Source organism: Streptomyces hydrogenans, assembly GCF_014656075.1.
GTDB lineage: Bacteria > Actinomycetota > Actinomycetes > Streptomycetales > Streptomycetaceae > Streptomyces > Streptomyces hydrogenans.
In genome coordinates this window covers 55,417-97,666 of sequence record NZ_BNBS01000013.1, presented here as the reverse complement: position 1 = coordinate 97,666, position 42,250 = coordinate 55,417, and the positions used below count along the sequence as shown (strand labels likewise).

42 protein-coding genes (1 of these 42 cut by a window edge) are annotated in these 42,250 nt (G+C 72.7%); 18 read left to right on the top strand and 24 right to left on the bottom strand.

Annotated features, from left to right (window positions below; genetic code table 11):
- Positions 1-18: 18 nt before the first annotated feature.
- Both IE321_RS08715 and IE321_RS08710 read right to left on the bottom strand, forming a co-directional pair.
- On the bottom strand, positions 19-741 hold the full coding sequence (locus IE321_RS08715) for a S1 family peptidase (protein ID WP_190222383.1): 723 nt from the start codon (positions 739-741) through the stop codon (positions 19-21).
- 189 nt (positions 742-930) lie between these two features.
- Positions 931-1,722 (bottom strand): metal-dependent hydrolase, encoded by a 792-nt coding sequence (locus IE321_RS08710; RefSeq protein ID WP_043223462.1) that lies wholly within the window; start codon positions 1,720-1,722, stop codon positions 931-933.
- Between the two features lie 132 nt (positions 1,723-1,854).
- Here IE321_RS08710 and IE321_RS08705 point away from each other — a divergent pair, with 132 nt between their 5' ends.
- Together IE321_RS08705 and IE321_RS08700 are read left to right on the top strand one after the other, a co-directional pair.
- A complete protein-coding gene (locus IE321_RS08705) occupies positions 1,855-4,368 on the top strand; it encodes a DEAD/DEAH box helicase (RefSeq protein WP_190222382.1) in 2,514 nt (837 codons plus the stop codon).
- 22 nt (positions 4,369-4,390) lie between these two features.
- Positions 4,391-5,257, top strand: coding sequence for an acyl-CoA thioesterase (locus tag IE321_RS08700; protein WP_190222381.1), 867 nt, complete (start codon positions 4,391-4,393; stop codon positions 5,255-5,257).
- Between the two features lie 4 nt (positions 5,258-5,261).
- On the opposite strand, the gene IE321_RS08695 is transcribed toward IE321_RS08700, so the two are convergent.
- Positions 5,262-6,332: an RNA ligase (ATP) gene (locus tag IE321_RS08695; protein WP_190222380.1), complete on the bottom strand. Its 1,071-nt coding sequence runs from the start codon at positions 6,330-6,332 to the stop codon at positions 5,262-5,264.
- A gap of 156 nt (positions 6,333-6,488) precedes the next feature.
- Here IE321_RS08695 and IE321_RS08690 point away from each other — a divergent pair, with 156 nt between their 5' ends.
- Entirely contained in the window at positions 6,489-7,214 is a 726-nt protein-coding gene (locus IE321_RS08690) for a hypothetical protein (protein WP_190222379.1), read from the top strand.
- On the opposite strand, the gene IE321_RS08685 is transcribed toward IE321_RS08690, so the two are convergent.
- Positions 7,203-7,430, bottom strand: a complete 228-nt coding sequence (locus IE321_RS08685) for a DUF6011 domain-containing protein (RefSeq protein WP_190222378.1) — start codon at positions 7,428-7,430, stop codon at positions 7,203-7,205. The genes IE321_RS08690 and IE321_RS08685 overlap by 12 nt on opposite strands.
- Before the next feature lie 40 nt (positions 7,431-7,470).
- Here IE321_RS08685 and IE321_RS08680 point away from each other — a divergent pair, with 40 nt between their 5' ends.
- Both IE321_RS08680 and IE321_RS08675 read left to right on the top strand, forming a co-directional pair.
- Positions 7,471-7,953 (top strand): glutathione peroxidase, encoded by a 483-nt coding sequence (locus IE321_RS08680; protein WP_190222377.1) that lies wholly within the window; start codon positions 7,471-7,473, stop codon positions 7,951-7,953.
- Positions 7,954-8,150: 197 nt separating this feature from the next.
- Positions 8,151-8,942, top strand: coding sequence for a putative protein N(5)-glutamine methyltransferase (locus tag IE321_RS08675; RefSeq protein WP_190222376.1), 792 nt, complete (start codon positions 8,151-8,153; stop codon positions 8,940-8,942).
- 5 nt (positions 8,943-8,947) lie between these two features.
- Here the strand turns inward: IE321_RS08675 and IE321_RS08670 are convergent, their stop codons facing one another.
- From IE321_RS08670 to IE321_RS08610, 13 genes are read right to left on the bottom strand one after another with little or no spacing between them, the layout of a single operon-like run.
- The gene (locus tag IE321_RS08670; protein ID WP_190222375.1) at positions 8,948-9,742 is read right to left on the bottom strand and encodes a hypothetical protein; all 795 of its coding nucleotides are present in this window, start codon (positions 9,740-9,742) and stop codon (positions 8,948-8,950) included.
- Positions 9,743-9,791: 49 nt separating this feature from the next.
- Positions 9,792-10,334, bottom strand: coding sequence for an Rv1363c family protein (locus tag IE321_RS08665; RefSeq protein WP_190222374.1), 543 nt, complete (start codon positions 10,332-10,334; stop codon positions 9,792-9,794).
- A gap of 26 nt (positions 10,335-10,360) precedes the next feature.
- Positions 10,361-11,128, bottom strand: a complete 768-nt coding sequence (locus tag IE321_RS41905; protein ID WP_226651823.1) for a hypothetical protein — start codon at positions 11,126-11,128, stop codon at positions 10,361-10,363.
- On the bottom strand, positions 11,125-11,640 hold the full coding sequence (locus IE321_RS08655) for a hypothetical protein (protein ID WP_043223442.1): 516 nt from the start codon (positions 11,638-11,640) through the stop codon (positions 11,125-11,127). The genes IE321_RS41905 and IE321_RS08655 overlap by 4 nt, the downstream gene beginning before the upstream one ends.
- Complete coding sequence (locus IE321_RS08650; protein ID WP_190222373.1) at positions 11,637-12,914, bottom strand: MlaD family protein; 1,278 nt, start codon at positions 12,912-12,914, stop codon at positions 11,637-11,639. The genes IE321_RS08655 and IE321_RS08650 overlap by 4 nt, the downstream gene beginning before the upstream one ends.
- The gene (locus IE321_RS08645; RefSeq protein WP_190222372.1) at positions 12,911-14,191 is read right to left on the bottom strand and encodes an MCE family protein; all 1,281 of its coding nucleotides are present in this window, start codon (positions 14,189-14,191) and stop codon (positions 12,911-12,913) included. Before IE321_RS08645 ends, IE321_RS08650 begins: the two co-directional genes overlap by 4 nt.
- Positions 14,188-15,243 (bottom strand): MCE family protein, encoded by a 1,056-nt coding sequence (locus IE321_RS08640; RefSeq protein WP_190222371.1) that lies wholly within the window; start codon positions 15,241-15,243, stop codon positions 14,188-14,190. Before IE321_RS08640 ends, IE321_RS08645 begins: the two co-directional genes overlap by 4 nt.
- Positions 15,240-16,289 (bottom strand): MCE family protein, encoded by a 1,050-nt coding sequence (locus IE321_RS08635; protein WP_043223544.1) that lies wholly within the window; start codon positions 16,287-16,289, stop codon positions 15,240-15,242. Before IE321_RS08635 ends, IE321_RS08640 begins: the two co-directional genes overlap by 4 nt.
- A complete protein-coding gene (locus IE321_RS08630; RefSeq protein ID WP_190222370.1) occupies positions 16,286-17,425 on the bottom strand; it encodes an MCE family protein in 1,140 nt (379 codons plus the stop codon). Before IE321_RS08630 ends, IE321_RS08635 begins: the two co-directional genes overlap by 4 nt.
- Positions 17,422-18,690, bottom strand: coding sequence for an MCE family protein (locus IE321_RS08625; RefSeq protein ID WP_190222369.1), 1,269 nt, complete (start codon positions 18,688-18,690; stop codon positions 17,422-17,424). Before IE321_RS08625 ends, IE321_RS08630 begins: the two co-directional genes overlap by 4 nt.
- 1 nt (position 18,691) lies before the next feature.
- On the bottom strand, positions 18,692-19,498 hold the full coding sequence (locus IE321_RS08620) for an MlaE family ABC transporter permease (protein WP_043223436.1): 807 nt from the start codon (positions 19,496-19,498) through the stop codon (positions 18,692-18,694).
- A 4-nt stretch (positions 19,499-19,502) separates the two neighbouring features.
- The gene (locus IE321_RS08615; RefSeq protein ID WP_043223435.1) at positions 19,503-20,267 is read right to left on the bottom strand and encodes an MlaE family ABC transporter permease; all 765 of its coding nucleotides are present in this window, start codon (positions 20,265-20,267) and stop codon (positions 19,503-19,505) included.
- Positions 20,264-21,277, bottom strand: a complete 1,014-nt coding sequence (locus IE321_RS08610) for an ABC transporter ATP-binding protein (protein ID WP_190222368.1) — start codon at positions 21,275-21,277, stop codon at positions 20,264-20,266. The genes IE321_RS08615 and IE321_RS08610 overlap by 4 nt, the downstream gene beginning before the upstream one ends.
- Before the next feature lie 617 nt (positions 21,278-21,894).
- Between IE321_RS08610 and IE321_RS08605 the strand changes: the two genes are divergently transcribed.
- The 4 genes from IE321_RS08605 (at position 21,895) to IE321_RS08590 (ending at position 26,675) form a co-directional block, all read left to right on the top strand.
- On the top strand, positions 21,895-22,530 hold the full coding sequence (locus tag IE321_RS08605; protein WP_043223433.1) for a PraA/PraB family alkane oxidation protein activator: 636 nt from the start codon (positions 21,895-21,897) through the stop codon (positions 22,528-22,530).
- A 162-nt stretch (positions 22,531-22,692) separates the two neighbouring features.
- Positions 22,693-24,258 carry a DUF6801 domain-containing protein gene (locus IE321_RS08600; protein ID WP_308076664.1) on the top strand — a complete coding sequence of 522 codons (1,566 nt, stop codon included), beginning with the start codon at positions 22,693-22,695 and terminating at the stop codon, positions 24,256-24,258.
- A 43-nt stretch (positions 24,259-24,301) separates the two neighbouring features.
- On the top strand, positions 24,302-25,246 hold the full coding sequence (locus IE321_RS08595) for a hypothetical protein (protein ID WP_043223431.1): 945 nt from the start codon (positions 24,302-24,304) through the stop codon (positions 25,244-25,246).
- Between the two features lie 217 nt (positions 25,247-25,463).
- On the top strand, positions 25,464-26,675 hold the full coding sequence (locus IE321_RS08590; RefSeq protein WP_043223429.1) for a PucR family transcriptional regulator: 1,212 nt from the start codon (positions 25,464-25,466) through the stop codon (positions 26,673-26,675).
- Between the two features lie 9 nt (positions 26,676-26,684).
- On the opposite strand, the gene IE321_RS08585 is transcribed toward IE321_RS08590, so the two are convergent.
- Positions 26,685-28,058, bottom strand: coding sequence for a cytochrome P450 (locus tag IE321_RS08585; protein ID WP_190222366.1), 1,374 nt, complete (start codon positions 28,056-28,058; stop codon positions 26,685-26,687).
- A gap of 143 nt (positions 28,059-28,201) precedes the next feature.
- Between IE321_RS08585 and IE321_RS08580 the strand changes: the two genes are divergently transcribed.
- A complete protein-coding gene (locus IE321_RS08580; protein ID WP_190222365.1) occupies positions 28,202-28,723 on the top strand; it encodes a VOC family protein in 522 nt (173 codons plus the stop codon).
- A gap of 67 nt (positions 28,724-28,790) precedes the next feature.
- Here the strand turns inward: IE321_RS08580 and IE321_RS08575 are convergent, their stop codons facing one another.
- Complete coding sequence (locus IE321_RS08575; protein WP_190222364.1) at positions 28,791-30,110, bottom strand: phytase; 1,320 nt, start codon at positions 30,108-30,110, stop codon at positions 28,791-28,793.
- 118 nt (positions 30,111-30,228) lie between these two features.
- Between IE321_RS08575 and IE321_RS08570 the strand changes: the two genes are divergently transcribed.
- Positions 30,229-30,825, top strand: coding sequence for a hypothetical protein (locus IE321_RS08570; RefSeq protein WP_190222363.1), 597 nt, complete (start codon positions 30,229-30,231; stop codon positions 30,823-30,825).
- A gap of 36 nt (positions 30,826-30,861) precedes the next feature.
- On the opposite strand, the gene IE321_RS08565 is transcribed toward IE321_RS08570, so the two are convergent.
- A complete protein-coding gene (locus IE321_RS08565; RefSeq protein ID WP_043223421.1) occupies positions 30,862-32,079 on the bottom strand; it encodes an acyl-CoA dehydrogenase family protein in 1,218 nt (405 codons plus the stop codon).
- Positions 32,080-32,252: 173 nt separating this feature from the next.
- Between IE321_RS08565 and IE321_RS08560 the strand changes: the two genes are divergently transcribed.
- On the top strand, positions 32,253-32,900 hold the full coding sequence (locus IE321_RS08560; RefSeq protein ID WP_043223419.1) for a TetR/AcrR family transcriptional regulator: 648 nt from the start codon (positions 32,253-32,255) through the stop codon (positions 32,898-32,900).
- A 141-nt stretch (positions 32,901-33,041) separates the two neighbouring features.
- Here the strand turns inward: IE321_RS08560 and def are convergent, their stop codons facing one another.
- The gene (def, locus tag IE321_RS08555; protein ID WP_190222362.1) at positions 33,042-33,602 is read right to left on the bottom strand and encodes a peptide deformylase; all 561 of its coding nucleotides are present in this window, start codon (positions 33,600-33,602) and stop codon (positions 33,042-33,044) included.
- Between the two features lie 124 nt (positions 33,603-33,726).
- On the opposite strand from def, the gene IE321_RS08550 reads away from it, so the two are divergent.
- The 5 genes from IE321_RS08550 to IE321_RS08530 all read left to right on the top strand — a co-directional run bounded on the left by IE321_RS08550 (position 33,727) and on the right by IE321_RS08530 (position 38,428).
- Positions 33,727-34,974 (top strand): Mur ligase family protein, encoded by a 1,248-nt coding sequence (locus IE321_RS08550; protein ID WP_043223414.1) that lies wholly within the window; start codon positions 33,727-33,729, stop codon positions 34,972-34,974.
- Positions 34,975-35,005: 31 nt separating this feature from the next.
- Positions 35,006-35,734: a type 1 glutamine amidotransferase gene (locus IE321_RS08545; RefSeq protein WP_043223413.1), complete on the top strand. Its 729-nt coding sequence runs from the start codon at positions 35,006-35,008 to the stop codon at positions 35,732-35,734.
- 188 nt (positions 35,735-35,922) lie between these two features.
- Positions 35,923-36,951: a 6-phosphofructokinase gene (locus IE321_RS08540; RefSeq protein WP_043223411.1), complete on the top strand. Its 1,029-nt coding sequence runs from the start codon at positions 35,923-35,925 to the stop codon at positions 36,949-36,951.
- A gap of 128 nt (positions 36,952-37,079) precedes the next feature.
- On the top strand, positions 37,080-38,030 hold the full coding sequence (locus IE321_RS08535) for a cytochrome c oxidase assembly protein (RefSeq protein ID WP_043223410.1): 951 nt from the start codon (positions 37,080-37,082) through the stop codon (positions 38,028-38,030).
- A gap of 182 nt (positions 38,031-38,212) precedes the next feature.
- The gene (locus IE321_RS08530) at positions 38,213-38,428 is read left to right on the top strand and encodes a hypothetical protein (RefSeq protein ID WP_043223409.1); all 216 of its coding nucleotides are present in this window, start codon (positions 38,213-38,215) and stop codon (positions 38,426-38,428) included.
- 12 nt (positions 38,429-38,440) lie between these two features.
- On the opposite strand, the gene IE321_RS08525 is transcribed toward IE321_RS08530, so the two are convergent.
- Positions 38,441-38,782: a PRC-barrel domain containing protein gene (locus tag IE321_RS08525; RefSeq protein WP_190222361.1), complete on the bottom strand. Its 342-nt coding sequence runs from the start codon at positions 38,780-38,782 to the stop codon at positions 38,441-38,443.
- 85 nt (positions 38,783-38,867) lie between these two features.
- On the bottom strand, positions 38,868-39,860 hold the full coding sequence (locus IE321_RS08520) for a DUF3048 domain-containing protein (RefSeq protein ID WP_190222360.1): 993 nt from the start codon (positions 39,858-39,860) through the stop codon (positions 38,868-38,870).
- A 97-nt stretch (positions 39,861-39,957) separates the two neighbouring features.
- Between IE321_RS08520 and IE321_RS08515 the strand changes: the two genes are divergently transcribed.
- Positions 39,958-40,641: a lysophospholipid acyltransferase family protein gene (locus tag IE321_RS08515; protein WP_190222359.1), complete on the top strand. Its 684-nt coding sequence runs from the start codon at positions 39,958-39,960 to the stop codon at positions 40,639-40,641.
- A gap of 77 nt (positions 40,642-40,718) precedes the next feature.
- Here IE321_RS08515 and IE321_RS08510 read toward each other — a convergent pair whose 3' ends face one another.
- Positions 40,719-42,250 carry the 3' portion of an alpha/beta hydrolase gene (locus IE321_RS08510; RefSeq protein WP_190222358.1) on the bottom strand. It continues 55 nt past the right edge of the window, so 1,532 of the gene's 1,587 nt are visible here — the last part of the coding sequence; the start codon falls outside the window, past its right edge; its stop codon occupies positions 40,719-40,721.

The following is a 42,250-nucleotide window of genomic DNA, read 5'->3' as shown; positions in this document are numbered from 1 at the left end:
GCCCGGGACCGGCGGAGGTCAGACCCCCGCGACCGACTGGATCCAGGAGCGGTAGGCCGTCACGTTGGTGTAGGCGGTCGTCGTCTGGCGGTCGCTGGTGGAGGCCACCCCGACCTGGACGCCGTTCGCCATCATCGGGCCGCCGGAGTCGCCGCCGGCGGTGATGCCGTCGCCGCGCCGGGCGCAGATCGCCGAGCCGCTGTACGCGTCACGGCAGCCTCCGGTCACCGTCACGTTGGCGACCTTCAGGTAGCGGGACTGACAGGTGGCCTCGGAGCCGCACTGGGAGGTGGCGCCCCAGCCGTAGACCTGGACGTTCTGTCCGACGGTCACGGAGCCGGGCTGTCCGAGCCGGGCGTAGGTCGCCGTCACGGAGCGGTCCAGGCGGACCAGCGCGAGGTCGGCGCTGTGGGTGTAGGTCTGGACCCCGTTGGCGAGGGTGCCGCCGCTGTGCTGGTCCAGGCTGCCGATCCGGAAGGAGAGGCCGCCCCCGGTGACGCAGTGCTTGGCCGTCAGGATCCAGGTGGGGGCGATGATCGTCGCGGAACAGGTCTCCCTGCCGTTGGAGAGCAGCCGGGCCGCCCAGGGGCCGCTCTGGGCGTAGCCACCGCCGATGATCGGCTGGACGGCCGCGGCCCCGGCGCGGGCGGGAGCCTCCGCCGCGGTGGCGGCGGGGGCGAAGAGGGCGAGCACGGAGAGCGCCGCGGCGGCGGCGGACGCCCATATGCGGTGCGTACGCAAGGTTCCTCGTCTCCGACGGCACGCGGACGTGCCGCCTGTGGGGGGGAGTGGGTGGAACCAGGGTCGTCACGCGCCGGACACCGGGGTAATCCCGTTCGTCCATAACACCGTGTTATCCCCGGGACGGGGCGCCGCACGGGAAGGGGCCGCACCGGATGTCCGGTGCGGCCCCTTCCCGTGTCCGTACGGCTAGAAGAAGCCGAGCGCCGAGGCTCCGCCGACCCCGCCGAGGAGCATGAAGGCCGGCATGAGGACCTTCAGCTCGACCCAGCTGCCGGCCCGGAAGCGCATGCCCTTGGGCGGGCCGATCGGGTACCAGCGCTTGCGGCCGATGGGGATCGGCCACAGGATCGGGCAGCCGGAGACGGTGAGGGCGTCGCCGATGTCGTGGACGAGGGCGCCCAGGACGATCGGCAGGCCCAGCCACAGGTACTCCTGGCCGGGGCCGGTGAAGAGCCAATCCGCGCCGTTGCCCGGCTGGTCCAGGACGCCGGCGAGGATCCAGGCGCTGGTCGCGCCGAGCAGCCACACCAGGACGTCGCTGGACATCCGGGCGGCCCGCCACAGCAGCCCCTCGACGGCGAGGACGAGGTGGACGAAGAGGATCGCGAGGACCGCCCAGCGCCCGCCGGTGACGGCCGCGACCGAGCAGCCGCCGCCGATGAGGACCGCCCACAGCCACGTGTGGGTGAGGGTGCGGTGGCCGCCGGAGCGGCGCGGGTCCTGGGGGCTGCGGGTCGCCTTGTAGACGGCGTACGACAGCTTGTCGACGATCTCGCACAGGGCCCGGGAGACCGGGCCGAAGGCGCGCGAGATGGTGGCCGACTTGTGGTCCAGGTCGGGGGCTAGGGCCGCGCCCGCGCACAGCAGCGCGCCGACCAGCAGCACCGGCCAGGGCATCGGGTGGTCGAAGGCGGCCGCGGCGGCTCCCACGCCCAGCCAGGCCGCCGCTCCGGACAGCGAGTGCGCCGGTCCCATCATGGTCGGTTCCGCCCCGTTTCTCCCCTGCCGGCGCCGAGTTGACGGCCGGTCGACGGAGCAGCCTATCGGGAGTGATCTTCGCGTTCGACAGCCGGTTCCCTCATCCGAGCGGAATGCAGGCAAGATGGGGACGTGACCCTTATCGATCAGCTGCCGCCGACCGCCGACCCCGACGCCCTCTTCGAGGCCTTCTCCTCCTGGGCCGAGGAGCGCGGCATCTCGCTCTACCCGGCGCAGGAGGAGGCGCTGATCGAGGTGGTCTCGGGGGCGAACGTCATCCTGTCGACCCCGACGGGGTCCGGGAAGTCGCTGGTGGCGGCCGGCGCGCACTTCACGGCGCTCGCGAACGACCAGGTCACCTTCTACACGGCGCCGATCAAGGCGCTGGTGTCGGAGAAGTTCTTCGACCTGTGCAAGATCTTCGGCACGGAGAACGTCGGCATGCTGACCGGCGACGCCTCCGTGAACGCGGACGCGCCCGTCATCTGCTGCACGGCCGAGGTGCTGGCCTCGATCGCGCTGCGCGACGGCAAGGACGCCGACATCGGCCAGGTCGTCATGGACGAGTTCCACTTCTACGCCGAGGCGGACCGGGGGTGGGCCTGGCAGATCCCGCTGCTCGAACTCCCCCAGGCGCAGTTCGTCCTCATGTCGGCGACGCTCGGCGACGTGTCGATGTTCGAGAAGGACCTCACCCGGCGCACCGGCCGCCCCACCTCGGTGGTCCGTTCGGCGACCCGGCCGGTGCCGCTCTCGTACGAGTACCGGCTCACGCCCATCACCGACACGCTGACCGAGCTCCTGGAGACCAGGCAGGCGCCCGTCTACATCGTGCACTTCACGCAGGCGCAGGCCGTGGAGCGGGCGCAGTCGCTGATGAGCATCAACATGTGCACGCGCGAGGAGAAGGACAAGATCGCCGAGCTGATCGGCAACTTCCGCTTCACCACCAAGTTCGGCCAGAACCTCTCCCGCTACGTCCGGCACGGCATCGGTGTGCACCACGCGGGCATGCTGCCGAAGTACCGGCGGCTCGTCGAGAAGCTCGCCCAGGCGGGTCTGCTGAAGGTGATCTGCGGGACCGACACCCTCGGCGTCGGCGTGAACGTGCCCATCCGCACCGTGCTCTTCACCGCCCTCACCAAGTACGACGGCAACCGGGTCCGCACCCTGCGGGCCCGCGAGTTCCACCAGATCGCCGGCCGGGCCGGCCGGGCCGGCTTCGACACCGCCGGCTTCGTCGTGGCGCAGGCGCCCGAGCACGTCATCGAGAACGAGAAGGCGCTCGCGAAGGCGGGCGACGACCCGAAGAAGCGCCGCAAGGTGGTCCGCAAGAAGGCCCCCGAGGGCTTCGTCGCCTGGAGCGACACCACCTTCGAGAAGCTGCAGACCGCCGAGCCGGAGCCGCTGACCTCCCGCTTCAAGGTCACCAACATCATGCTGCTCTCGGTGATCGCCCGCCCCGGCGACGCCTTCCAGGCGATGCGCAAGCTCCTGGAGGACAACCACGAGCCGCGCAAGGCGCAGCTGCGGCACATCCGCCGGGCCATCGCGATCTACCGCTCGCTGCTCGACGGCGGTGTGGTGGAGCAGCTGGACACCCCGGACGCGGAGGGCCGCACCATCCGGCTCACCGTCGACCTCCAGCAGGACTTCGCGCTGAACCAGCCGCTGTCGACCTTCGCGCTGGCCGCCTTCGACCTGCTGGACCCCGAGTCCCCCTCGTACGCCCTCGACATGGTGTCCGTGGTCGAGTCGACGCTCGACGACCCGCGCCAGATCCTCGCCGCCATGCAGAACAAGGCGCGCGGGGAGGCCGTCGGGCAGATGAAGGCGGACGGCGTCGAGTACGAGGAGCGGATGGAGCGGCTCCAGGAGGTCTCCTACCCGAAGCCGCTGGAGGAGCTGCTCTGGCACGCGTACAACGTGTACCGGAAGTCGCACCCGTGGGTGGGCGACCACCCGGTGTCGCCGAAGTCGGTCATCCGTGACATGTACGAACGGGCGATGACCTTCACGGAGTTCACCTCCCACTACGAGCTGGCGCGCACCGAGGGCATCGTGCTGCGCTACCTGGCGAGCGCGTACAAGGCGCTCGACCACACCATCCCGGACGACCTCAAGACGGACGACCTGGAGGACCTGATCGCCTGGCTCGGCGAGATGGTGCGCCAGGTCGACTCCTCGCTGCTCGACGAGTGGGAGCAGCTGGCCAACCCGGAGGTCCAGACGGCCGAGGAGGCGCAGGAGAAGGCCGACCAGGTCAAGCCGGTCACGGCCAACGCGCGCGCCTTCCGGGTCCTGGTGCGCAACGCGATGTTCCGGCGGGTGGAGCTGGCGGCGCTCGACAAGGTCGGCGAGCTGGGCGAGATGGACGCCGAGTCCGGCTGGGACGCGGACGCGTGGGGCGAGGCGATGGACGCGTACTGGGACGAGTACGACGACCTGGGCACCGGCCCCGACGCGCGCGGCCCGAAGCTGCTCGCGATCGAGGAGGACGCGGCGCACGGCGTGTGGCGCGTCCGGCAGACCTTCGCCGACCCGAACGGCGACCATGACTGGGGCATCGGCGCGGAGGTGGACCTGGCGGCCTCCGACGAGGAGGGCCGGGCGGTAGTCCGCGTGACGTCGGTCGGACAGCTGTAGACCCTTCCCGAGGAGGACGCTCGTGACCAATCCCGCCGAAAAGCTCGTGGACCTGCTCGACCTGGAGCGGATCGAGGTCAACATCTTCCGCGGGCGCAGCCCGCAGGAGTCGCTGCAACGGGTCTTCGGCGGGCAGGTCGCCGGGCAGGCCCTGGTGGCGGCCGGGCGGACCGTGGACGCGGACCGTCCGGTGCACTCGCTGCACGCCTACTTCCTGCGGCCGGGCCGGCCGGGCGTGCCGATCGTCTACCAGGTGGAGCGGGTCCGGGACGGCCGGTCGTTCACGACCCGCCGGGTCACGGCCGTGCAGGAGGGCCGGACGATCTTCAACCTGACGGCCTCCTTCCACCTCCCGGAGGAGGCGGGCTTCGAGCACCAGCTGCCGCCGAGGCACCTGGTAGACCCGGAGAGCCTGCCGAGGCTGGCGGACGAGGTCCGCGACCACCTCGGCGGGCTGCCGGAGTCGATGGAGCGGATGGCGCGGCGGATGCCCTTCGACATCCGCTACGTCGACCGGCTGCGCTGGACGAAGGACGAGGTCAAGGACGCGGACCCGCGCAGCGCGGTGTGGATGCGGGCGGTCGGGCCGCTGGGCGACGACCCGCTGGTGCACACCTGCGCGGTCACGTACGCCTCCGACATGACCCTGCTCGACGCCGTACGGATCCCGGTCGAGCCGCTCTGGGGCCCGCGCGGCTTCGACATGGCGTCCCTGGACCACGCGATGTGGTTCCACCGCCCCTTCCGGGCCGACGAGTGGTTCCTGTACGAGCAGGAGTCCCCGGTCGCGACCGGCGGCCGGGGACTGGCCCGGGGCCGGATCTACGACCGGGAGGGCCGGATGCTCGTCTCGGTGGTCCAGGAGGGCCTGTTCCGCTCCCTGGGCTGACCGGTCACTCGTACTCGGTGCCGCCCTTGCGGGTCAGGTAGGCGGGGCTGACCGCCTTGGCGACGGCCCGGCCGCCGGTGACCGGGCTGTACCGCTCGACGGCCGGCCGCACGACGACGCCCTCCCGGAGGTGCGCGGAGCGCCCGGAGACGGTCTCGGCGCCGCTCGCGTGGGCGAGGACGGTGCCGAGGTCGTACGGGCCCTCGTACAGCCGGGGCACGAGGGGGACCTCGCCCGGCTCCAGGACCGCGGCCGGGTCCAGCCAGCGGACCTGTCCGTCGATCTCGGCGGACACGTCGAACAGCGCGTAGCCGACGGCCTCGCGGCGGGCGTCGGCGCCGTACGCCAGGTCCTGGACGCCGGAGCCGTACACCTCCCCGAAGAAGCCGACGCGGGTCGCCCCGAGCCGGGCGGCGAGCCGCTCGGCGACGGCGGGCAGGCCGTGCGCGTGGACGGCCCGCCAGTACAGGTTGCGCGGGTCCTCCTGGAGCGCGAGCCCCTTGGCGCCGAAGCCCTTCGAGGAGACGTGCGTCCGGCCGCCGTCGGCGACGTGGGTGAGCAGGCAGGCCGTGCCGTGGATCTTCTCCGTGAGGACGACCGCCTCGCCGGGCTCGAAGATGTCGGGGTACCGGTGCAGGTTCTCGATGTCGACCCAGGGCAGCAGGTCGGGCGCCGCCGCCACGTCCCCGCTCATGGTCGGCGGGATCGGCGGCACCCACTTGGTGATCCCCAGCGCCTCCGCGAAGTCGGTCCCCTCGGCGGCGGCCCGCGCCAGGTCCACCCCGTCGAGCGCGCCCGGCCTGCAGACGATCCCCTGCGACAGCTCCCCGCGCAGCCGCACCGCCTTCACCCGGTCCGACGCCTTCCCGGCCAGCCGTCCGGTCAGCCCCAGCTCGGCGACGAGCCCGGCGGGCAGCACGGCCTGCTCCGGGATGTAGACGGCGGTGTCGCCGGTCCGATAGGCGCCCTTGGCGACGACGGCCCGGTAGAGCCCGACCTGCGCCAGTTCGAGGGCGTCGGCGTTCGGGTGGGGATGGACGGTGAGGACTTCGGCGGTCACGCGCAGGGTGGACATGGTGTCAGGACTCCGGTCGTTCGGCTGGCTCGGGTTTCGCTCTCATCGCGGACCACCCTGACGGACCGTGAAATCCCTGCCCACCGCTTTTGCCGACTGGTATCGTCGCGATCTTCGCCGGGGCCACCCCGGACGGAGCCCCGTCAGGACCACGCCGTGGCCTCTCCCGCACTGACCGCCGCCCTCCACCGCGTCGACGCCGTCTTCGGCGGCATGACGGCCCCCGCCGACGGGTGCACGTACTGCTACGGAGAGGCGGATCTGGCGCTGCTGGCGGTGCCGGGCGCGCCGCTGGGGGACGGCCTGCTGGGGCCGTTCTTCCACGAGGTGCCCAGCCACTTCCCCGACCATCCGGCGGTGGTCCGGCGGCTGCTGCCGGAGGTCTTCGCCCGTATCGCCGCCGGGAGGGCGGACGAAATGGGATACATGCCCACCGGGCTCGGCCGGGTCGCCTGGCGGGAGTGGCCGGCCGAGCAGGCGGCCGCGATCGCGGGCTTCCTCGACGTGTGGTGGCGGGAGACGCTCGCCGATCCGGCACCGCCGCAGGACGTGAACGCGGTGTGGGAGCTGTCCGTGGACTTCCACCAGGCGGTCGCCCCGCTGCTCGACGTGTGGGCCGCCGCGCCCCGGGGCGGCGTCGAGGACCGGCACCTGGCGGACTTCGCGGACCGCTGGACCGATGACCTGCTCTGGGACTACGTCATCGGCTGGCCGGCGGACGAGTCGCTCCTCGACGCGCTCCGCGCCTGGCTCGTCGAGCACGCCCCGGCCCGGCTCGCCGGGCACCCCGACCCGCTGCTCCTCCGGAAGGTCGCGCTGCTGGCGCTCGGGGAGGAGGAGCGGGAGGCGGCCTACGAGGAGCTGATCGCCTCAGCCGGCTGAGGGGCCCAGGCCCGGCAGTGGATCCTGCTCGACCTCGTGGCGGCGGGTGCGGATGTCGGGGGCCGGAGGGTGGAGCTTGGCGTCGCAGGTGGGGCCGAGGCCCGTGCGGCGGGAGTCGGCGCCGGTGAGGGGACGGCCGCAGAGACGGCAGCGGACGAGGCGCCGCGACGCGCCGGGGGCGGAATCGACCGTGATTGCCAGGTGTTCTTCACTCATGTTGTCATCTACGCCTTAGTCTCGACGAGGAGCTCCCCCCATGAGTCTGTACGACATCCCGCTGAAGAACCTGGCCGGCGAGCCGGTCTCCCTGGCCGACTACCGGGACAAGGCCGTGCTGGTCGTGAACGTGGCGTCCAAGTGCGGTCTCACGCCGCAGTACGAGGGCCTGGAGCGGCTGCAGAAGGCGTACGGGGAGCGCGGGCTCACCGTGGTCGGCGTGCCGTGCAACCAGTTCCTGGGGCAGGAGCCGGGCTCGGCAGAGGAGATCCAGTCCTTCTGCTCGACGACGTACGGCGTGACCTTCCCGCTCCTGGAGAAGGCCGAGGTCAACGGTGACGGCCGTCACCCGCTGTACTCCGAGCTGACGCGGGTCGCGGACGCCGACGGCGAGGCCGGTGACGTGCAGTGGAACTTCGAGAAGTTCCTGATCTCCGCCGACGGCACCGTCACCCGCTTCCGTCCGCGCACCGAGCCGGAGGCCGCCGAGGTCGTCGCCGCCATCGAGGCGCTCCTCGTCTGAGGCCCCTCGCGGGCACGGCGCCGGGCAGCCGCCCGGCGCCGGCCCTGGGGTATGATCATCGGGCTCTGCACACGGCAACCGGAGGAGGTGGGTTCGATCCGCACCACGCAGGCAGGAAGCTCCCCCTCGGCGGCCGTCTCACCGACCCGGTCGTAGCGGCCGCGGGAGCCTCCTCACGGCTTCCCGGAAGGTCCCTCATGTCGCTCGACCCCTCTGTATCCCTCCGCTCCACCACCGTCTCCCGGCTCCGCGCCGCCGGCTGCGTCTTCGCCGAGGACGAGGCGGAACTCCTCTTCTCCGCCGCCCACGACGAGGCCGCGCTCGATGTGCTCGTCGATCGCCGGGCCGCCGGCTTCCCGCTGGAACACGTCGTCGGCTGGGCCGAGTTCGGCGGGCTGCGGATCGCCGTCGACACCGGCGTCTTCGTGCCCCGGCGCCGCACCGAGTTCCTCGTCGAACAGGCCGTCGCGCTCGCCGCGCCCGGCGCGCTCTGCGTCGACCTGTGCTGCGGCTCCGGCGCCGCCGGCGCGGTCCTGCTGTCGGCCGTCCCCGGGGCGCGCGTCCACGCCGCGGACATCGAGCCCGCCGCCGTCCGCTGCGCCCGCCGGAACGTCGAGCCGCGCGGCGGCCACGTCCACGAGGGCGACCTCTTCGCACCCCTGCCGGACGGTCTGCGGGGCCGGGTGGAGATCCTCGTCGCCAACGTGCCCTACGTACCGACCGAGGAGGTCGGCCTGCTGCCGCCCGAGGCACGCGAGCACGAACCGCTCGTCGCCCTCGACGGCGGCGCCGACGGCCTCGACGTGCTGCGCCGGGTGGCCGCCGAGGCGCCCGCCTGGCTGGCGCCGGGCGGGCGGCTCTTCGTCGAGACCAGCGAGCGGCAGACCGGCGCCGCGGCAGACGCCGTCGCCGCGCACGGACTGACGCCGCGGTTCGAGACCTGCGAGGAGCGGTACGCGACCGTCCTCGTCGCGACCCGGGAGGGCTGAGCCGCTCAGCGGCCGAAGGTGTCGATGCCCTCGACCAGCCAGGTCCCGTCGCGCAGCACGACGTCCACCGCGAACATCGCGCCCGCGTAGACCCCCTGGTCCTGCGCCTTCGGCTGCGCCCGGCCCGCCTTCGGCTTCGCGGGGCCGGCCGTGCTCACGCTGCTCTGGTCCGCGTAGACCAGCACGCGGGCACGGTCGCCGTCGATCCGCTCGACCGCGCTGTCGGTGACGGTCGTCGTGATCACCGACTTCTGCGCGGCGGCCTGGGCCAGCACCCCGGCGAAGAGCGTCCGGTGCTGCTCGACGGCCTTTCCGGTGAGGAAGGCCTTCCCGGCCCGCTCGAAGGCGGCGGCGTCCGTGTGGTCGTACGAGAAGAGGGCGGCGACCGCCACGGCCGTCTGCCCCTTGATCTCGCTGGTGCGGGCCGGGTCGGTGAGGGCCGTGTTCGCGCGCGCCGGGTCGTCGCGCAGCTCGCCCGTCCTGCTCTGCGCCCACCCGGCGAAGCCGCCGAGCAGCAGGGTCAGGACGCACAGGACGAGGAGGGGGACGCGGTGGCGCGGCCGGGAGGCCGCCTCCTCCCCCTGCGCGTGCTCCTCGTCCCGCGGCTCCCGCTTCTCCAGCCTCTCGCGCTTCTCCTGCTTCTCCTGCTTCTCCTGTACGGGCTTCGCCGCCGTTCGCCGTCGCGTCGGCGGTGCGGGCTCGGTCAGGAGGCCGACGGGGGACGCGGGGTCGGCGACCGGCTGGTCGGCGCGGGCCTGGCGGCGGCGCTCGCGGTTGAGGTGGTGGCGGGGCGTCGGCATGGTGCGGTGTCCTTTCGGGTGCGGGCGGCTCTCGCGGGACGGCCCGGCGTCAGCCGGTCGCCGTGCCTCCCACCGGGGCCTGCCCCAGACCGCTGAGCTTCCACCGGCCGTCGGCGCGGGTGAGTTCGCCCAGCATGCGGCTGTCCTTGTCGGTGCTCTTGTTGTCCGGCGTCGTGACGGTGACCCGGAGCGCGACGAGCAGCCGGGCCCGCCCCGAGCGCTCGTCGAGTTCGGTGACGGCGCCGGACAGCACCCGCGCCGTCGTCACCGTCTTCGCCGCCTTCACCTGCCCGGCGAACTCCTCGCGCCCGTCGACGAGTTGCTCGTGCAGCTCGCCGGTCGTGGAGGACTCCCAGAGGTCGAGCCCCCGGTCGACCTGCCGGTGGTCGAGCGTGTTGAGGTTCTGCACGGCCTGCTCCCCCGCGGCGAGCGCCCGGTCGCGTTCGGCGGCGTAGGCGGCGGTGTCGTCGTGGGCCGCGGCGTACCAGCCCTGACCGGTCCAGGCCGCGAAGCCGCCCGCGACGAGGGTGAGCACGAGGGCCGCGGCCAGGGCCGGCCGGGAGCCGGCCGGAGTGCGGACCGCGCGTGTCATGGGGTGCTCCCGTCTCCCGCTCATGGTCAGCGGGCCTTGATGTCGGTGATCAGCCAGCGGTCGTCCTGGAACCGCGCGGTGACGGTGAGCTGGGCCGCCGCGGCAGTGGCGGCGCCCTTGTCCCGGCGCGAGACCTGGTCGAGGAAGACCAGGAGGCGTGCGGTGTCCCCGTCGAGCTCGATGACGCCGGTGCGGACGGCCTGGGTGGAGAGGGTGATCCGCTGCTCGACCAGGCTCTCGCGGACCTGGGCGAACAGGTCGGTGTACTGGCGGGCGGCGCGGCCGGCGAGCACGGACCCGGCGCTGCGTTCGGCGGCGTCGGCGCTGGTCGGCGTGTACGAGAAGATCCGGGCGAGGCCCTCGCCGACGTCGCCGCCGACGCGGGTCGTCGCGGCGGCGTCGGTGAGCGCCTGGTTCCGCGCCGAGGGCGTCGACCGGAGCTGGTGGGCCCCGTAGAAGAACGCGCCGCCGCCGAGCAGGAGGACGGCGAGGACGGTGGCGAGGGCGGCCCTGCGGCGGAGGGCGGTGGCGGGACGGCGGGCGCCGGGCTCGGCGTCGGCCTCGGCTTCGGCGCCGCTGTCGTCGTCGGATCCGTCCCCACCGGCGCCTTCGGCTTCGGCTTCGGCTTCGGCTTCGGCTTCGGCTTCGGCTTCGGCTTCGGCGACGGTCTCGGGCTCGGCCTCGGCGACGGTCTCGGGCTCGGCCTCGGCGGCCCGGGACTCGGCCGCGGCCCGGGACTCGGCCGCGGTCTCGGGCTCGGGTTCGGTCTCGGGGGTCGGGAGCGTTCGGGTCACTCGTCGCCGCCTTCCTCGGTCGCGGCGACGGGGACCGCGCTGAGCGCCGCCACCTGCCAGGTGTGCTCGCCGGTGCGGTTCAGGACGGCCTCCAGGCGCTTGCGGTCGGTGGTGGCGGCGCCGCTGCCCTTCGGGGTGACGTCGACCCGGACGGTCGCGATGAGCTTCGCCGTGCCGGCGCGCGCGTCGAGGGAGACGAGGGCCGCCTCGGTGACGGTCGCGCGGGCGGAGGCTCCCACCGCGGGCTCGGTGCGGCCCAGTTCGGTGCGGAGCGGGCCGGTCGACGCGTCGCGCCACGCCTGGATGCCCGCCTGCGCGCGCTCGCGGGTGGAGGCGTCCAGGGTGTTGAGGACGGTGAGGCGCTGCCTGCCCTCGGCGAGGGCGGTGTCCCGCTCGCGGCCGAAGGCCAGCTCCTGGTCGGTGCGGGCCTGGGCGTAGGTCCAGGCGCCGGTGGCGCAGAAGCCGAGGGCGACGGCGAGCGCGGCGGCGGAGAGGTACCGGGTCCGCTTCATCGGGTGCTCCCGGTCCGGAGGCCGAGGAGGCCCGCCATGTCCGTCGGGCCGGTGGTCTGGCCCGGCAGGGCGAGTGCGCCGGGCAGCGTCGGCTTCGCTCCGGCCGTCCGGTGCGGGGCGCCGGGGAGGAGCGTGCCGAGGCGGGCCGGGGCGGGCACGGCGGCGTCGCCCTTCGGGGCGTGCGCGGAGCCGCGGACGTTGACCCCGGAGCCGGCCGTGCTGGTGCAGGCGGCGCCGGTGTTGAGGGCGGGTGCGGTGCCGAGGTCGAGGCCGTTGCGGTAGCGCGTGCCGCCGTAGCCGGAGGTGCAGGGCAGCGGCTTGAAGAAGGTGACGGCCAGGCCGATGTTGAGGCGACCGCCGTCGACGGCGGTGGCGCCGGCCGAGACGGCCGCCGGGTACTTCACGAGGAGTTCCTCGATGCCGCGCTGCCGGGTGAGCGCGATCTCGGAGGTGGTGAGGAGGTTGGCGAGGACGACGCTCAGGCTGGGGTCGAGGTCGTCGAGGAGGCCGCTGACCTGGCCGGCGGCGTCCGGGGTGACGGTGAGGAGCCGGCGCAGGTCGGCGTCGGAGCCCTTGAGGGTGGCGGAGAGTTCGCGGGCGCCGCTGGCGAAGTCGCGGATGGCGCGGCTCTCGTCGGCCTGGGTCCGCAGGACGACCTCGCCGTCCGCGATGAGGCGGGTGGTGGCCGGGAGGGACCGGTCGGCGGCCTGGACGAAGGCGCTGCCGCTGTCGAGGAGGACCTGGAGGTCGTCGCCGTGGCCCTCGAACGCCTTGCCCAGCTCGTCGACGACCGTGCGGAGCGAGTCCAGGGGGACGGAGCGGGTCAGGTCGTCCATGCTGCTGAGCACGTCGGTGACCGGGGCCGGGACCTGGGTGTCGGACTGCTCGATGCGGGCGCCGTCCGCGAGGAAGGGTGCGCCGTCGCTGTCCGGGCGCAGGTCGATGTACTGCTCGCCGACGGCGGAGAGCCCGGCGACGACGGCCTGCGCGTCGGCGGGGATCCGCGGGGCCGACTTCTTGATGCGCAGCTCGGCGACGACGCCGTCGGCGGTCAGGTCGATGGCCCCGACCCGGCCGACCGAGACGCCCCGGTAGGTGACGTCGGAGTGGGTGAACAGGCCGCCGGTGCGGGCGAGGTGGACGCGCACCGTGTAGTGGTCGGCGACTCCGGCGAACCGGCCGAGGTCGGCGTAGCGGATGCCGACGAAGGCGAGGACGGTGACGGCGATGACGAGGAACGCGAGGTTCTTGAGCCGTACGGAACGGGTGATCACCGGTGCTCGCCTCCGGCCGTCGGGGTGGTGCCCGGTCCGGACGGGGGGGCCGTCCGGACCGGGGGCAGGGGCAGGGGCGATCGCGGGTGCCCGGCGGTGCCGTCGGCGCCCTGGCGCTGCCCGGCGGGCGCGTTCGGGTCCGTCGGGGTCGGCGTGGGCGTCGGGGTGGGGTCCGGCTTCGGGACGAGCGGCGGGATGACCTCGGTGCCGGATTCGGCGGCGAGGTACAGGTAGGTGTTGAGGTAGTCGCCCTTGATGCCCTTCATGACCTCGTCGGTGAAGGGGTAGGTGAGCAGGACCTGGAGCGAGTCCGGCAGGTCGGCGCCGGCGTCGGCGAGGGCGGTCAGGGTCGGGGCGAGGGCCTTGAGGTCGGCGATCATGTCCTTCTTGCTCGCCTCGACGGTGGAGACGGCGACGCCGGAGAGGGTGTCGAGGGCGCGGAGCATGGTGAGCAGCGAACCGCGTTGGTTCTCCAGCGTCTTGAGGCCGGGCGAGAGGTCGGTGAGGATCGTGTCCACGTCCTTCTTGCGGCCGGCGAGGGTGGTGGAGAGCCGGTTGAGGCCGTCGAGGGCGCGGGTGATGTCGCCGCGGTGCGTGTCCAGGGTGGTCACCAGGGTGTTCACCCGCCTGAGCATGGAGCGGACCTCGGGTTCGCGTCCGCCGAGCGCCGCGTTCAGTTCGCGGGTGATGGTCTTGAGCTGGTTGACGCCGCCGCCGTTGAGCAGGAGGGAGAGGGCGCCGAACACCTCCTCGACCTCGGTGTTGCGGTTGGTGCGGTTCAGCGGGATGACGCTGCCGTCGGTGAGGCGGGCGCCGGTGTCCCGGGGGGCGGCGGCCTGGCGGACGGATCCGGTGGCGGGGGCGCTCGGGGCCGGGGCGACCAGCTGGACGTACTTCTCGCCGAGGAGGCTGGACTGCTCCACCCGAGCGCCGGTGTCGGCGGGCAGCCGGACGTCTCCGTTGATCTTCAGGGTGACGCGGGCGGACCAGGTGGCGGGGTCGAGTTCGATGGCGGTGACGCGGCCGACGGCGACGTCGTTGACCTTGACCGCGGACTGGGGCACCAGGCTGAGGACGTCGGCGATCTCGGCGGTGACGGTGTAGGGGTGGGCGCCGAGGTCGGCGCCGCCGGGCAGCGGCAGGTCCTCGATGCCGTCGAAGCGGACGGGGACCGAGGGCAGGGCGCCGAGGGCGACGGCCAGGCCGAGGCCGAGCGCGACGACGCCGGCGGCACCGGCTCCGGCGGCCCGGGCCGAGGGCAGGCGGGGGCGTCTCACCGGTCCTCCTGTGCGGTGGTGGCCGACGGTCCGGCGCTGGGGCCGGTGCCGCCGGCGGCGGCTCCGGTGACGGGGAGCGGGAGCAGCGGGCCGCCCATGCTGATCTCGTTGAGGTTGGCGCGGCCGTCGACGGTGCGGGTGGACGGGTCGTAGGCGTTGACGAGGTTGCCTGCGGCGAGGGGGGCGACGTCGAGGGCCTCGGCGAGGGAGGCGCGCTGGTCGACGAGGGTCTGGGTGAGGGGGACGAGCCGGTCGACGTTCTTCTTGAGTTCGCCGCGGTGGTCCTTGATGAAGGTCTTCACCTGGGCGAGGGCCCGGCCGAGTTCCTTGAGGGCGCCGGCGAGGTCGTCCTTGTTCTCGGCGAAGTAGCCGACGACCTCGTCGAGGCGTTCCTGGGCGGTGCGGACGGAGCCGTCCTTCTCCTTGAGCATGGTGGTGAAGGTCTGGAGCTGGCCGAGGGTGGCGAAGAGGTTCTCGCTGCTGCCGTCGAGGGTCTTGGCGGCCTTCCCGAACCGGTCGATGGAGGTGCCGATGGCGGCGCCGTTGCCCTTGAGGTTCTTCGCGCCGGTGTCGAGGAGGGCGGAGAGCGCCCCGGCGGAGTTGGCGCCGTTCGGGCCGAGCGCCTCGCTCAGGTCGGTGATCGAGGCGTACAGCTGGTCGATCTCGACGGGAACGCGGTTGCGGGAGGCGGGGAGTTCGGCGCCGTCGCCGAGGGCGGGGCCGGAGCTGTAGGCGGGGCTGAGCTGCACGTACCGGTCGGCGACGATGCTGGGGGCGACGACGAGGGCGCGGGCGTCGGCGGGGACCTGGACGCCCTCGTCGAGGCGGAGCGCGACGCGGACGCGGGTGCCCCGGGGCTCCACGGACTCGACCTCTCCGACGCGGACGCCGAGGACCCGCAGGTCGGATCCGGCGTAGATGCCGACGGCCCGGTCGAACCAGGCGGTGACGCGGATGCCGTCCTCGTCGAGGGCGCGGACGGTGACCAGGCCGCAGGCGGCGAGGACCGCGAGCGCGAGGCCGGCGACGAGGGGTGTTCTGGTCCTGGTCATCGTGCACCGCTCCCCTTCGCCGTGGCCTTCTGCTTGGGCGGCATGCATCCGGTGGCGGGCTGGGAGCCCGCGGGCAGGTAGTCGCGGGGCACCACGCCGCACAGGTAGCTGTCGAACCAGCGGCCGGTGCCGAGGGTGTTGCCGACGAGCCGGTAGTAGGGGCCGACGAGCGCGAGGGTCTTGTCGAGCTGCCCGCTGTTCTTCTCCAGGACGCCGGTGACCCGGCCGAGGGCCTTGAGGGTCGGGCCGAGCTGGCGGTCGTTGTCGTCGACGAGGCCGCTGAGTTCGGTGCCGAGCGCCCGGCTGCCCTTGAGCAGGGCCCGGATGGCGTCGCGGCGCTTCTGGAGTTCTCCGAGCAGGGAGCCGCCGTCCTCCAGGAGCACCTCGAAGCTGGACTTCTTGTTCTTGAGGGTCTTGGTGAAGCGGTCGCTGTTCTTCAGGAGGCGGGCGAGTTCGGTGTCGCGCTTGGAGACGGTCTTCGACAGTTCGGACAGGCCGTCGGCGGCGCTGCGCACGTGCGGCGGCGAGTCCTTGAAGGTGTCGGAGATGGTCCGGAAGCTTTCGGCGAGCCGGGCGGTGTCGATGTCGTCGATGGTGCCGCTGAGGTCCTGGAACGCCTGGGTGACGTCGTACGGGGACGTGGTCCGGGAGAGCGGGATGCGGGTCCCGGGGTCCTGGCGGGCGGAGCCCAGCGGGTCGAGGGCGAGGTACTTCTCGCCGAGGAGGGTCTTGATGGCGATGGCGGCGGTGGACCGGTCCCCGACCCAGGCGTCGCCGACCTCGAAGGTCACCTTGACCTTGGGCCCGTCGAGGGTGACGCCGGTGACCTCGCCGACCTTGACGCCGGCGATCCGCACCTCGTCGCCGGAGTCGAGCCCGGCGGCCTCGGAGAAGTCGGCGCTGTAGGCGGTGCCGTCACCGACGATCGGGAGGCGTTCGACGTTGTAGGCGAGGGCGGCGAGGAGGCCGAGCAGGACGAGTCCGACGAGGGCCACCGCGATGGGGTTGCGTTCCTTCACCGGCTTGATCCGGCCGAGGGGGCTCATCCGCGGCACCTCGGTTCCGTCACGGCGATGCCGGTCGGCGGCTTGGAGCCGTCGGAGGTCTTCACGCCGCTCACGCGCGCCTCGCAGAGGTAGAGGTTGAACCACGAGCCGTACGAGGAGAGGCGGGCCAGGGCGGTCAGCTTGCCGGGGGTGTTCGCGAGGAACTCCTCCAGGCGGGGGGTGTGGTCGCCGAGGGTGCCGGAGAGCCGGCCCAGTTCGCGGATGTCCTTCTTGAGGGGGGCGCGTCCGTCCTGGAGGAGTCCGGCGGTCGTGGTGGTGAGGTCGCCCATGGCGGCGACGGCCTCGCCGAGGGGTTTGCGGTCGGTGTTGAAGCCGGTGACGAGCTTCTGGAGGGTGACGACGAGGTCCTCGAAGCCGGCCTCGCGGTCGTTGAGGGTGGTGAGGACGGTGTTGAGGTGGGTGACGACGTCGCCGATGACCTTGTCCTTGGCGGCGACGGTGCTGGTGAGGGAGCCGATGTGGCGCAGCAGGCTGTCGACGGTCCCGCTCTCGCCCTGGAGGACCTGGACGAGGGAGCCGGCGAGGTCGTTGACGTCGGCGGGCGAGAGTCCCTCGAAGAGCGGCTTGAAGCCGTTGAAGAGCAGCGTCAGGTCGAGGGCGGGGGTGGTGCGGTCGAGCGGGATGGTCTCGCCGTCCGTCAGGGTGCCGCTGAGTTCGCCGCTGCCGCGGCCGAGGGACACGTACCGCTGCCCGACCATGTTGAGGTACTTCACTCCGGCGGTGGCGGAGCGGGGCAGGACGCGGTCCTCGCGGACCGAGAAGGTGACCTGGGCGGTGCGCCGGTCGACGACCCGTACGTCGGTCACCTCGCCGACCTTCACGCCCGCGATGCGCACCGAGTCGCCGGCGACGAGGCCGGTGACGTCGGTGAAGAGCGCCTTGTACGAGTGGGTGGCGGCGCCGACTCCGGTGTTGGCGATGCTGAAGCCGAGCACGGTGGTGGCCACGGCCGTGACCAGGACGAACGCGAGGGACTTGAGGACGGTGCCGGTGAGTCCGCGGCGCCGGGTGTGGCTCAGGTCCGATCGCCTCGCCCGCCGCTCCCGCTTCTCGGGCCCCGCCGTCGTGTCCGTCGTGTCGTCCGTCGACTTGTCCGTCGACCTGTCCGTCGTCATCGGAGGGTCACCTCCGCTCCGCGGAAGGCCGGGCCCGCGAGCAGGCTGCTCCAGTCGGGCAGGTCCCCGGGCCGCTTGTCGGCGGCGGGGGCGAGGAGTTCGGTGACGAGGTCGTTCTCCTGCGGGGAGTTGGCGGGGCCGAGGTCCTGGTCGGCCGCGGCGGACGCGCGGACGGCGGGGGCGGCGGGGACTCCCAGGTAGGGCACGGGGTAGCAGCGGGGGCCGCCGCCGGAGCCGTACCTCGGGGCGTCCCGGCCGGGGACGTACCCGCCGCGCGAGGGCACGGTGGTGACGTTCACGTGGAGTCCCGGCCGCTTCGTGCCCTTGCCGAGCGCCTTGTCCATGGCGGGCACGAACTGGGCGAGGGTGCGCAGGGTGCAGGGGAAGGACGAGGAGTACGTGGAGAGCAGCTCCAGGGTGGGCCGGCCGGTGGCGCTGAGCCGGATGACGGTGTCCTTGTTCTTCCGCAGGAAGGCGGTCAGGTCCTGGGCGGTCCGGGTGGTGGCGCCGAGGGTGCCGGAGAGCGCCGCCTCCTTCTCGGCGAGGGTGCCGCTGGTGGTGGTGAAGTCGGTGAGCGCCGTGAGGATGTCCGGGGCGGCGTCCGCGTAGAGGTGGCTGACCTTCACGAGTTCCTTGAGATCCCGGGTGAGGGCGGGCAGGTGGGGGTTGAACCGCTTGAGGTGGCCGTCGAGCCGGGCGAGGGTGTCGCCGAGCTTCTCGCCGCGGCCTTCGAGGGCCTGGGAGACGGCCGACAGGGTGGCGGACAGTTTCTGCGGCTGGACGGCGGTGAGCATCGGCAGCAGGTTGTCGAGGACCTGCTGGAGTTCGACGGCGTTGCCGGAGCGGTCCTCGGGGATGACGGCGCCGGGCCCGAGGGGCCGCGAGGACGCGTTCCCCGGCGGTACGAGGGCCACGAAGCGCTCGCCGAAGAGCGTGGTCGGCAGCATCTGCGCCCGGACGTCGGAGGGGACGTGCTCCAGGGTGCCGGGCCGCATGGCGAGGGTGAGCCGGGCGCCGGTCTCGGTGGCGTCGATGGCGCGGACCTCGCCGATGACGACGCCGCGGAGCTTCACCTCGGCGCCGAGGTGCATCTCGTTGCCGACGCTGCCGGTCTCGACGGTGATCGGGTCGGAGTCGGTGAACTTCTTCTCGTAGACGGCGACCGCGAGCCAGGCCAGCAGGGCGGGGACCAGCAGGAAGACGACGCCGGCGGACCGGCGGCGCAGGGTCCGGCCGTGTGGAGCGTTGCCTGTGGGAGCGTTCATCTCACCCCGCCACCTTCACGGTCGTGGTCGCGCCCCAGATGGCGAGCGACAGGAAGAAGTCGGTGACGCTGATCAGCACGATGGCGTTGCGCACGGACCGGCCGACCGCGATGCCGACGCCGGCGGGACCGCCGGAGGCGCGGAAGCCGTAGTAGCAGTGCGCGACGATCACCATCACGCTGAAGATCAGCACCTTCAGCATCGACAGCAGGACGTCCGTCGGGGACAGGAACAGGTTGAAGTAGTGGTCGTACGTCCCCTGGGACTGGCCGTTGAAGAAGACGGTGACCGTGCGGGAGGCCAGGTAGGAGGAGAGCAGGCCGATCGCGTACAGCGGGACGATGGCGACGACGCCCGCGATGATGCGGGTGGTCACCAGGTACGGCATGGAGCGGATGCCCATGCCTTCGAGGGCGTCGACCTCCTCGTTGATCCGCATCGCGCCGAGCTGGGCCGTGAAGCCGGCGCCGACGGTCGCGGAGAGGGCGAGGCCGGCGACGAGCGGGGCGATCTCGCGGGTGTTGAAGTAGGCGGAGACGAAGCCGGTGAAGGCGGCGGTGCCGATCTGTTCGAGGGCGGCGTGGCCCTGGAGTCCGACGACGGTCCCGGTGAAGAGCGTCATCGCGATCATGACGCCGACGGTGCCGCCGACGACGCCGAGTCCGCCGGAGCCGAAGGCGACCTCGGCGAGCAGCCGCTGCACCTCCTTGAGGTAGCGGCGCAGGGTCCTCGGGACCCAGAGCAGGGCCCTCACGTAGAACAGCAGCTGGTCGCCGGAGCGGTCGAGCCAGGCGAGCGGGGAGGCCATCGTCTCAGCCTCCCTTCGGCGGGACGATCTGGAGGTAGAGGCCCGTCAGCACCATGTTCACGAAGAACAGCAGCATGAAGGTGATGACGACGGCCTGGTTGACGGCGTCGCCGACGCCCTTGGGGCCGCCGCGCGGGTTGAGGCCCCGGTAGGCGGCGACGATGCCGGCGATGAACCCGAAGATCAGTGCCTTGAGTTCGCTGATGTACAGGTCGGGCAGCTGGGCGAGGGCGGAGAAGCTGGAGAGGTACGCGCCGGGCGTGCCGCCCTGGAGGACGATGTTGAAGAAGTAGCCGCCGAGGGTGCCGACGACCGAGACCATGCCGTTGAGGAGCACGGCGACGGCCATGGTGGCGAGGACGCGGGGGACGACGAGGCGCTGGACGGGCGAGACGCCCATGACCTCCATGGCGTCCAGCTCCTCGCGGATCTTGCGGGAGCCGAGGTCGGCGCAGATGGCGGAGCCCGCCGCGCCGGAGATCAGCAGGGCCACGATGAGCGGGCTGGCCTGCTGGATCACGGCGAGGACGGAGGCGCCGCCGGTGAAGGACTGTGCGCCCAACTGCTGGGTGAGCGAGCCGACCTGGAGGGCGATCACGGCGCCGAACGGGATGGAGACGAGGGCGGCCGGCAGGATGGTGACACTGGCGACGAACCAGAACTGCTCGACGAACTCCCGGAACTGGAAGGGCCTGCGGAAGACCGCCCGGCTCACCTCGGCGGCGAGCGCGAAGAGCCGGCCGGTCTGCCGCAGCGCCCCGCCGATCACGCGCCGCCCCCGGCGGACGGCATGGGGACGGTCGGCGCGGTGGCGTGGCGCGCGTAGGTGTCCTCGATGGCGGCGCGGGCGGCCGGCGGCAGCGTGTCCAGCATGCCGAGGACGCGTTCGCGGCGGCGGATCACGGCCGCGCGCGGCGGCAGTCCGGGCGAGGGCTCCAGCTGGGGGACGATGACCCGGGGCGCGTCCGCGGGACGGGCGGGGGCGCTGTCGGCCTCGGCGGCGAGCGTGGCGGCGTCCTTCTCCTCGGACATGCCGATGGGGCCTTCGCGGCGGCCGGCGAGGAACTGGGTGACGACCGGTTCGTCGCTGGTGAGGAGCACCTCGCGGGGTCCGAAGGTGACGAGTTCGCGCCGGAAGAACATCCCCATGTTGTCGGGGACGGTGGCGGCGATGTCGAGGTTGTGGGTGACGATCAGCATCGTCGCGTCGATCCGCGCGTTGAGGTCGATCAGCAGCTGGGAGAGGTACGCGGTGCGGACCGGGTCCAGTCCGGAGTCCGGTTCGTCGCACAGGACGATCTGCGGGTCGAGGACGAGCGCGCGGGCGAGGCCGGCGCGCTTGCGCATGCCGCCGCTGATCTCGCCCGGGAGCTTGCCCTCGGCGCCCAGCAGGCCGACGAGTTCGATGCGCTCCATGACGACGCGCCGGATCTCGGACTCGCGCTTGCGGGTGTGCTCGCGGAGCGGGAAGGCGATGTTGTCGAAGAGGGTCATGGAGCCGAAGAGCGCGCCGTCCTGGAACATCAGGCCGAAGAGCTTCCGGGTCTCGTAGATGTCCCGTTCGCGCCCGCCGACCATGTCGACGCCGTTGATGAGGACGCGGCCCCGCTGGGGTTTGAGCAGTCCGATGAGCGATTTCAGGAAAACGGTCTTTCCGGTTCCGGAAGGGCCGAGCATGACGCTCACCTCTCCGGCCGGCAGGGTCAGCGACACGTCCTGCCAGATGTTCTGCTTGCCGAAGGACATGGTCAGTCCCTCAACGACTACTTCGATTCCCATCCCACCTCCAGCAAGCGTGCGTGGCGCGTGCGCCGCGGGCGCACGGTAGGCCGTTCTGGATCACCCGGACAATAGCTGTGGCGCAAAATCATTGATCCGCTTCCGCGTTTGTCACCACGAAGACAAAGTCGGCGGCCGTTCTTGTCTCCGTCGCGACAGAATGGGGCGCCGACCTGCGACTGAGCGTCGACTCCCGGGAACGCTACGGCCGAGTAACCTCGCGGGGCAATACCGGATCCGGAGTTTTCGCGGAACAGGGCCGAACACCACCCTCCTTATCAGGACGGAGACAATTCTCGGCGAGGGATTGTCACCGTCCGGCGAAATGGACTCCGATGGACGGCGGCCCCCTCGCCCGACCTCGGCTGATCGATCAGAATTGTCGACAATGCGCACTCCGGAACCAAGCGCATTCCCGCCACCGCTCACCCTCTTGACAGGCAATAAGCCGTCTTCAAAGAATCATGGTTCGCGCCATTGTTCGGCTAAGTTTCCCGCAAGTAACGTCTGGTTTCGCGGCGGGAGGACGGCCGGGTCGCCGGCCACGTCAGGCCCCGTCGCAGCACCCCCACCGAAGCACCCTCTGCCGGTCAATCCCCAAGGAGAACCCCAGAGCCATGAAGAAGCCGATCAGAAACCTGGCCGTCGTCGCGGGAGCCGCCTCCGCCGCGTTCGCCCTCGCCGTGAGCCCCGCCTCCGCGGTGGCCTCCACGGTCTGGACCGTCACCCCGTCCCCGGCCAACTTCACCGCCCTCAACAGCGGGAACATCGTGCTGAGCGTCAACGGCATCGCCATGACGTGTACGAAGTCGAACGCCGCCGGCACGATGCAGAGCGCCACCGGCAACCCGGCGACCGTCGGCTCCATCAGCACCATGGTCTTCGGCGCCCCCGGCGTCCCCTGCACCAGCGTGCTCGGCACCGTCGTCGCCACCCCGACCCTGCCGTGGGCCGTGAAGGTGTTCGACTACACCGCCGCGACCGGCGTCTCGAAGGGCTACATCGACAACGTCGACGCCACCGTCACCGCGGGCGCCTGCAACTTCCGCGTCACGGGCAAGGCGTCCGGCACCTACACCAACTCGACGGGCAAGCTCGCCGTCAGCAGCACCTCCGGCGAGCTCACCGTCGTCTCGGCCACCAACTGCGGCGGTGCCGTCCCGGTCGGCGCCAAGCCGATCTTCAAGGGCGACTACCTGGTGAAGGTGGCCGGCACCACCACCATCCCGAAGATCGTCGGCTCCAACCCGTAAGGAATCAGCACCCCGCGTCCGTCCGGCCGGAGCCATCGGCCGGACGGACGCGGGTCTGTCCGCGTTCGCGAACGACCCCGAGCGGAGCACCAGATGAGAGGCCCACGGCCCACCCCACGATCCCCCCGCACCCGCGCGCGCGGGGCGACGATCGCCGCGTTCGTGGCGCTCGCCCCCCTGCTCCCGGCCGCGGCCGTCGCAGCCGGGACGCTGAAGGTCGACGCGGCGCTGCCCTACGTCTGTGCCCTGCCCTCGGGAGAGCGGCCCGCGACGGTGCGGATCACGGCGGCCTTCCCCGAACGGGCGGCCGTGGGCGAGGAGATCCGGCCCACCGACGTCACCACGACGGTGGAGCTCCCCCCGGCGGCCGTCGCCGACCTCGTCGCGCTCAAGGCCGCCACCGTACGGGCCGAGTCCCGGCTCACGGTCGCCGTGGCCCAGAACGAGCAGCGCGCGGAGGCCGTCTGGAACGGCACGGCCCAGCCCGTCCCCGTGCCCACCGAAGGCCCCCTCACCCTCACCACGACCGGTGACGTGCCCTCCCTGACGACCGACACCGCGGGCGAGATGACGCTCACCGCGGGGGCGTTCGCCGTCGACCTCGCCCCGGCCGGCGCCGACGGCGCGGCCACCGACCCGCCGTCCCTGGCCGTCACCTGCGTCCCCGGCGACGACCCGGAGGGCCGTGCGCGGCTGGCCGCGGTGCCGGTCGGCGCGGCGGTCCCCACCGGGGAGCCCGGCACGCCGCCCCCGTCCCCGACCGTCCCGTCCCCGTCCGCCCCCGTCACCGGCCTCCCCCGGCCGTCGCTCCCGACGGACCGGACGGCACCCGCGAAGCCGCGGACCGCGGAGGGCGCGCCGAGCGGGACGCCGCGGGGACCGCTGGTCGGCCCGCGGACGGACGCGGGCCCGGCGGCGGACGAGGAGGCGCCCGGCACCCCGGAGCCCCGCCCGGACGCCCCGCCGTGCGTCACCGAGAAGCCGACCCCCGCGTCGCTGTCGGCGTACATCGTCGGCTACTCCAACGTGCGGAAGCTGAACGGCGCCAACCTCATCCCGCTCAGCTGCATCCAGGTCGAACAGGGCCTCATCGAGTTCGTGGAACGGCCCGACGCCTTCCACGTCATCACCCCCGCCGAGGGCGGCCTCTCCTACCAGGGGCGCCGGCAGACCCCGCCGTTCAAGGCCACCTTCCTGACCTTCGGGTTCGTCCCGACCACGGCGACCGTGATCCTGGAGCAGGTGGGGCCGCTGACCATGCGGGGCGACATGGCCCTCACCTTCCCCGTCAACACCGCGCTGGCCCACGTCCGCGTCCCCGTCGTGCTGCGCGTCCTCGACGCCGAGGTGAACGGCACCCCGCTGGAGGTCGGCCCGTCCTGCCGCACGGAGTCACCCCTGAAGTCCGTCGAACCCGAGCCCGACAAGTACCCGGGGGACCACCTGGTGCTGGTGGGCCGGGGTGAGTACGAGTACGGCCAGGACTCCAAGGGCTACCTCGTCCTCGACGGAGGCCCGCTCACCGGCGAGGCGTTCATCCCGGCCTTCACGGGCTGCGGCGCCGACGGCGAGAACATCGACCGGCTCCTCACCGCCGCCATCTCCGGCCCCGGCAACTACATCAAGCAGATCCAGAGCCCCGTCTGCTCCGTGGGCGTCCCCGAAGCCCCGGCGGAGCTGTGCACCGAGGACCGCCAGCCCCGCCAGATCCCCAAGCCCGAGCGCTGACCCGCCCCACCCCTCACCCCCGTCTCCCAGGAAGGCACCCGCCATGCCCCTCGTCTCCGCCCGCACCAAGCTCGCCACCGTCTCCGCCCTCACCGCGCTCGGCGCCTTCGCCTCCATGGGCACCGCGACCGCGGCCACCCCGGTGCTGAACGGCGGCTGGGGGCCGTCGACCCGCTGTCCCGTCGACGCCGGCCCGATGCTCGCCTCGGACGGCCTCGACACCTCGCCGCAGTGCGTCGTCTCGTACTCCCTCAGCGGCTCCATCAAGCTGGGCAACACCACCGTGCCCACCGGGAAGACCAACCTCCAGATCGGCGTCGTGCAGAACGCCGACGGCACCAACACCGTCGTCGCACCCGCCGGCGGCGCGCTCATCGCCGACTCCGCCACCGTTCCCGGCGGGCTGATGGGGCTGATGTGCCCCAGCGACATCCCCTTCATCACCGACATCTGCCGCCAGCTGTCGGACGCCAAGCTCAACAAGATCACCGCCACCATGGAGTCGGTCGGCACCCCGTCCGCCTTCGACCAGATCGCGGGCGTCCTCACCGACCAGCCGATCGTGACCATCCCGGTCCGCATCCGGCTGCAGAACCCGTTCCTCGGCGACAACTGCTACATCGGGACCAAGGCGAACCCGATCCTGCTGCGCCCGCGCAACCTCGACGCCCCCGAGTTCGGCGTCGAGCGGTTCAACGGCGACGGCTCCGCGAACGAGGAGGGCGACCTGAGCCGCCTCAACCTCCTCGGCTCCACCCAGTACGACGACACCTTCGCCGTCCCCGGCGCCAGCGGCTGCGGCCTCGGCTGGTTCGGCATCATCGACGGGGCGGTCAACCTCAAGACCGGCCTGCCCGCCGCCTCCGGGAAGAACAAGCTCACCCTGAACGACACCCAGACCCACCTCACCGGCCTCTACGCCCCGGGCGTCCTCGCCCCCGACGCCGGCAAGGTCTTCTCGCAGAACTGGCACTCCGCCGTCAACTAACGGCCACCCAGGGGTGATTACCGGCCGAGTCGGCCGCGTTCACCCTCCCGGAAGAGATGACTCTTGCTCAAGTTGTGTACAGCACACAACAGTTGTCCTAGCTTTCAGCAGTCCACATCGGTACGTACCTGACGGCCACGGCGGCGCCCACCACACCAGGTCGGGCGCCGCCGTGCCGCTCCCCCACCGGTCACGTAGCAGAGCAAGGGATCGGTTCATGCCCTCAATCGCACAGTCACCGGAGCTCGGTGAGCCGCTCGATCCGCTGCCCAGAGAGTTCGCCGCCCTGATGCGACCGGAGATCCCGGGCCTCGTCAAGGAGATCGGCGTCGAGATCGAGCGCGCCTACCCCGTGTACGCCCACCTCTTCAACGGCCCCCACTGCGACGCCATCCGCCAGGGCGTGGAGCAGGCGCTGGCCGCCTTCGTGGACCGGGTCGACACCCCGGGGACGACCTCCGCCCTCCGCGACGAACTGCTCCGCCAGTTCGGCCGGGTGGAGGCGTACGAGGGACGCGACCTCGACACGTTACTCGGCGCCTACCGCCTCGGTGCCCGCATCGCCCTGCGGCGCGCCAAGAGCATCGGGCGCACCTACAACCTCTCCCCCACCCTGATCCTGGCCTTCGCGGACGCCCTCTTCGCGTACGTGGACGAGCTGGAGGCGCTCTCCCGCGAGGGGTACGCCACCGTCCAGACCCGCGCGGTCTCCGACCTGACCGCGCTGCGCAGGAAGCTGCTCCACCTGGTCGTCGCCGGACCGCCGCTGCCCCGGGCGACCATCGCCGAGCTCTGCCGGGAGGCGTCCTGGGAGCTGCCCGCCGAGTGCACCGTCGTCGCGCTGCGGCCGCCCGCCGGCGGCGTCGTCCAGACCCGGCTCGACCGCGACGTCCTCGCCGACCTCGGCCTCCCCCACCCGCACCTGCTGGTCCCCGGACCGCTGACCGGCGAGCGCCGCGCGATGCTGGACGCCGCGCTGTCCGGCACGCCCGCCGTCCTCGGACTGACCGTGCCGACCGCGCAGGCCGCGCACTCCCTGCGCTGGTCCCGGCGGATCCTCCAGCTGATCGACGACGGCATCGTCGCGGACACGCCCGTGGTCGCCTGCGAGGACCACCTCACGACGCTCTGGCTGCTCTCCGACCCGGCGCTCATGGCGCAGCTCGCCCAGCGCGAACTGGCCCCGCTCGACGGTCTGTCCGGGACCCGGCGCGAGCGGCTGATCGAGACCCTGCGCGTGCACGTCTCCACCCGGGCCCCCGCCGAGCAGGTCGGCGAACTCCTCGGCGTGCACGCCCAGACGGTCCGCTACCGGCTGCGCAACCTCGACACCCACTTCGGCGACCGGCTCCTGGACCCCGACCACCGCTTCGCCCTGGAGGCGGCCCTGCGCTCGCTCCACCTCCACGGCCGGAAGCACACGGACTGAGCCCGCCGGTCAGACCTCCCTGGGGACGAGCCGGCAGCGGGCCGGGCCGGCCGCCTGGAGCGTGATGGCGGGGGCGACCGGCACCTCGGTGTCGACCGCCTCGAAGCCGTGGCGCTGGAGGATCATCGCGAGCGCGACCACCGACTCCAGCATCGAGAAGTGCTGGCCGATGCAGGCCCGGGGGCCGCCGCCGAAGGGGAACCAGGCGTAGCGGGGCCGGGCGGCCTCGGCCTCGGGCGTGAAGCGGTCCGGGTCGAAGCGCTCGGCGTCGTCCCAGTAGGCGGGGTGCCGGTGGGTGACCCAGGGGGCGACGATGACGTCCGCGCCGGCCGGGATGGCGACCCCGCCGACGGTGGTGGCGGCGACGGCCCGCCGGCCGATGACGGGCGCGGCCGGGAAGAGCCGCATGGCCTCCTTGAGGACCCGCGTCACGTACGGCAGGGCGTCGAGGTCGGCGGCGCCGGGCGTGCGGCCCGCGAGGACCCGGTCGACCTCCTCGTGGGCGCGCCGCTGGACCTCCGGGTGGAGGGCGAGGAGGTGGAGGGCGAAGCCGATCGAGGTGGCCGTCGTCTCGTGGCCGGCGAGCAGGAAGACGAGGACCTGCTCGCGCAGTTCGGTGGCGTCGAAGGTGCCGTCCTCGGCGCTCTCGGCCCGCATGAGGAGGGTCAGCAGGTCGTCGCCGTCCACGCCGGTCCGCCCGGCGGACCTGCGCTCGGCGATGATCCGGTCGCACTCCTCGTAGAGCGCCCGGTGCAGGGCGGCGGCCCGCTTGTTGCCGGGGGTGGGCCACTCGCGGGGCACGTTCACCGGGGAGTAGCCGCGGCGGAGCACGTACGAGCCGACGCCGGGGAAGCAGCGCTCGACGACCTCGACGGCGGAGTCGACGTCGGTGCCGAAGAGGATGCGGGCGACCGCGCGCAGGGCCAGCCGGGTGGACTCGTGGAGGACGTCGACGGTGGTGGTGCCCGCCTTCTCCCACTCGGTGGTGAGGGTGGCGACCTCGGTGGCGATGGCGTCGGCGTAGCCGTCGACGCGCCGCTTGGTGAAGAGCGGCTGGACGAGCCGGCGCTGGCGCAGGTAGTCGTCGTCCTGGCTGGTCAGCAGGCCGTTGCCGAAGGACTCGCGGATCTCCTGGTAGAAGGAGTTGTCCTTGCGGAAGTTGGCGGACTCGCCGGCCAGGACCTGCTGGGCGCCCTCGGCGGAGAAGACCGCGTAGACGTGGGCGCGGATGCCGGGCGGGCCCGCGGAGATGCGGACGACGTCGCCGTGCTCGCGCCGGGCGCGCAGGAAGGTGCCGAGCGAGTCGTTCTTGAGGTCGAACATCGAGCCGATGACGGGCAGTCCGGTGAGGACCGGTGCTTCGGTGCGGGTTTCCGTGGTCATGCGTCTTCCCCCTTGATCGCGGCGCCGTCGGCGATTGTCCCGCAGGAGGTGACCGGAGGGTAGCTTCCGCCGAGGGGCCGTCCGGTTCTGGCCTGTTGGCCGGATCCGGGTGTCTGTCAGTGGCGTCTGGGAGGCTCGGCGGCATGGACGAGAGCCGCGAGAACCCCGAGAGCCACGAGACCCCCGACGCCCGCCCGGACGGGCGCCCCGCGCTGACCCTCCAGCTGACGGTCGACTGCGCCGACCCGCGCCAGCTGGTGCCGTTCTGGGCGGAGGCGCTGCGCTACGTCCCCGAGCCGCCGCCCGAGGGGCACGCGAGCTGGCGGGCGTACTGGGCGGCGATCGGCGTCCCGGAGGAGGAGCTGGGCGACGGGGCCGGGGACCTGCCGGAGTCCCTCGTCGACCCGGCGGGCGTCGGCCCGCGGGTCTGGTTCCAGCAGGTCCCGGAGCCGAAGACCGGGAAGAACCGCCTCCACCTGGACCTGAAGGTCGGCGGCGGGCGCGCCGTGCCGCTCGCGGTGCGCCGGGCGCGGGTGGACGGGGAGGTGGCCCGGCTGACCGCGATCGGCGCGACCGTGCTGTACGCCATGGACGAGCCGGACGGCATGGACTACTACGCGGTGGTGCTCCAGGACCCGGAGGGGAACGAGTTCTGCGTGGTGTGACGGGGAGCCGGGAGCGGTCGCCCCGGGCCGGTCGGCCGGTGGCCCGGGGCGCGCTCGCGGCCCCGGGTCAGTCGGCGTCGCGCGGGTCGAAGGAGCGGGTGTCGACGGTCAGCGGCGCCGGGAAGGCGGCGGCGACGGCGTCCCAGCGGGTGAACTTGAAGTTGGTGCCCTCGCGGTCGCCGTCCGCCGGGGTGGCCTCACCGTCGTGCGTGACGAGCAGGCCCTTCGGGAAGGCGCTGCCCAGCGGCACGTTCACCACGGTGGCGCCGTCGGAGTGCTGCACCCCGTCGGTGGCGGTGCCGTCGGTGACCGCGAAGGAGCCGAGGTAGGCGTGGTCGCCCTCGCGGGCGTAGACGGCGAAGCTGTCGTCGCCCTGGCTGGAGGCGAGGACGTATCCGGCACCGTCGGCGCCGTGGTAGACGGTGACGCCCTCGGCGTCGGCGCTCAGGTGCTCACCGCCGAGGCCGGGGTCGTGCGCGGTGTCGAGGACGCACTCCTCCTCGACCTCGTCGTACGTCCACGGCGTGCCGTACTCGCGTACGCGGTCGAGGAGTTCGGGCCGCTCGAACTCCTCGTCGTCGAGCTCGACGCGCCAGAGGCCGACGGCCTCCTGCGCGGCGTAGAGGACGTGCTCCTCCTGGTCGACGGCCATGCCCTCGACCTGCGGCAGCTCGCCGGGGTCGGCGCAGGGCCGCCAGGAGGTGCCGCCGGGCAGGGCGAAGGAGGTGGGCAGGTCGAGCGTGGACTCGGTGCGGTAGCCGACCCGGCCGCCGCGGTCCTCCAGTTCCAGGAGGCGCAGCCGGCTGCGCTCGCGCTGGGAGACGACGACGTAGGCGTCGTCGCCGTCGCGGTAGGCGGCGAGGCCGTAGGAGGTGGTCTGCTCGTCGACCTCCGCCTCGTTCGCGGCGAAGACGGGGGCGACGTCGGCGGCGGTGACGTCCCTCAGCGGGGCGCGGCCGGCGGCGACGGCGGCCGGGTCGATGGCATAGGCGCGGATCCGGTCGCGGCCGCGGTCGCTGACGACGGCGAGGTCGGTGCGGCGCCCGTTCAGCTCGAAGCCGTAGACGAGGTCGACGTTGTTGAAGCGCCCGGGGGCGGCGTCAGCGCCGGGGGCCGGCGGGGCGGCGAGGTGCTGGAGGCGGCGGCCGTCGAGCCCGTAGACGTCGAGCCCGCCCTCCTTGAGGGTGCCGATGACCAGGCTGCGGCCGGGGCGGGTGGGGTCGACCCAGACGGCGGGGTCGTCCGCGTTCGCGTTGCCGCCCGCCTCGTCGTCGTACACGACGGGCGTCTCGGCGCGGGCGGTGACGGGGACGGGGTGGGGGGCGGCGGGGACCGCGGTCACCACGGTCAGCGCGGCGGCCAGGGCGGTCAGAGCGGAGGCGCTCACGGTACTCCTCGGTAGCGGTCTCGGTCGGGCCGAGACGCTACGGAGGCGGGATGGAGCGGCCCTTGCGGACCCGTGAATTCCGAACGGCCGTCCCGTACACGCGGATAGCCTTCCGGGCATGGGGACCGATATCGAGGGTGCGATCGAGGTGCGGGGGCGGGACGGGCGCTGGGCGGTCCGCGACTGGCTGCCCGACTGCGCGGCGGTGCGCGACCGGAGCGCGCGGGAGATCCTGTTCGGGTACGGGGGCGCGCTCCAGGTGGACCGTCCGCTGTGGGACGCGCGGGGTGTCCCGGAGGGTGCCTCCGAGGACATCCCCGACAACGAGATCAACCACAGCCACTCGTACGCCACATGGGCCGAGGTGGCGGCCGTCGACTGGGACGCGCCGCTGAACGACCGCGCCGACGGCAACCACATCGGGGTGTGGGTGCCGGGTCCGGACGGCGAGCTCGTGCTGGACCACGTGGGCTGGACGCCGCTCGCCGTGCTTGACGCGGCCGAGGAACTGTTCGGCGAGGACCTGTGGCCGTGGGAGTGGCCGCCGGACGGCGAGGTGCCGCTCGACGGGGCGGTCTACCGGCCGGTGGTGTACACGGCGCGGATGTTCGCCCCGCCGGACGGCGACCGCTGGGGCCCGGTCTGGGCGCTCATGCGCGATCTGGCGGCCGTCCACGGTGACGAGAACGTCCGCCTGATCGTCTGGTTCGGCTGAGCCCGGGCCCGGGCTCGGGACCCGGGCGCCGGGGGGCTACTTCCCGATGGCGCGGCCGATGACCATCCGCTGGATCTCGCTGGTGCCCTCGAAGATGGTGTAGATCGCGGCGTCGCGGTGCATGCGCTCCACCGGGTACTCGCGGGTGTAGCCGTTGCCGCCGAGGATCTGGATCGCCTGGGCCGTGACGGACTTGGCGACCTCGCTCGCGTACAGCTTGGACATGGAGCCCTCGGCGTTCGTGAAGGGCTTCCCGGCGGTGGCCATCCACGAGGCGCGCCACACCAGCAGGCGGGCGGCGTCGATCTGGGTCGCCATGTCGGCGAGCTGGAAGGCGACGCCCTGGTTCTCGATGATCGGGCGGCCGAACTGCACACGGGTCTTCGCGTAGTCGAGGGCGACCTCGTACGCGGCGCGGGCGGTGCCGACGGCCATCGCGCCGACGGCCGGGCGGGACGCCTCGAAGGTGGCCATGGCGGCGTTCTTCACGCGCTCGCCGCCGCCCGCCTTCGCCTTCTCGCGGGCCCGGGCCAGCCGCTCGTCGAGCTTGTCCTTGCCGCCGAGGAGACAGGAGCCGGGGATCCGCACGTCCTCCAGGACGACCTCGGCGGTGTGCGAGGCGCGGATGCCGTGCTTCTGGAACTTCTGGCCCTGGGAGAGGCCCGGGGTGTTCGGCGGCACGATGAAGGAGGCGTGGCCCTTGGAGCCGAGCTCCGGGTCGACGACGGCGACGACGACGTGGACGTTGGCGATGCCGCCGTTGGTCGCCCAGGTCTTGGTGCCGTTGAGCACCCACTCGTCCTTGGCCTCGTCGTAGACGGCCCTCGTCCGCATCGAGGCGACGTCGGAGCCGGCGTCGGGCTCGGAGGAGCAGAAGGCGGCGACCTTGACGTCGTTCGCGTCGCCGTACATCTGCGGCACCCAGGTGCCGATCTGCTCCTCGGTGCCGTTGGCGAGCACGCCGACGGCGGCCAGGCCGGTACCGACGATGGAGAGCGCGATGCCCGCGTCGCCCCAGAAGAGCTCCTCCATCGTCATCGGGACGCCGAGGCCGGTGGGGTCGAAGAACTGCTGCGCGTAGAAGTCGAGGGAGTAGATTCCGAGCTTGGCCGCCTCCTGGATGATCGGCCAGGGGGTCTCCTCACGCTCGTCCCACTCGGCGGCCGCCGGCCGCATGACGTCCGCGGCGAAGCCGTGAAGCCAGTCACGGACTTCCTTCTGGTCGTCATTGAGCTCGAACGTGAACTCGGCCATGTTCCCTCCCAGCAGTACGTTACTTGCGGTAACACCAGTCTGTTACCGGTGGGTACGACTGTCAACCTGCGGGATCGCGCGGGCGAAGCGGATCGGACCGTTCGGCACGCGGTGCCGGTCGGGTGTTACGTTGCGACAGCCTCAGGTCATCGCACGGGCGGGGAGACACGCTTATGGACATCGCACACCGGACCACCGACCAGCAGAAGCCCGCCGAGCAGCGGCGGCGCGAACTGCTGGAGGCGGCGGACCGGGTGGTGCTCCGCGACGGACCCAAGGCTTCCATGAACGCGATCGCGGCCGAGGCCGGCATCACCAAGCCGATCCTCTACCGCCACTTCGGCGACAAGGGCGGCCTCTACCGCGCCCTCGCCACCCGCCACACCGACGCCCTCCTCGCCTCGCTGCGGGCCGCGCTCGACGCCCCCGCCGACCGGCGCCGCCGGGTCGAGGCCACCCTCGACACCTACCTCGCCTCCATCGAGGCGATGCCCCAGGTCTACCGCTTCCTCATGCACCCGGCCGAGGAGTCCCACCAGGCCGAGCAGGGCTTCGACGTCGGCCGCCACTCCGCGCCGCTGCTGCGCCGCATGGGCGAGGAGCTGGGCCAGGTCATCGCCGAGCGCGTCGACCTCGGCCCGGCCGCCGACGCGCAGGCCCGGATCTGGGGCCACGGCATCGTCGGCATGATGCACGCCGCCGGCGACTGGTGGCTCGGCGAGCGCCCCTGCTCCCGCGCCGAACTCGTCCGCTCCCTCGCGGACCTCCTCTGGGGCCGCCTCGCCGAAGCCGACGACCGCCCCGGCGGCCCGGGCTTCTGACGGTTCCGGGAGAAGCCCTCCGCGCCCGGCCCGGTCCGGCCGGCACGGGTGGGGGCGGCCCCGGAGCGGGGCAGGACCTGGCGCCGGGGGCGTGGCGACTCCGGGCGGGCGCCCTCGGAGCCGTACCGGGGAAAGGGTCGGTCAGGCCTCCAGCGCGGACGCGCCCGCACCCCAGGGCCGCTTGCGGATCGCCCGGACCAGACGTGATCTCCGCCACCCCGTGACGCGCTCCGCGTAGACGCGGCCCTCCAGGTGGTCCAGCTCGTGGAGGAGGCAGCGGGCGAAGAAACCGGTGCCCTCGACGCGGACCGGGGTGCCGTCCGTGCGGACGCCCTCCACCACCGCGCGGTCGAAACGGGCGACCGGCGCCTCCAGGCCCGGCAGGGACAGACAGCCCTCGGGACCGCGGTACTCCTCGCCGTCCGCCTCCACCAGGCGCGGGTTCACCACGTGCCCCAGGTGCCGCGCCTCCTCGTCGTCCGGGCAGTCGTAGACGAAGACCCGCAGCCCCACGCCCACCTGGTTGGCGGCGAGGCCGACGCCGTGCGCCGCGTACATGGTGGCGAACATGGACTCCACCAGACCGTCGAGTTCGGGGCCGAACTCGGTGACGGGGGCGCAGGGCGCGTGCAGCACGGGGTCGCCGAGCAGGGTCATCGTCCGGACGATGCCGGAGCTGCCGGGGATGGGGCGGTTTCGCATGGCCGTAAGGGTACGGTCCGCCGTGACCTCCTCATTTCATACGGTCGGCACGGTGCCGTGGTTCGGGCTCCTGGCCGGTTCTCGATAGGCTGAGCCCCGACCGACGCAAGGAGGATCAAGGACGATGTCAGGACACCCCGGTAATCCAGAGCCGCTGTCGCCGCGCGCCAAGCTGGCCGTGACCGCGGGCAAGGCAGCCGCCGCGGTGTCGCGGGCGGCCGGTCGCGGCAGTGGATCGGTGATCGGCGGCCGGGTGGCGCTCAAGCTCGACCCCGACCTGCTGGGACGGCTCGCGCAGCACCTGGACGTCGTCCTCGTGTCCGCCACCAACGGCAAGACCACCACGACCCGGCTGATCGCCGAGGCACTGCGGGCCAGCGGCCCGGTGGTCTCCAACGCCCTCGGCGCCAACATGCCCGCGGGCATCACCTCCGCCCTCGCCGGCGGCAGTGACGCCAAGTACGGCGTGATCGAGGTCGACGAGAAGTACCTCGCCGGCGTCGCCCGCGACACCACCCCCAAGGCCATCGCGCTGCTCAACCTCTCCCGCGACCAGCTCGACCGCGCCGCCGAGACGCGGATGCTCGCCGAGAAGTGGCGCGAGGGGCTCAACGGCTCCAAGGCCGTCGTGATCGCCAACGCCGACGACCCGCTGATCGTGTGGGCCGCCTCCTCCTCGCCCAACGTGGTGTGGGTCGCGGTCGGCCAGGAGTGGAAGGACGACGCCTGGTCGTGCCCCTCCTGCGGCGGCGTCCTCCAGCGCCCCGGCGACGACTGGTTCTGCGGCGAGTGCGGCTTCCGCCGCCCCGCCCCGAGCTGGGCGCTCAGCGGCGACCACGTGCTCGACCCGCACGGCTCGGCCTGGCCGATCCGGCTCCAGCTGCCCGGCCGCGCCAACAAGGCGAACGCCGCCACCTCGGCCGCCGTCGCCGCCGTCTTCGGCGTCCCGCCGCAGGTCGCCCTGGAGCGCATGTACCAGGTCCAGGCCGTGGCCGGCCGGTACGACGTGGTCACCTTCCAGGACCGGCAGCTGCGGCTGCTGCTCGCCAAGAACCCGGCGGGCTGGCTGGAGACCTTCTCCCTCATCGACCAGCCGCCGACGCCCGTCATCCTCTCCGTCAACGCGCGCGGAGCCGACGGCACCGACACCTCCTGGCTGTGGGACGTCGACTACGGCCGGCTCGCCGGCCACCCGATCATGGTGATCGGCGACCGCCGGCTGGACCTCGCGGTCCGCCTGGAGGTCGCGGGCGTCGACTTCCGCGTCTGCGAGACGCTCGACGAGGCCGTCGCCATGGCCCCGCCCGGGCAGATCGAGCTGATCGCGAACTACACCGCGTTCCAGGACGTCCGCCGCCGTGTGGGCAACTGACCCCGCCCCGACTCGCAGAAGGACTCGCGACATGAGTGACAGCAGCCTGCGTGTGGTCTGGGTCTACCCGGACCTGCTCAGCACCTACGGCGACCAGGGCAACGTCCTCGTCGTGGAGCGCCGCGCCCGCCAGCGCGGCCTCAGCGTCGAGCGCGTCGACGTCCGCAGCGACCAGCCCGTCCCCACCTCCGGCGACATCTACCTGGTCGGCGGCGGCGAGGACCGGCCGCAGCGGCTCGCGGCCGAGCGGCTGCGCCGCGACGGCGGCCTCTCCCGGGCCGCCTCCAACGGCGCGATCATCTTCTCGGTCTGCGCCGGCTACCAGATCCTGGGCCACGAGTTCGTCAACGACCTCGGCGCGCGCGAGCCGGGCCTCGGCCTGCTCGACGTGACCACGGTCCGCGGCGAGGGCGCCCGCTGCGTCGGCGACGTGCTCGCCGACATCGACCCGCACCTGGGCCTCCCCCAGCTGACCGGGTTCGAGAACCACCAGGGCGTCACCCACCTCGGCCCGACGGCCCGCCCCTTCGCGCGGACCGTCTTCGGCAACGGCAACGGCACCGGCGACGGCACCGAGGGCGCGTACAACGACACCGTCTTCGGCACCTACATGCACGGTCCCGTGATGGCCCGCAACCCGCAGATCGCGGACCTGATGCTGAAGCTGGCCCTCGACGTGAACGCGCTGCCGCCGACCGACGACCGGTGGTACGAGGCGCTGCGCGCCGAGCGCATCGCGGCCGCCTCGCAGCCCGCCTGACGAACCATCAGGACGCCTGCGAAGGCGCACGTCTGAGCGGGTTACCGCACATTGGATTCGTAAGCAAATACGGTGTCCAATCTGCGGACATCCGGTTCGGCCCCGCCACCCGGCAACGATAGGGTGGCGGGGATCCAGCCGGACGACGTGGTCCGGGAGTCGGCCCACGTTGCAAAGGTTTTTGGGCTATGCGCATTGGTGTGCTCACCTCCGGCGGAGACTGCCCCGGTCTGAACGCCGTCATCCGTTCCGTCGTGCACCGGGCCGTCGTCGACCACGGGGACGAGGTCATCGGCTTCCACGACGGGTGGAAGGGCCTCCTGGAGTGCGACTACCGGAAGCTCGACCTCGACGCGGTGGGCGGCATCCTCGCCCGCGGCGGCACCATCCTCGGCTCCTCCCGCGTCCAGCCCGCCCACCTCGTGGACGGTGTGGAGCGCGCCCGGGGCCACGTCGCCGACCTCGGCCTCGACGCGATCATCCCGATCGGCGGCGAAGGCACCCTCAAGGCCGCCCACCTCCTCTCCGAGGCCGGCCTGCCCATCGTCGGCGTCCCGAAGACCATCGACAACGACATCGCGTCGACCGACGTCACCTTCGGCTTCGACACCGCCGTCACCGTGGCCACCGAGGCCCTCGACCGGCTCAAGACCACCGCCGAGTCCCACCAGCGCGTCCTCGTCGTCGAGGTCATGGGCCGTCACACCGGCTGGATAGCCCTGCACTCGGGCATGGCCGCCGGCGCCCACGCCGTCGTCGTCCCCGAGCGGCCCTTCGACATCGACGAGCTGACCGCCCGCGTCGGTGCCCGCTTCGAGGACGGCAAGCGCTTCGCCATCGTCGTCGTCGCCGAGGGCGCGAAGCCGCTGGAGGGCTCCTCCATGGACTTCAAGACCGCCGGCACCGACATCTACGGCCACGAGCGCTTCACCGGCGTCGCCAACCAGCTCTCCGTCGAGCTGGAGCGCCGGCTCGGCAAGGAGGCCCGCCCGGTCATCCTCGGCCACGTCCAGCGCGGCGGCACCCCCACCGCCTACGACCGCGTCCTCGCCACCCGCTTCGGCTGGCACGCGGTCGAGGCGGCGCACCGCGGCGAGTTCGGCATGCTGACCTCGCTGCGCGGCACCGACATCGTGATGGTGCCGCTCGGCCAGGCCGTCGAGACCCTGAAGACGGTCCCCGCGGACCGCTACGCCGAGGCCGAGTGCGTGCTCTGAGCACCCGCCGGGCCCGCCGTGCCCCGACACCCGCCCCCGGTCGCGAACGCGGCCGGGGGCGGTTCTAGTCTGGTGCGGACAACAAGCGCGAAACGGGCTCGGCGCGCAATGGGCTCCAGGAGTAAGCGATGGATCACAGCGGGCACGGCATGACCACGGATCTGCCGCCGTTCACGCTGGGGCGGGGCCTGGAGTTCTCTCCCGACCTGTTCTTCCTCTTCGGGTGCCTCGCGGCGCTCGGCCTGTACGGGTGGGGGGTCGTCCGGCTGCGGCGCCGCGGTGACGCCTGGCCGGTCGCCAGGACCGTGCTCTTCACCGTCGGCGTGCTCACCATCGCCCTCGTGATGTGCACCAAGCTGAACGACTACGGCATGGTCATGTTCAGCGTGCACATGGTGCAGCACATGGTGATCTCCATGGTCTCGCCCATCCTGCTGCTGCTCGGCGCGCCGGTGACGCTGGCCCTGCGGGCCCTGCCGGTGGCCGGCCGCGGCTCCCTCGGTCCGCGCGAGCTGCTCCTCAAGCTGCTGCACAGCCGGTACATGCGGATCATCACGCACCCGGTCTTCACCATCAGCATGTTCATCGCCAGCCTCTACGGCCTCTACTTCACCTCGCTCTTCGACACCCTGATGGCGTCGAAGCCGGGACACATCGCAATGATGGTCCACTTCCTCGCGGTGGGCCTGGTCTTCTTCTGGCCGATCATGGGCGTGGACCCGGGCCCGCACCGGCCCGGATACGTGATGCGGATGCTGGAGCTGTTCGCCGGCATGCCGTTCCACGCCTTCTTCGGCATCGCGATGATGATGGCGACCCAGCCGATGGTGGAGGCGTACAAGAACCCGCCGGCCTCGCTCGGCATCGACGCGCTCGCCGACCAGAACGCAGCGGGCGGCATCGCCTGGGCGTTCAGCGAGATCCCGTCCGTGCTGGTGCTGATCGCGCTGGTCTACCAGTGGTACCACTCCGAGCAGCGCCAGGCGGTCCGCAAGGACCGGCAGGCGGACCGGGACGGCGACAAGGAACTCGCGGAGTACAACGCCTACCTCGCGTCGCTGCAGGCGCGCGGACGCTGAGCGTCGCGCGATCCGTGCGCGGGAGCCCCCGGGACCTGGTGGTCCCGGGGACTCCGTGCTGTCCGGCGCACGCCGGGAGCGTCCGGGGAGTAGCGCGCGCCCCCGGTGGGGAGTCACGATGGGAGGGAGGCTTCCCGGGCCCCGGTCGGGGTCCGGCGCGGGCCCCGGAGGAGGGCGGGCGGATGTCCGGTTCCACGAAGGCGATGACGATCGTCACCTGCGCCGTCCTGGTGCTGATCACCGCGTACACGGTGGCGCTCGGCAGCAGCGGCTGGCTCTGGTTCGGCTGGATCGTGCTCGGGGTGGCGACGATCGGCATGGCGGCGGCGGACAGCACCGAGGCGCTCACGACGCCGCGCCGGCCCCGCGCGGGCGGGACGGGCCCGACACCGCGCTGATCGAGGGCTCCCTCACATGTGCCGGTTCGCGTAGTACTGCTCGACGAGCCGGATGAAGGTGACGTCGTGCTCGTTCTGCCCGGACTCGAAGTCCGGCGACCCGCGGACGTGCTCCTTGGTGCAGGTGACGTGCACGGTCTCGTTCTGCCGGTCGACGAGGCCGGCGGGCAGGACGACCTTGTGGCCGAGGATCCACGGCCCGGTGTCCACGACGAGGTAGGAACGGCCGACGTCCTCCGTGTGCCGGTCGACCTTCCCGATCCCTCCGTCGGTGGCCTCCACCGCGTATCCGATCAGGGTGTCGCCCGGCACGTGGCCGGAGGACTCCGCGTAGCCCCACAGGTCGGCGCTCATGGCGTGCCTCCTCCCCGGGAGTGACTGCTGTCTCCCGCCCCTACCCGGGTCCGGTGTGATCATCCGCCGCGCCCGGAGGGGGTCCTCAGCGCGGTGCGAGGACGATCCAGACCTGTCCGGGGGCGAAGGCGAGGGGGCTGCCGTCGGGGGTGGTGAAGGTGGTGCCGCCGGCCGGGTCCGGGCGGGACCAGCGGGCCTCGTACGCCCGCCCGTCGCGCAGCACGGTCGCGGTGCCGGAGCCGGTGGTCTCGGTGTACGGGGAGACGGCGCCGTTCACGTCGTGGAAGGCGGAGGACCGGATCGTCACGCGCTGCACGACGACGGTGGCGGGGACGAGCGGGCCGCTGTCGGTGCTGGTCGCGCCGCGTCCGTCGATCGCGACGCGCCAGCCGTGCCCGGCGGCGGACCAGGTGAAGGTGTAGCGGGCGGCCGGGAAGCGGACGGTCTCCGCGGTGGTCGCGGTGCCGCCGGCGGGCGCGGGGCCGAAGCGCAGTCCGATCGGCCGCGCGTCCGAGGCGTCGGGGGCGGCGGCGAGGGCGCGCGCGGGGCGCACGTAGAGGTTGTGCGGGGCGGGGCGGTCCGGGGAGCGACGGAAGGCGCCGGGTGCGGTGGACTCGCTGACCAGGTCGAGGGGCGCGGATTCGAGGAGCGGGTTCAGGGCGCGCTGGGCGCCGGAGTAGGCGAGCGCGGGGTGGCCGAAGGGGCGCAGCAGGGAGATGTCGGACTCGCGGGCGCTGCGGACGGGGCCGACGCTGTCGGGGAGACGGGAGGAGTAGACGGCGAGGAGGCGGGTGACGCCGCCCTCGACCTGTTCGACGTAGACGAGGTCGGCGGCGCCGAGGCCGGTGTGGGGGCGGGCGGCCGCCACGTTGTCGATCTTGACGGCGAGGACGGGGCCGGTGCGGGCGGGCAGTCCGGTGAACGGGGAGACGCCGCTCGGGGCGCTGGTGGGCGTACGCGTCGGCGGCGGGTCCGTCGGGCCCGATCCTGTGCAACCGTACAATCCGGCCGCGGTCACCGCGCACAGCAGCGCGGTGAGCACGCGCCGGGGACCCCGGGGTCGGTGCGCGCCTGGCATCTCGGCCTCCCGGGTGAGAGTCGGGCCACTCCCACCAGTGGACCACGGGCGGCCGGGGCGTTACAACGGGCGTGACGGACGACGAACGGGGGTTCCGGTGTTCTACCGGCTGCTGAAGTACGTACTGCTCGGACCGCTGCTGAAACTGCTGTTCCGGCCGAGGGTGGAGGGGATCGAGCACATCCCCGAGGAGGGCGCGGCGATCGTCGCGGGCAACCACCTCTCCTTCTCGGACCACTTCCTGATGCCGGTGGTGCTCGACCGGCGGATCACCTTCCTGGCCAAACAGGAGTACTTCACCGGGCCGGGGCTGAGGGGGCGGCTGACCGCCGCGTTCTTCCGGGCGGCCGGGCAGATCCCGGTGGACCGCTCGGGCAAGGAGGCGGGGCGGGCGGCGATCCGCGAGGGCCTCGGGGTGCTGGCGAAGGACGAGCTGCTCGGCATCTACCCGGAGGGCACGCGCTCGCACGACGGGCGGCTGTACAAGGGCAAGGTCGGGGTGGCGGTGATGGCGCTGACGGCCGGGGTGAAGGTGGTGCCGTGCGCGATGGTCGGCACCTTCGAGATCCAGCCGCCGGGGCGGGTGGTGCCGCGGATCCGGCGGGTGACGATCCGTTTCGGGGAGCCGCTGGACTTCTCGCGCTTCGCGGGTTCGGCGGACGAACGGACGGTGGTCCGGGCGGTCACGGACGAGATCATGTACGCGATCATGCGGCTGTCGGGCCAGGAGTACGTGGACGAGTACGCGGCCGTGGTGAAGGCGGCGGCGACCGACGGGTGAGCGGAGGCACGGCGGAGGGGCGGTCGCCGGGCGACCGCCCCTCCTGACGTCGGCCCCCGGTCGGGGACCGACGGGTGTTACGGCTGCGGCGCGGCGTGCGGGGCGCAGGTCTGGTCCGTGGCGTCCACCTTGCCGGTCAGCAGGTACGTCTCGACCTTGGGGTTGAGGCACGGGTTGACCAGGTTGGTGATGCCGTGCGAGCCGGCGTCCTTCTCCGTGATCAGGCGCGAGCCCTTGAACCGCTTGTGCAGTTCCACAGCACCCTCGTACGGCGTGGCGGCGTCGCGCTCGGACTGGGTGATGAGCACGGGCGGCAGGCCCTTGCCCGTCTTCACCTGCACGGGCTTCTGGCTCGGCGCCTTCCAGGTGGCGCAGGGCAGGTTCATCCAGGCGTTCGCCCAGGTCATGAACGGGTACTGCTCGTGGAGGCGGGAGTTGTCCCGGTCCCACTTCTTCCAGCTGGTCGGCCACGGGGCGTCCGCGCACTCGACCGCCGTGTAGACGGCGTTGCCGTTCTCCGAGGCGATGTTGCCGGCGGTGTCGGTGAGGTCGGCCGCGGCGTTGTCGATCAGCGGCTGCGGGTCGCCGGCGGCGTACGCGCTCCACGCCTCGGCCACGGGGGCCCACATGGAGTCGTAGTACGGGGCGTTCTGGAAGAAGCCGATCAGCTCGGCCGGTCCGACCTTGCCGCCGAGGGGCGCCTTCTTGGCGGCGGCGCGCAGGGTCTCCCACTGCTGCCGGACCTCCGCCAGGGTGTCCCCGAGGTGGTAGGTGGCGTCGTTCCGCGCGACCCAGGTCATCCAGTCGGTGAGCCGGCCCTCGAAGGCGATGTCCTGGCCGAGGTTGGCCTCGTACCAGATCGACCGGGTCGACGGGTTGACGACGCTGTCCAGCACCATCCGCCGGACGTGGTCCGGGAAGAGGGTGCCGTAGACGGCGCCGAGGTAGGTGCCGTACGAGACGCCGACGAAGTTGAGCTTCTTCTCGCCGAGGGCGGCGCGGACGACGTCGAGGTCGCGCGCGGTGTTCGGCGTCGTCATGTACGGGAGCATGTCGCCGCTCTTCTCGGCGCAGCCCGCGGCGTACTCGGCGGCGAGCTTGCGCTGCGCCCGCTTGTCGGCCTCGCTGTCCGGGACCGGGTCGGGCTTGGGGCCCTTGACGAACTCGGTCGGGTCGACGCAGGAGATCGGCGCGGACTTGCCGACGCCGCGCGGGTCGAAGCCGACGAAGTCGTAGGCCTTGGCGGCGTTCGCCCAGATCTTGTTGTTCGTGGTGACGCGGCGCGGGAAGCGCAGGCCGGAACCGCCGGGGCCGCCGGGGTTGTAGAGGAGCGCGCCCTGGCGCTCGGCCGGGGTGCCGGTGGCGGCGATCCGGTCGACGGCGATCTTGATCTTCTTGCCGTACGGCTTGGCGTAGTCGACGGGCACGGTGACCCAGCCGCACTGGATCGGCTGCTCCAGGCCCCAGTCGGCGGGACAGTCCTGCCAGTCGATGCCGGCGCGGGCGGCCTGGGCCGCGGCGACCGCGACCCCGTACGCCTCGGCGTCCCGGCCGTGGCGCGCGCCGCTGTCGGCGCTGGCCATCGGAGCCGCGAGCGCGCCCGCGACGA

What these genes read in the sequence shown, in the direction of transcription:
- IE321_RS08710 (WP_043223462.1), bottom strand. Translation starts at nt 1,722, where the DNA reads ATGATGGGACCGGCGCACTCGCTGTCCGGAGCGGCGGCCTGGCTGGGC.
- IE321_RS08695 (WP_190222380.1), bottom strand. Translation starts at nt 6,332, where the DNA reads ATGTCCACCCTGCGCGTGACCGCCGAAGTCCTCACCGTCCATCCCCAC.
- IE321_RS08685 (WP_190222378.1), bottom strand. Translation starts at nt 7,430, where the DNA reads ATGAGTGAAGAACACCTGGCAATCACGGTCGATTCCGCCCCCGGCGCG.
- IE321_RS08680 (WP_190222377.1), top strand. Translation starts at nt 7,471, where the DNA reads ATGAGTCTGTACGACATCCCGCTGAAGAACCTGGCCGGCGAGCCGGTC.
- IE321_RS08675 (WP_190222376.1), top strand. Translation starts at nt 8,151, where the DNA reads ATGTCGCTCGACCCCTCTGTATCCCTCCGCTCCACCACCGTCTCCCGG.
- IE321_RS08670 (WP_190222375.1), bottom strand. Translation starts at nt 9,742, where the DNA reads ATGCCGACGCCCCGCCACCACCTCAACCGCGAGCGCCGCCGCCAGGCC.
- IE321_RS08665 (WP_190222374.1), bottom strand. Translation starts at nt 10,334, where the DNA reads ATGACACGCGCGGTCCGCACTCCGGCCGGCTCCCGGCCGGCCCTGGCC.
- IE321_RS08655 (WP_043223442.1), bottom strand. Translation starts at nt 11,640, where the DNA reads ATGAAGCGGACCCGGTACCTCTCCGCCGCCGCGCTCGCCGTCGCCCTC.
- IE321_RS08640 (WP_190222371.1), bottom strand. Translation starts at nt 15,243, where the DNA reads ATGACCAGGACCAGAACACCCCTCGTCGCCGGCCTCGCGCTCGCGGTC.
- IE321_RS08635 (WP_043223544.1), bottom strand. Translation starts at nt 16,289, where the DNA reads ATGAGCCCCCTCGGCCGGATCAAGCCGGTGAAGGAACGCAACCCCATC.
- IE321_RS08630 (WP_190222370.1), bottom strand. Translation starts at nt 17,425, where the DNA reads ATGACGACGGACAGGTCGACGGACAAGTCGACGGACGACACGACGGAC.
- IE321_RS08625 (WP_190222369.1), bottom strand. Translation starts at nt 18,690, where the DNA reads ATGAACGCTCCCACAGGCAACGCTCCACACGGCCGGACCCTGCGCCGC.
- IE321_RS08620 (WP_043223436.1), bottom strand. Translation starts at nt 19,498, where the DNA reads ATGGCCTCCCCGCTCGCCTGGCTCGACCGCTCCGGCGACCAGCTGCTG.
- IE321_RS08610 (WP_190222368.1), bottom strand. Translation starts at nt 21,277, where the DNA reads ATGGGAATCGAAGTAGTCGTTGAGGGACTGACCATGTCCTTCGGCAAG.
- IE321_RS08605 (WP_043223433.1), top strand. Translation starts at nt 21,895, where the DNA reads ATGAAGAAGCCGATCAGAAACCTGGCCGTCGTCGCGGGAGCCGCCTCC.
- IE321_RS08595 (WP_043223431.1), top strand. Translation starts at nt 24,302, where the DNA reads ATGCCCCTCGTCTCCGCCCGCACCAAGCTCGCCACCGTCTCCGCCCTC.
- IE321_RS08590 (WP_043223429.1), top strand. Translation starts at nt 25,464, where the DNA reads ATGCCCTCAATCGCACAGTCACCGGAGCTCGGTGAGCCGCTCGATCCG.
- IE321_RS08585 (WP_190222366.1), bottom strand. Translation starts at nt 28,058, where the DNA reads ATGACCACGGAAACCCGCACCGAAGCACCGGTCCTCACCGGACTGCCC.
- IE321_RS08580 (WP_190222365.1), top strand. Translation starts at nt 28,202, where the DNA reads ATGGACGAGAGCCGCGAGAACCCCGAGAGCCACGAGACCCCCGACGCC.
- IE321_RS08570 (WP_190222363.1), top strand. Translation starts at nt 30,229, where the DNA reads ATGGGGACCGATATCGAGGGTGCGATCGAGGTGCGGGGGCGGGACGGG.
- IE321_RS08565 (WP_043223421.1), bottom strand. Translation starts at nt 32,079, where the DNA reads ATGGCCGAGTTCACGTTCGAGCTCAATGACGACCAGAAGGAAGTCCGT.
- IE321_RS08560 (WP_043223419.1), top strand. Translation starts at nt 32,253, where the DNA reads ATGGACATCGCACACCGGACCACCGACCAGCAGAAGCCCGCCGAGCAG.
- def (WP_190222362.1), bottom strand. Translation starts at nt 33,602, where the DNA reads ATGCGAAACCGCCCCATCCCCGGCAGCTCCGGCATCGTCCGGACGATG.
- IE321_RS08550 (WP_043223414.1), top strand. Translation starts at nt 33,727, where the DNA reads ATGTCAGGACACCCCGGTAATCCAGAGCCGCTGTCGCCGCGCGCCAAG.
- IE321_RS08545 (WP_043223413.1), top strand. Translation starts at nt 35,006, where the DNA reads ATGAGTGACAGCAGCCTGCGTGTGGTCTGGGTCTACCCGGACCTGCTC.
- IE321_RS08540 (WP_043223411.1), top strand. Translation starts at nt 35,923, where the DNA reads ATGCGCATTGGTGTGCTCACCTCCGGCGGAGACTGCCCCGGTCTGAAC.
- IE321_RS08535 (WP_043223410.1), top strand. Translation starts at nt 37,080, where the DNA reads ATGGATCACAGCGGGCACGGCATGACCACGGATCTGCCGCCGTTCACG.
- IE321_RS08530 (WP_043223409.1), top strand. Translation starts at nt 38,213, where the DNA reads ATGTCCGGTTCCACGAAGGCGATGACGATCGTCACCTGCGCCGTCCTG.
- IE321_RS08525 (WP_190222361.1), bottom strand. Translation starts at nt 38,782, where the DNA reads ATGAGCGCCGACCTGTGGGGCTACGCGGAGTCCTCCGGCCACGTGCCG.
- IE321_RS08520 (WP_190222360.1), bottom strand. Translation starts at nt 39,860, where the DNA reads ATGCCAGGCGCGCACCGACCCCGGGGTCCCCGGCGCGTGCTCACCGCG.